This is a genomic window from Streptomyces sp. NPDC012827 (assembly GCF_042900905.1).
Classification (GTDB): domain Bacteria; phylum Actinomycetota; class Actinomycetes; order Streptomycetales; family Streptomycetaceae; genus Streptomyces; species Streptomyces gulbargensis.
Genome location: NZ_JBIBBY010000003.1, coordinates 456719 through 511614, shown reverse-complemented (window position 1 = coordinate 511614; position 54896 = coordinate 456719). Strand labels below are relative to the sequence as shown.

General features: G+C 73.3%; 55 protein-coding genes, 3 tRNA genes, 1 pseudogene and 1 riboswitch (1 of these 60 cut by a window edge). Of the genes and pseudogenes, 40 read left to right on the top strand and 19 right to left on the bottom strand.

Annotation, left to right across the window (positions count from 1 at the left end):
* Window positions 1-5: 5 nt before the first annotated feature.
* Window positions 6-950, bottom strand: coding sequence for a GlxA family transcriptional regulator (locus tag ACFY60_RS08890; RefSeq protein ID WP_388609056.1), 945 nt, complete (start codon window positions 948-950; stop codon window positions 6-8).
* A gap of 71 nt (window positions 951-1021) precedes the next feature.
* Here ACFY60_RS08890 and ACFY60_RS08885 point away from each other — a divergent pair, with 71 nt between their 5' ends.
* The 4 genes from ACFY60_RS08885 to ACFY60_RS08870 all read left to right on the top strand — a co-directional run bounded on the left by ACFY60_RS08885 (window position 1022) and on the right by ACFY60_RS08870 (window position 3218).
* Window positions 1022-1660 carry an HD domain-containing protein gene (locus ACFY60_RS08885; RefSeq protein WP_388609054.1) on the top strand — a complete coding sequence of 213 codons (639 nt, stop codon included), beginning with the start codon at window positions 1022-1024 and terminating at the stop codon, window positions 1658-1660.
* Between the two features lie 105 nt (window positions 1661-1765).
* Window positions 1766-1885, top strand: a complete 120-nt coding sequence (locus tag ACFY60_RS08880; protein WP_388609053.1) for a putative leader peptide — start codon at window positions 1766-1768, stop codon at window positions 1883-1885.
* A 98-nt stretch (window positions 1886-1983) separates the two neighbouring features.
* A complete protein-coding gene (locus ACFY60_RS08875; RefSeq protein WP_309052547.1) occupies window positions 1984-2262 on the top strand; it encodes a MoaD/ThiS family protein in 279 nt (92 codons plus the stop codon).
* A 5-nt stretch (window positions 2263-2267) separates the two neighbouring features.
* Window positions 2268-3218 carry a PLP-dependent cysteine synthase family protein gene (locus tag ACFY60_RS08870; protein WP_388609051.1) on the top strand — a complete coding sequence of 317 codons (951 nt, stop codon included), beginning with the start codon at window positions 2268-2270 and terminating at the stop codon, window positions 3216-3218.
* A 112-nt stretch (window positions 3219-3330) separates the two neighbouring features.
* Here ACFY60_RS08870 and ACFY60_RS08865 read toward each other — a convergent pair whose 3' ends face one another.
* Window positions 3331-3819, bottom strand: coding sequence for a type II toxin-antitoxin system PemK/MazF family toxin (locus tag ACFY60_RS08865; RefSeq protein WP_388609049.1), 489 nt, complete (start codon window positions 3817-3819; stop codon window positions 3331-3333).
* 205 nt (window positions 3820-4024) lie between these two features.
* On the opposite strand from ACFY60_RS08865, the gene ACFY60_RS08860 reads away from it, so the two are divergent.
* Window positions 4025-4780, top strand: a complete 756-nt coding sequence (locus ACFY60_RS08860) for an MBL fold metallo-hydrolase (RefSeq protein ID WP_388609048.1) — start codon at window positions 4025-4027, stop codon at window positions 4778-4780.
* Between the two features lie 77 nt (window positions 4781-4857).
* Here the strand turns inward: ACFY60_RS08860 and ACFY60_RS08855 are convergent, their stop codons facing one another.
* Together ACFY60_RS08855 and ACFY60_RS08850 are read right to left on the bottom strand one after the other, a co-directional pair.
* Window positions 4858-6111, bottom strand: coding sequence for a PTS transporter subunit EIIC (locus tag ACFY60_RS08855; protein WP_386335513.1), 1254 nt, complete (start codon window positions 6109-6111; stop codon window positions 4858-4860).
* A gap of 244 nt (window positions 6112-6355) precedes the next feature.
* A complete protein-coding gene (locus ACFY60_RS08850) occupies window positions 6356-7624 on the bottom strand; it encodes a PTS transporter subunit EIIC (RefSeq protein ID WP_388609046.1) in 1269 nt (422 codons plus the stop codon).
* Between the two features lie 186 nt (window positions 7625-7810).
* Between ACFY60_RS08850 and ACFY60_RS08845 the strand changes: the two genes are divergently transcribed.
* The 4 genes from ACFY60_RS08845 (at window position 7811) to rdgB (ending at window position 10010) form a co-directional block, all read left to right on the top strand.
* Window positions 7811-8092, top strand: a complete 282-nt coding sequence (locus ACFY60_RS08845) for a glucose PTS transporter subunit EIIB (RefSeq protein ID WP_388609044.1) — start codon at window positions 7811-7813, stop codon at window positions 8090-8092.
* 75 nt (window positions 8093-8167) lie between these two features.
* Window positions 8168-8899, top strand: coding sequence for a ribonuclease PH (gene rph / locus ACFY60_RS08840; protein ID WP_309052873.1), 732 nt, complete (start codon window positions 8168-8170; stop codon window positions 8897-8899).
* A 104-nt stretch (window positions 8900-9003) separates the two neighbouring features.
* A complete protein-coding gene (locus ACFY60_RS08835) occupies window positions 9004-9396 on the top strand; it encodes a hypothetical protein (RefSeq protein WP_388609042.1) in 393 nt (130 codons plus the stop codon).
* Between the two features lie 11 nt (window positions 9397-9407).
* Window positions 9408-10010 (top strand): RdgB/HAM1 family non-canonical purine NTP pyrophosphatase, encoded by a 603-nt coding sequence (gene rdgB, locus ACFY60_RS08830; RefSeq protein WP_388609040.1) that lies wholly within the window; start codon window positions 9408-9410, stop codon window positions 10008-10010.
* A 54-nt stretch (window positions 10011-10064) separates the two neighbouring features.
* On the opposite strand, the gene ACFY60_RS08825 is transcribed toward rdgB, so the two are convergent.
* The 4 genes from ACFY60_RS08825 to bcp all read right to left on the bottom strand — a co-directional run bounded on the left by ACFY60_RS08825 (window position 10065) and on the right by bcp (window position 12059).
* Window positions 10065-10142: transfer RNA gene (locus tag ACFY60_RS08825), tRNA-Leu, on the bottom strand.
* A gap of 11 nt (window positions 10143-10153) precedes the next feature.
* Window positions 10154-10813, bottom strand: coding sequence for an HNH endonuclease (locus tag ACFY60_RS08820; protein ID WP_388609037.1), 660 nt, complete (start codon window positions 10811-10813; stop codon window positions 10154-10156).
* Complete coding sequence (locus ACFY60_RS08815) at window positions 10810-11451, bottom strand: HNH endonuclease signature motif containing protein (RefSeq protein ID WP_388609035.1); 642 nt, start codon at window positions 11449-11451, stop codon at window positions 10810-10812. Before ACFY60_RS08815 ends, ACFY60_RS08820 begins: the two co-directional genes overlap by 4 nt.
* Window positions 11452-11591: 140 nt before the next feature.
* Window positions 11592-12059, bottom strand: coding sequence for a thioredoxin-dependent thiol peroxidase (gene bcp, locus ACFY60_RS08810; protein ID WP_388609033.1), 468 nt, complete (start codon window positions 12057-12059; stop codon window positions 11592-11594).
* A 120-nt stretch (window positions 12060-12179) separates the two neighbouring features.
* Between bcp and ACFY60_RS08805 the strand changes: the two genes are divergently transcribed.
* The 3 genes from ACFY60_RS08805 to ACFY60_RS08795 all read left to right on the top strand — a co-directional run bounded on the left by ACFY60_RS08805 (window position 12180) and on the right by ACFY60_RS08795 (window position 13390).
* The gene (locus ACFY60_RS08805; RefSeq protein WP_388609031.1) at window positions 12180-12500 is read left to right on the top strand and encodes a DUF3618 domain-containing protein; all 321 of its coding nucleotides are present in this window, start codon (window positions 12180-12182) and stop codon (window positions 12498-12500) included.
* A gap of 57 nt (window positions 12501-12557) precedes the next feature.
* A complete protein-coding gene (locus ACFY60_RS08800; protein WP_345281773.1) occupies window positions 12558-12896 on the top strand; it encodes a co-chaperone GroES in 339 nt (112 codons plus the stop codon).
* Window positions 12897-12974: 78 nt separating this feature from the next.
* A riboswitch (guanidine-III (ykkC-III) riboswitch) is annotated at window positions 12975-13035 on the top strand.
* Between the two features lie 34 nt (window positions 13036-13069).
* Complete coding sequence (locus tag ACFY60_RS08795; RefSeq protein ID WP_388609030.1) at window positions 13070-13390, top strand: DMT family transporter; 321 nt, start codon at window positions 13070-13072, stop codon at window positions 13388-13390.
* Here the strand turns inward: ACFY60_RS08795 and ACFY60_RS08790 are convergent.
* Complete coding sequence (locus ACFY60_RS08790; protein WP_388609028.1) at window positions 13384-15705, bottom strand: transglycosylase domain-containing protein; 2322 nt, start codon at window positions 15703-15705, stop codon at window positions 13384-13386. The genes ACFY60_RS08795 and ACFY60_RS08790 overlap by 7 nt on opposite strands.
* A 151-nt stretch (window positions 15706-15856) precedes the next feature.
* On the opposite strand from ACFY60_RS08790, the gene ACFY60_RS08785 reads away from it, so the two are divergent.
* Genes ACFY60_RS08785 through ACFY60_RS08770 form a run of 4 tightly spaced genes read left to right on the top strand, consistent with a single transcriptional unit; the run spans window position 15857 to window position 19823 of the window.
* Complete coding sequence (locus tag ACFY60_RS08785; protein ID WP_388609236.1) at window positions 15857-16660, top strand: ABC transporter permease; 804 nt, start codon at window positions 15857-15859, stop codon at window positions 16658-16660.
* Window positions 16653-17549, top strand: a complete 897-nt coding sequence (locus ACFY60_RS08780; protein WP_388609027.1) for an ABC transporter permease — start codon at window positions 16653-16655, stop codon at window positions 17547-17549. Before ACFY60_RS08785 ends, ACFY60_RS08780 begins: the two co-directional genes overlap by 8 nt.
* Window positions 17550-17560: 11 nt before the next feature.
* The gene (locus ACFY60_RS08775; protein ID WP_388609025.1) at window positions 17561-18541 is read left to right on the top strand and encodes an ATP-binding cassette domain-containing protein; all 981 of its coding nucleotides are present in this window, start codon (window positions 17561-17563) and stop codon (window positions 18539-18541) included.
* 13 nt (window positions 18542-18554) lie between these two features.
* Window positions 18555-19823 carry a DUF445 domain-containing protein gene (locus tag ACFY60_RS08770; protein ID WP_388609024.1) on the top strand — a complete coding sequence of 423 codons (1269 nt, stop codon included), beginning with the start codon at window positions 18555-18557 and terminating at the stop codon, window positions 19821-19823.
* 119 nt (window positions 19824-19942) lie between these two features.
* Here ACFY60_RS08770 and ACFY60_RS08765 read toward each other — a convergent pair whose 3' ends face one another.
* From ACFY60_RS08765 to ACFY60_RS08750, 4 genes and pseudogenes are all read right to left on the bottom strand, one after another.
* Complete coding sequence (locus ACFY60_RS08765; protein ID WP_388609022.1) at window positions 19943-20245, bottom strand: hypothetical protein; 303 nt, start codon at window positions 20243-20245, stop codon at window positions 19943-19945.
* Window positions 20246-20413: 168 nt separating this feature from the next.
* Window positions 20414-20755: pseudogene (locus tag ACFY60_RS08760) on the bottom strand (DNA cytosine methyltransferase); the annotation flags it as partial.
* Window positions 20748-21194 carry a very short patch repair endonuclease gene (locus ACFY60_RS08755; RefSeq protein WP_388609234.1) on the bottom strand — a complete coding sequence of 149 codons (447 nt, stop codon included), beginning with the start codon at window positions 21192-21194 and terminating at the stop codon, window positions 20748-20750. The gene ACFY60_RS08755 and the pseudogene ACFY60_RS08760, both read right to left, overlap by 8 nt.
* 71 nt (window positions 21195-21265) lie before the next feature.
* On the bottom strand, window positions 21266-22270 hold the full coding sequence (locus ACFY60_RS08750) for an SEC-C metal-binding domain-containing protein (RefSeq protein ID WP_388609021.1): 1005 nt from the start codon (window positions 22268-22270) through the stop codon (window positions 21266-21268).
* A gap of 178 nt (window positions 22271-22448) precedes the next feature.
* Here ACFY60_RS08750 and ACFY60_RS08745 point away from each other — a divergent pair, with 178 nt between their 5' ends.
* The 4 genes from ACFY60_RS08745 to ACFY60_RS08730 all read left to right on the top strand — a co-directional run bounded on the left by ACFY60_RS08745 (window position 22449) and on the right by ACFY60_RS08730 (window position 26388).
* The gene (locus ACFY60_RS08745) at window positions 22449-22742 is read left to right on the top strand and encodes a DUF6412 domain-containing protein (protein WP_388609020.1); all 294 of its coding nucleotides are present in this window, start codon (window positions 22449-22451) and stop codon (window positions 22740-22742) included.
* Window positions 22743-22919: 177 nt separating this feature from the next.
* On the top strand, window positions 22920-23675 hold the full coding sequence (locus ACFY60_RS08740; RefSeq protein ID WP_388609019.1) for a YidC/Oxa1 family membrane protein insertase: 756 nt from the start codon (window positions 22920-22922) through the stop codon (window positions 23673-23675).
* Window positions 23676-23814: 139 nt separating this feature from the next.
* Window positions 23815-24672 carry a fumarylacetoacetate hydrolase family protein gene (locus ACFY60_RS08735; protein ID WP_388609018.1) on the top strand — a complete coding sequence of 286 codons (858 nt, stop codon included), beginning with the start codon at window positions 23815-23817 and terminating at the stop codon, window positions 24670-24672.
* A gap of 156 nt (window positions 24673-24828) precedes the next feature.
* Complete coding sequence (locus tag ACFY60_RS08730; protein WP_388609017.1) at window positions 24829-26388, top strand: choice-of-anchor A family protein; 1560 nt, start codon at window positions 24829-24831, stop codon at window positions 26386-26388.
* On the opposite strand, the gene ACFY60_RS08725 is transcribed toward ACFY60_RS08730, so the two are convergent.
* Both ACFY60_RS08725 and ACFY60_RS08720 read right to left on the bottom strand, forming a co-directional pair.
* Window positions 26354-26851 carry a heme-degrading domain-containing protein gene (locus tag ACFY60_RS08725; RefSeq protein ID WP_388609015.1) on the bottom strand — a complete coding sequence of 166 codons (498 nt, stop codon included), beginning with the start codon at window positions 26849-26851 and terminating at the stop codon, window positions 26354-26356. The genes ACFY60_RS08730 and ACFY60_RS08725 overlap by 35 nt on opposite strands.
* On the bottom strand, window positions 26848-27975 hold the full coding sequence (locus ACFY60_RS08720; RefSeq protein ID WP_388609014.1) for a Gfo/Idh/MocA family oxidoreductase: 1128 nt from the start codon (window positions 27973-27975) through the stop codon (window positions 26848-26850). The genes ACFY60_RS08725 and ACFY60_RS08720 overlap by 4 nt, the downstream gene beginning before the upstream one ends.
* Before the next feature lie 56 nt (window positions 27976-28031).
* Here ACFY60_RS08720 and ACFY60_RS08715 point away from each other — a divergent pair, with 56 nt between their 5' ends.
* From ACFY60_RS08715 to ACFY60_RS08655, 13 genes are all read left to right on the top strand, one after another.
* On the top strand, window positions 28032-29147 hold the full coding sequence (locus ACFY60_RS08715) for an ROK family protein (protein WP_388609013.1): 1116 nt from the start codon (window positions 28032-28034) through the stop codon (window positions 29145-29147).
* Between the two features lie 124 nt (window positions 29148-29271).
* Window positions 29272-30309 carry a hypothetical protein gene (locus tag ACFY60_RS08710; protein ID WP_388609012.1) on the top strand — a complete coding sequence of 346 codons (1038 nt, stop codon included), beginning with the start codon at window positions 29272-29274 and terminating at the stop codon, window positions 30307-30309.
* Between the two features lie 115 nt (window positions 30310-30424).
* Window positions 30425-31192 (top strand): GntR family transcriptional regulator, encoded by a 768-nt coding sequence (locus tag ACFY60_RS08705; RefSeq protein ID WP_388609011.1) that lies wholly within the window; start codon window positions 30425-30427, stop codon window positions 31190-31192.
* Window positions 31193-31327: 135 nt separating this feature from the next.
* Window positions 31328-32449: a TIGR03364 family FAD-dependent oxidoreductase gene (locus ACFY60_RS08700; RefSeq protein ID WP_388609009.1), complete on the top strand. Its 1122-nt coding sequence runs from the start codon at window positions 31328-31330 to the stop codon at window positions 32447-32449.
* A 5-nt stretch (window positions 32450-32454) separates the two neighbouring features.
* Complete coding sequence (locus ACFY60_RS08695) at window positions 32455-33141, top strand: phosphonatase-like hydrolase (protein WP_388609007.1); 687 nt, start codon at window positions 32455-32457, stop codon at window positions 33139-33141.
* Entirely contained in the window at window positions 33138-34193 is a 1056-nt protein-coding gene (locus tag ACFY60_RS08690; protein WP_388609005.1) for an ABC transporter ATP-binding protein, read from the top strand. The genes ACFY60_RS08695 and ACFY60_RS08690 overlap by 4 nt, the downstream gene beginning before the upstream one ends.
* Window positions 34186-35148, top strand: a complete 963-nt coding sequence (locus tag ACFY60_RS08685; protein WP_388609003.1) for a 2-aminoethylphosphonate ABC transporter permease subunit — start codon at window positions 34186-34188, stop codon at window positions 35146-35148. The genes ACFY60_RS08690 and ACFY60_RS08685 overlap by 8 nt, the downstream gene beginning before the upstream one ends.
* The gene (locus ACFY60_RS08680) at window positions 35135-35932 is read left to right on the top strand and encodes an ABC transporter permease (RefSeq protein ID WP_388609001.1); all 798 of its coding nucleotides are present in this window, start codon (window positions 35135-35137) and stop codon (window positions 35930-35932) included. The genes ACFY60_RS08685 and ACFY60_RS08680 overlap by 14 nt, the downstream gene beginning before the upstream one ends.
* A 38-nt stretch (window positions 35933-35970) precedes the next feature.
* The gene (locus ACFY60_RS08675; protein ID WP_388608999.1) at window positions 35971-37044 is read left to right on the top strand and encodes a 2-aminoethylphosphonate ABC transporter substrate-binding protein; all 1074 of its coding nucleotides are present in this window, start codon (window positions 35971-35973) and stop codon (window positions 37042-37044) included.
* A 153-nt stretch (window positions 37045-37197) separates the two neighbouring features.
* Window positions 37198-38817 (top strand): alkaline phosphatase family protein, encoded by a 1620-nt coding sequence (locus tag ACFY60_RS08670; RefSeq protein ID WP_388609232.1) that lies wholly within the window; start codon window positions 37198-37200, stop codon window positions 38815-38817.
* Between the two features lie 148 nt (window positions 38818-38965).
* Window positions 38966-39745, top strand: coding sequence for an HAD-IIA family hydrolase (locus ACFY60_RS08665; protein WP_388608998.1), 780 nt, complete (start codon window positions 38966-38968; stop codon window positions 39743-39745).
* A gap of 139 nt (window positions 39746-39884) precedes the next feature.
* Window positions 39885-40553: a hypothetical protein gene (locus ACFY60_RS08660; protein WP_388608996.1), complete on the top strand. Its 669-nt coding sequence runs from the start codon at window positions 39885-39887 to the stop codon at window positions 40551-40553.
* Window positions 40554-40555: 2 nt separating this feature from the next.
* The gene (locus ACFY60_RS08655) at window positions 40556-41212 is read left to right on the top strand and encodes a class F sortase (RefSeq protein ID WP_388608994.1); all 657 of its coding nucleotides are present in this window, start codon (window positions 40556-40558) and stop codon (window positions 41210-41212) included.
* A 122-nt stretch (window positions 41213-41334) separates the two neighbouring features.
* Here the strand turns inward: ACFY60_RS08655 and ACFY60_RS08650 are convergent.
* Window positions 41335-41408: transfer RNA gene (locus ACFY60_RS08650), tRNA-Lys, on the bottom strand.
* Window positions 41409-41590: 182 nt separating this feature from the next.
* Here ACFY60_RS08650 and ACFY60_RS08645 point away from each other — a divergent pair.
* From ACFY60_RS08645 to ACFY60_RS08625, 5 genes are all read left to right on the top strand, one after another.
* A complete protein-coding gene (locus tag ACFY60_RS08645) occupies window positions 41591-43120 on the top strand; it encodes a peptidoglycan-binding protein (RefSeq protein ID WP_388608992.1) in 1530 nt (509 codons plus the stop codon).
* Between the two features lie 439 nt (window positions 43121-43559).
* Window positions 43560-45464, top strand: coding sequence for an SPFH domain-containing protein (locus tag ACFY60_RS08640; RefSeq protein ID WP_388608990.1), 1905 nt, complete (start codon window positions 43560-43562; stop codon window positions 45462-45464).
* A 143-nt stretch (window positions 45465-45607) separates the two neighbouring features.
* A complete protein-coding gene (locus ACFY60_RS08635; protein WP_388608988.1) occupies window positions 45608-46198 on the top strand; it encodes a lytic polysaccharide monooxygenase in 591 nt (196 codons plus the stop codon).
* Between the two features lie 216 nt (window positions 46199-46414).
* Entirely contained in the window at window positions 46415-47716 is a 1302-nt protein-coding gene (locus tag ACFY60_RS08630; protein ID WP_388608985.1) for a sensor domain-containing protein, read from the top strand.
* Entirely contained in the window at window positions 47647-48309 is a 663-nt protein-coding gene (locus tag ACFY60_RS08625; RefSeq protein WP_388608983.1) for a LuxR C-terminal-related transcriptional regulator, read from the top strand. The genes ACFY60_RS08630 and ACFY60_RS08625 overlap by 70 nt, the downstream gene beginning before the upstream one ends.
* A gap of 80 nt (window positions 48310-48389) precedes the next feature.
* Here the strand turns inward: ACFY60_RS08625 and ACFY60_RS08620 are convergent.
* A tRNA-Lys gene (locus ACFY60_RS08620) sits at window positions 48390-48463 on the bottom strand.
* 103 nt (window positions 48464-48566) lie between these two features.
* Complete coding sequence (locus tag ACFY60_RS08615) at window positions 48567-49325, bottom strand: IclR family transcriptional regulator C-terminal domain-containing protein (protein WP_352057779.1); 759 nt, start codon at window positions 49323-49325, stop codon at window positions 48567-48569.
* Between the two features lie 383 nt (window positions 49326-49708).
* Here ACFY60_RS08615 and ACFY60_RS08610 point away from each other — a divergent pair, with 383 nt between their 5' ends.
* Both ACFY60_RS08610 and ACFY60_RS08605 read left to right on the top strand, forming a co-directional pair.
* Complete coding sequence (locus ACFY60_RS08610) at window positions 49709-50794, top strand: LLM class flavin-dependent oxidoreductase (RefSeq protein ID WP_388608981.1); 1086 nt, start codon at window positions 49709-49711, stop codon at window positions 50792-50794.
* A gap of 274 nt (window positions 50795-51068) precedes the next feature.
* Complete coding sequence (locus tag ACFY60_RS08605) at window positions 51069-52769, top strand: glycosyl hydrolase family 18 protein (protein ID WP_388608979.1); 1701 nt, start codon at window positions 51069-51071, stop codon at window positions 52767-52769.
* 215 nt (window positions 52770-52984) lie between these two features.
* On the opposite strand, the gene ACFY60_RS08600 is transcribed toward ACFY60_RS08605, so the two are convergent.
* Window positions 52985-54896, bottom strand: the 3' portion of a protein-coding gene (locus ACFY60_RS08600; RefSeq protein ID WP_388608977.1) for a putative bifunctional diguanylate cyclase/phosphodiesterase. It continues 128 nt past the right edge of the window; 1912 of the gene's 2040 nt are visible here — the last part of the coding sequence; its start codon lies beyond the right edge, outside the window; its stop codon occupies window positions 52985-52987.

Genomic DNA, 54896 nt, shown 5'->3' with positions numbered 1-54896 from the left:
CCGGATCAGCCCGCCGTCGTCCGGAAACGCGCCGCGTACGCGGAGGGCGTCACCCCGACGTGCCGGGCGAACGCCCTCCGCAGGCTCTCGTCGCTCCCGAGCCCGCTGCGCGCCGCCGCCCCCGTCACGCTCGCCCCGCCCTCCAGGAGCAGCCGGGCCGCCTCCACCCGCACCCGCTCCACGTACGCCGCCGGCGTCACCCCCGTCTGCTCGCGGAACAGCCGGGCGAGATGCCGTACCGACACCCCCGCCCGCCGGGCCAGGGCAGGCGCGCCGTGGTCCGCCGCCGGATCGGCCACCACCGCGTCGAGCAGCGGCCGCACCACCGGATGCCGGGTCGGGGGCGTCCGCGAGGCCGCCGAGAACTGCGACTGCCCGCCCGGCCGCTGGAGGAAGACCACGAGGTCCCGGGCGACCGCCCGCGCCGCCTCCGGCCCCCGGTCCTCCTCCACCAGGGCCAGACAGAGATCGATCCCGGCCGTCACCCCGGCCGAGGTCCACACCTCCCCGTCCCGTACGTGGATGGCGTCCGGCGTCACCTCCGCGCCCGGGAACCGCCGGGCCAGCTCCGCCGCGTGCTCCCAGTGCGTCGTCGCCCGCCGCCCGTCGAGCAGCCCCGCCGCCGCCAGCGCGAACGCCCCCGTGCACACCGAGGCCACCCGTCCCGCCCGGCCCGCCAGCTCCGCCACCCCCGGCGCCGCCGCCACGCACCGCTCCACGTCCACGGCGCCCGGCACCACCAGCGTGTCCACCGCCCGTACCTCCGCGGCGGCCAGGTCCGCGCCGATCCGCAGCCCGCAGGAGGTCACGACGTCCCGGCCGTGCGGGGTGCAGACCCGCACCCCGTAGCCGGACCCCGCCGTCGCGAACACCTCCAGCGGCGCGGAGACGTCGAGCAGCCGCACCCCGTCGAACGCCGTCACCACCACTACGTGCCCCGTCACCGTCATGGTCCGATTCTGTGGGAAGCCCGTCCGTGAGGACATGGCGGGGGCCCGGCCCCGGACGCGAACCTTGAGCCATGAACCCGCTCTCGCTGATTCCCGACACCGCCCTCGCCGCCGACGCCACCGCCCTCGTCCGGGACACGGCCGGCGAGCTCGTCTACCACCACTCCCGCCGCGTCTACCTTTTCGGCGCCCTCCAGGGCCGCGCCCGCGGCCTCGCCCACGACCCCGAACTCCTCTACGTGGGCGCCCTCTTCCACGACCTCGGCCTCGGCGGGAAGCACCGCGACAGCGGCCGCCGCTTCGAGGTCGACGGCGCCGACGAGGCCGCCGCCTTCCTCCGCGCCCGCGGCCTGGACGAGGACGCCGTCCGCCGCGTCTGGACCGCCATCGCCCTGCACACCACCCCCGGGATCCCGGAGTTCATGGAGCCCGAGGTCGCCCTCGTCACCGCGGGCGTCGAGTACGACGTCCTCGGCATCGGGTACGACGAACCCGGCCTGGTCACCCCAGAGGAGCGGGCCGCGATCGTCGCCGCCCACCCCCGCCCCGACTTCAAGAACCGCATCCTGGCGGCCTTCGCCGAAGGCATCGCGCCCAAGCCCGGCACCACCTTCGGCAACGTGAAGGCCGACGTCCTGCGCCACTTCGTCCCGGGCTTCGTCCCCGGCGATTTCGTCACCACGATCCGCGAGTCGTCCTGGCCCGAGTGAGAAAGGGGGCAGGTGGAGCGGGCACCGTCCGCTAGCCGAACGCGATCTGTCCGCCAGGTGAGATCACATTCCGGAACCCGGACCGGGAATCGATACGATGACCCCATGGTTTCCCACGACGTGAGCGAAGAGAACCCGGGCACACCCCTGCTCGTGGCACGCCTGCACGTCGACCTGTGCCGCCTCGCCAGCGCGATGTGTACGACCCGCGCTGCGCTCCAGTAGACCGGCCGAGCGCACCTCACCCCGTACGACCCCGCACGCGCGGGGCCCCACCCGCGCGCCACCACGCCACCACGCCCCTTCCGACAGGAGCCCACGCCATGGCCATCGAGGTCCGCATCCCGACCATCCTCCGCACCTACACCGACGGCGCCAAGGCCGTCGAGGGCAGCGGCGGCACCCTCGCCGAGCTCTTCGCCGACCTGGAGTCCCGCCACGCCGGGATCGAGGCCCGCATCGTCGACGGCGACAAGCTCCGCCGCTTCGTCAACGTCTACCTGAACGACGAGGACGTCCGCTTCCTCGACGGCATCGACACCAAGCTCACCGACGGCGACAACGTCACGATCCTGCCGGCCGTCGCCGGCGGCATGGTCTGATCCACATGCGCTACGACTCCCCGCTGGCGGCGGTCGGCAACACCCCGCTGGTCCGCCTCCCCCGGCTCTCGCCCTCGGACGACGTCCGCATCTGGGCGAAGCTGGAGGACCGCAACCCCACCGGCTCCATCAAGGACCGCCCCGCGCTCCACATGATCGAGCAGGCGGAGAAGGACGGCCGGCTCACCCCCGGCTGCACCATCCTGGAGCCGACCAGCGGCAACACCGGCATCTCGCTGGCCATGGCCGCCCGGCTCAAGGGCTACCGCATCGTCTGCGTCATGCCCGAGAACACCAGCGAGGAGCGGCGCCAGCTGCTCGCCATGTGGGGAGCCGAGATCATCTCCTCCCCGGCGGCGGGCGGATCGAACACGGCCGTACGGGTCGCCAAGGAGATCGCCGAGAAGAACCCCGACTGGGTGATGCTCTACCAGTACGGAAACTCCGGCAACGCGGGCGCCCACTACGCCACCACGGGCCCCGAGATCCTCGCCGACCTGCCGTCCATCACGCACTTCGTGGCCGGCCTCGGCACCACGGGCACGCTCATGGGCGTCGGCCGCTACCTGCGGGAGCACAAGCCGGACGTCAGGATCGTCGCCGCCGAGCCGCGCTACGACGACCTCGTGTACGGCCTGCGCAACCTGGACGAGGGCTTCGTCCCGGAGCTGTACGACGCCTCGGTCCTGACCACCCGGTTCTCCGTGGGCTCCGCCGACGCGGTCACCCGCACCCGCGAACTCCTCCAGCTGGAGGGCATCTTCGCGGGCGTCTCCACCGGGGCGGCGCTCCACGCGGCGATCGGCATGGGCCGCAAGGCGGTCAAGGCGGGCGAGCGCGCGGACATCGTCTTCGTCGTCGCCGACGGCGGCTGGAAGTACCTCTCGACCGGCGTCTACACGGCCGCCACCACCGAAGAGGCCATCGAGACCCTGCAGGGCCAGCTCTGGGCCTGACGGTGACGAGGGGCCCGGCTCCCCGGAGGACCGGCGACCCCCAGGGGCCCGGGGCGCCCGACGCGCCCCGGGCCCCTGCCGTACCGCCTGCCGCCGTCCCGCCCCCCCCGGGTCACCGTGCCAGGTGACGCACCTGGTCCCAGACCACCGGGTCCGCCGTTCCCGCTCGCCGGCGGAAGTCCGCGACCGGCACGTCCCGCAGCTCGTCCGTCTCCAGGAAGCTCGGCCGCCCCCGCGCGTCCCCCACGGCCCCCGGCGGCAGCGCGATCACTCCCGGCCGCTCGTCGTGGTACCTGCTGGTGATCTTGGCGACGAGCGCGCTGTCGCCCCGTACCGCGAGCACCAGGCAGGGCCGGTCCTTCGAACCGGGACCGTCCTCGAAGGGCACGTCCGCCCACCAGATCTCCCCGGCCCGCGGCAACCGCGCCGGCCGGTCCGCCGGGCGGGGCCCGGTCCCCGGCGCCGTACGGCCCGGCGCGCGGCCGGAGGGGCGGGTGCGCCCCGGCGGGCGGCGCGAGGACCGCTTCCATCCGTCCGCGACCGCGACCACCAGCGCGAGCACGACGACCGCGAGCAGCGCGGGCCACCATGACGTGTCCATACCCCATGACGTTACCGGCGCGCGGCCCGCACCGCCGGACCGGTCCGCCATCCATCCGAACCGGTGACAGAGCCCGTGAGTTCGCCCACAACGGGCCGTCACGGAGGAGCTACAGGCCCGGGTGAGCCTTACGCTCGACAGACCGCACGACCTCCCCCTCCCTCAGCGCGCTATTTCCGCACCCGTCCACGGAGGTTCACGCTCCATGAAGCTCACCGTCGTCGGCTGCTCCGGGTCGTTCCCGTCCGCGGACTCGGCCTGTTCGAGCTACCTCGTCGAGGCCGACGGCTTCCGGCTGCTTCTCGACATGGGCAACGGCGCCCTGGGCGAGCTGCAGCGCCACATCGGTCTGTACGACCTCGACGCGATCTTCCTCAGCCATCTGCACGCGGACCACTGCATCGACATGTGCGCGTACTTCGTGGCCCGCTACTACCGGCACGAGGGCGGACGCTGCGACGCGCTCCCCGTCTTCGCCCCGGAGGGCGCGGAACAGCGGCTGACCACGGCGTACGCGGACACGCCGTCCCCGACCTCGATGAGCGAGGTCTTCGACTTCCACACGCTGAAGTCGGGGAGCAGCTTCGAGGTGGGCCCGTTCTCCGTCCGTACGGAGAAGGTCTGCCACCCCGTCGAGGCGTACGGCATCCGGATCGAGCACGGCGGCCGTTCGCTCACGTACTCCGGTGACACCGGGGTCTGCGACGCGCTGCACGACCTCGCGGACGGCACCGACCTCTTCCTGTGCGAGGCCTCCTTCACCCACGGCAAGGAGGACGTCCCCGACCTCCACCTCAACGGCCGCGAGGCCGGCGCCCACGCCGCCCGCGCCGGTGTGGGCCGCCTCGTCCTCACCCACATCCCCCCGTGGACGGACGCCGCCCGGAACCTGGCGGACGCGCGCGAGGTGTACGACGGCCCGTCGGAACTGGCCCGCCCGGGCGCGGTCTACGAGGTCTGACGCGCGGCCCCCGGCACACGGGGAAGGCCCCGGAACCTGGAACGGTTCCGGGGCCTTGTGCCGTACGGGGGAGGGACTCACGCCTTGGTGAGGTCCTCGACCTCCTCCTCGGGCTCGCGGCCCGGGGTGGGGAGGTTGAACTTGGTGATCGCGAAGCGGAAGACCACGTAGTAGACCGCCGCGAAGACGAGACCGATGGGGATGATCAGCCACGGCTTGGTCGCGAGGTTCCAGTTCAGCAGGTAGTCGATGCCGCCCGCGGAGAAGGTGAACCCGGCGTGGACGCCCAGGGCCCAGGTGACGGCCATCGACACGGCGGTCAGGACCGCGTGGACCACGTACAGGACCGGCGCGATGAACATGAAGGTGAACTCGATCGGCTCGGTGATACCGGTGACGAACGAGGTCAGGGCCAGGGAGACCATCATGCCCATGACGGCCTTGCGGCGCTCGGGGCGGGCGGCGTGGGCGATGGCGATCGCGGCGGCCGGCAGACCGAACATCATGATCGGGAAGAAGCCCGACATGAAGATTCCGGCGCTCGGGTCACCGGCGAAGAAGCGGTTCAGGTCACCGTGGACCACCTTGCCGGCGGCGTCGGTGAAGTCACCGATCTGGAACCAGGAGACGGTGTTCACGAACTGGTGCATGCCGACGGGGATCAGACCGCGGTTGATGAGGCCGAAGAGACCGGCGCCGACGGCGCCCAGGCCCGTCATCCACTCGCCGAAACTGGAGATGGCGTTGCCGATCGGCTCCCAGACCAGGCCGAACACGACACCGACGAGGGTGCCGACGAAGGCCATGATGATCGGGACGAGGCGGCGGCCGTTGAAGAAGCCGAGCCAGTCCACGAGCTTGGTGCGGTGGAACCGCTGCCAGATGACGGCGGAGATGAGACCCATGAGGATGCCGCCGAGGACACCCGGGTTGTTGTACTTCGCGGCGATGTCCTCGCCCGGCTGGATGACGGCCTCGGCGACGGGGAAGGCCTTCAGCACATTGCTGTAGACCAGGAAGCCGACGAGCGCGGCGAGGGCGGTCGAGCCGTCCGCCTTCTTCGCGAAGCCGATGGCCACGCCGATGCAGAACAGCAGCGGCAGGTTGTCGAAGACGGCGCCGCCCGCGGTGGCGAAGACGGAGGCGACCTTGTCCCATCCCAGGCCGTCCTTGCCGAAGACGTCGGGCTGGCCGAGACGGAGCAAGATACCCGCGGCCGGCAGCACGGCGATCGGCAGCTGCAGGCTGCGACCGACCTTCTGCAGGCCCTGGAACAGGCCGGATCCGCGCTTCTTCGCGGGAGCGGCGGCCTGGGCGGTGGCCGTACTCATCAACTTCCTCCAGTTGGGCAAGGCGCCGCCAGAGGACAGGGGAAAGGGGGTGACGGCGGCGTCTCGGGGGAACGCGGTGGACTACCGCGTGGTCTACACCAATGAGTGGTGTAGACCAGTTTTAGCACGTGGGACTTAGATAAGGAACCTGTGAATTCTGTGGGCTCGGCCATAGCCGGAACAGCATGACAAAAGCCCCCGGAACCAACGGCTCCGAGGGCTTCGGAAAGGTGTGCGGCGCCCGCTACGGCTTCGTGGCGTCCCTCTCCGCCTCCCGCTCCACCTCCTCGGGCTCACGGCCCGGCGTCGGGACGTCGAACTTCGTGATGATCAGCCGGAACAGCACGTAGTACACGACCGCGAAGCCCAGGCCGATCGGGATGATCAACCACGGCTTGGTGTCCAGATGCCAGTTCACGACGTAGTCGATCAGGCCCGCCGAGAAGCTGAAGCCCGCGTGCACCCCGAGCGCCCAGGTGATCGCCATCGAAGCGCCCGTGAGCACCGCGTGCAGGCCGTACAGCAGCGGCGCCGCGAACATGAAGGAGAACTCCAGCGGCTCCGTCACGCCCGTCACGAAGGAGGTCAGGCCCACCGAGATCATCAGGCCCGTCACCTCCTTGCGCCGCTCCGGCCGGGCGCAGTGCGCGATCGCCAGGGCCGCCGCGGGCAGACCGAACATCATGATCGGGAAGAAGCCCGACATGAACTGCCCCGCCGACGGGTCCTCCGCGAAGAAACGGGTCAGATCGCCCTGCACCACCGTGCCGTCCGGCTTCGTGTACTCACCGGCCTGGAACCAGAAGAAGGTGTTGAGGAACTGGTGCATGCCGATCGGGATGAGCAGCCGGTTCGCCAGCCCGAAGATGGCGGCTCCCCACGCCCCGAGATCGATCAGCTGCTTGGCGAACCACGTCAGCGCGTCACCCACCGGCTCCCACAGCAGCCCGAACAGCACGCCGAGCACCACGCACAGGAACGCCATCATGATCGGCACCAGCCGGCGGCCGTTGAAGAAGCCCAGCCAGTCCACCAGCTTGGTGCGGTGGAACCGCTGCCAGATCACGGCCGTGAGCAGGCCGATGAGGATGCCGCCCAGCACGCCCGGATTCTGCGCGACCCCCTCCGGGACCTCCTCCGTCACCGTCCCCTCGCGCGGGAAGGCCTTCAGGACGTTGAAGTAGACGAGGAACCCGACCACGGCGGCCAGCGCCGTCGAACCGTCCGCCTTCTTCGCGAAACCGATCGCCACCCCGATGCAGAAGAGGAGCGGCAGACCGAAGGCCCCGTCCAGGATCGCGGTACCGCCCTGCATCAGGACCTTCGACGTCTTGTCCCAGAAAGCGCCGTGCAGATAGGCGGAGAAGAGGTTGCCGAGACTCACCAGCAGACCGGCCGCCGGCAGCACCGCCACCGGCAGCTGCAGGCTGCGGCCCACCTTCTGCAGACCCTGGAAGAGGCCGCCGCGCCAGTTCTTCCCGCGCGCCGGGGCGGCGGCACTGTCGGTGCTCATCGGCGTCCTCCCATTCCCGGAACAAGCCGGGTCCGCATCTCGTTGCACACTGGTGTAGACCAGTTGCGATAGGCTCCGGAAGCCCGCAGGGGCAGGCCGCCGATGATCGTCATCCTTCGGCAGAACGGCGGCATGCGCTCGCGAAGTTGGGCCAACCGTGGGTTACCGTGACGAAGCGGACCACCGGTGCGCCGAGACGCGCGTTCTGCGAACGGAACGGACAGGGAGAAACACATGGCCAGCAAGGCTGAGAAGATCGTCGCCGGGCTCGGCGGCATCGACAACATCGAAGAGGTCGAGGGCTGCATCACCCGCCTCCGCACCGAGGTCAACGACGCCGGCCTCGTCGACGAGGCCGCCCTCAAGGCCGCCGGCGCCCACGGCGTCGTCAAGATGGGCACCGCCATCCAGGTCGTCATCGGCACCGACGCCGACCCCATCGCCGCCGAGATCGAAGACATGATGTGAGCGCCTGACGCGCACCGGCAGGGCCCGTTCCGGCAGGGGAACGGGCCCTTCCTCGCGTACGGCTACGCTCGTCCCATGTCTCGTATCGACGGCCGTACCCCCGAACAGCTCCGCCCCGTCACCATCGAACGCGGATGGAGCAAGCACGCAGAGGGCTCCGTCCTCATCTCCTTCGGCGACACCAAGGTCTTCTGCACCGCCTCCGTCACCGAGGGCGTCCCCCGCTGGCGCAAGGGCAGCGGCGAAGGCTGGGTCACCGGCGAGTACTCCATGCTCCCGCGCTCCACCAACACCCGCGGCGACCGCGAGTCCGTCCGCGGCAAGATCGGCGGCCGCACCCACGAGATCTCCCGCCTCATCGGCCGCTCCCTGCGCGCCGTCATCGACTACAAGGCCCTCGGCGAGAACACCATCGTCCTCGACTGCGACGTCCTCCAGGCCGACGGCGGCACCCGCACCGCCGCCATCACCGGCGCCTACGTCGCCCTCGCCGACGCCATCTCCTGGGCCCAGGGCAAGAAGCTCGTCAAGCCCGGCCGCAAGCCGCTCACCGGCACCGTCTCCGCCGTCTCCGTCGGCATCGTCGGCGGCGTCCCCCTCCTCGACCTCTGCTACGAGGAGGACGTCCGCGCCGACACCGACATGAACGTCGTCTGCACCGGCGACGGCCGCTTCGTCGAGGTCCAGGGCACCGCCGAGGCCGAGCCCTTCGACCGCGCCGAACTCAACGCCCTGCTCGACCTCGCCGCCGCCGGCTGCGCCGAGCTCACCGACCTCCAGCGCAAGGCCCTCGACGCAACCCTCTGAGGGCCCCACGGCGTCCTCACCGACAACGGACAGCGGGCGCACGGTCACCACCCGATACGATCCGTGCGCCCGATGCCATGTCATGTACAGGGGAGGACCCACACGTGAAGCCTCGACCGACGAAGCGACGCCTCGCACTCGCCGTGGCCACGGCCGCCGCGCTCACCACCGTCCTGAGCGGCTGCGGAGCCCTCGACAAGGCCATGGACTGCGTCAAGACCGCCGAGGCCATAGCCACCTCCGTCAACAAGCTCGAGCAGGCCGTCTCCAGCGCCTCCAACGACCCCGCCCAGATCGAGGAAGCCCTCAACTCCATCTCCACGGAGCTCGGCAACCTCAAGGACACCACCGACAACGCCGACCTCTCCAAGGCCGTCGACGACCTCGGCAAGGGCGTGGACACCGTCCGTACCGCCGTCAAGAACGGCGACACCACCCCCGACATCAAGCCCGTCACCGACGCCGCCACCGAGATCGGCAAGGTCTGCACCCCGTAGATACTGGGGACATGACCCGTCTGATCCTCGCCACCCGCAACGCGGGCAAGGTCACCGAACTCCGCGCGATCCTCGCCGACGCAGGCCTCGGCCACGAACTCGTCGGCGCGGACGCGTACCCCGAGATCCCCGACGTCAAGGAAACCGGCGTCACCTTCGCCGAGAACGCCCTGCTCAAGGCCCACGCGCTCGCCCGCGCCACCGGCCTCCCCGCCGTCGCCGACGACTCCGGCCTCTGCGTCGACGTCCTCAACGGCGCCCCCGGCATCTTCTCCGCCCGCTGGTCCGGCACCCACGGCGACGACCGCGCCAACCTGGACCTGCTGCTCGCCCAGCTCTCGGACATCGCCGACGAGCACCGCGGCGCCCACTTCGCCTGCGCCGCCGCCCTCGCCCTCCCCGACGGCACCGAACGCGTCGTCGAGGGCCGCATGGAGGGCACCCTCCGCCACCGTCCGGCCGGCACGAACGGCTTCGGCTACGACCCGATCCTCCAGCCGGAGGGCTACGACGTGACCTGCGCCGAACTCACCCCCGAGGAGAAGAACGCGATCAGCCACCGCGGCAAGGCGTTCCGGGCGCTGGTGCCGGTGGTACGGGAGCTGGTGGGCTGAGCGGTTCAGCAAGAGCCCGCCACCTTTGATCCGAAGGTGAGCGGGCTCCTCGACTGGTGCGCCCGGTCGGATTTGAACCGACAACACGTGGCTTCTAAGGCCACTCTCTCTGCCGTGTTGGAGTACGGGCGCGAGGGACGTCCTCACTTTACCCGTTGCCCTCCGCGACACCAGGTCGTGGTGACCGCATGGCAGTTGGGGCACAGCAGCCGCAGATTCTCGCGCCGGTCGTCCTGCCAGTCGCCGTTGATGTGGTCGACCTCCAGCGTCATCGGGTCGCCGAGCCATTTGGTGCCAACGCCGCACTCGGCACACTCCTCCGGTACGCCCACCTCGCGCAGTGCGCGGCGCAGAAGACGGGCCTTCGTCCGCTGCTTGCCGTGATGCCGGACGAGAATCTCCTCAGAACGTCTGACCGGAGTCGGTCCCGGCTTACCCCGCTGGTGTGCCTGGCCCAGGAAATGAGCGGTGCTGAGGCCGTCTTCCGCCGTCCATTGCCGGAAGAGCGCGCGCATCTGGCCGCTGGGCGGCTTGCCCAGGGCGCGGAGGGCCCCGGCCGCGGAGGTCGCGCCTTCGACCGCACGCCGGAGTTCTTCCGCCGCTGGACGAGAGGGGCGCCTCCCTCGCCGTCGGCGGGGTGGAAAGTGTGAGATGTCGATGCCGTACTCGGTGAAGCGCCGCAGCAGATGGCGCTCCAGGTTGCCGTAGGGGCGGGTGCCCAGGAACGCGATGACCTCGTGCATGCCGGAGCACTCTGCCGCCGCCTCGGTCAGCAGCTCGCGTGTGTACCGCACTGCGGTCATCGGGCCCGCCCCTTCCCGCGCCCCCGGTAGTTGTCCGTCGCCGAGTGGCAGTTGGGGCAGAGGAATCGCAGGTTCTCGATGCGGTTGTCGCGCCAGTCGCCGTTGATGTGATCGATCTCCAGCCGCAGGGGACGGCTACGCCAGACGCCTTCGTTGCCGCACCTCGCGCACCGCTTCCGTACCCCGGCCTGCGTCATCGCCCAGGAGAGACGATCGCTCGGGATCCGTCGGGCGTCCGGGCCGGTCTGCCGCACGAGGAGGCCCTCAGGCGAGCGCGGACGCCATGGCTTGCCCTGCTGGGACGGGGGCCGGAAGTGCGAGACGTCGATCCCGTACGCCTTGACGCGCCGGCTGATGTGCGTGTGCTGCCCGCCCACGACCTCCACACCCAGTCGCCGCAGCACGTCGCACATGTTCGTGGAGGACGCGACCGCCTCCGCCAGCACCTCCCTCGTCCACCGCACCCCCTCCCGCTCGAAGTGCGACGTGTCGACCCCCAGCGCTCGCATCCGCCGGAGCACGTACGACCGTGTCCCGCTCCGCGGGTCCGCCCCCAGCCGCTCCAGTGCCTCCGTCGGCGTCCGCGCGCCCCGCGCCGCCGCCTCCAGTCGTTCCTTCGTGTACGCGCTCGTCCCCATGACACCAACCCCACCCCTTGTACGGATCTCGTACGGGCCAACGAGCCGAATATCGGACGGTCACGTCATATCGCGTACGAAAAGCGGAACGGCCCGCACCCCCTGGCGCGGGGGGCGGGCCGTTCCCGGGAAGGAGGGCGTCAGATGCCCAGGTCACGGATGATCTTCGCGACGTGGCCGGTGGCCTTGACGTTGTAGAGGGCGCGTTCGACCTTGCCCTCCTCGTCGACGATCACCGTGGAGCGGATCACGCCAGTCACCGTCTTGCCGTAGAGCTTCTTTTCGCCGAAGGCGCCGTACGCCTCCAGGACCTTCTTGTCGGGGTCGCCGACCAGCGTGACCTTGAGGTTCTCCTTCTCGCGGAACTTCGCCAGCTTCTCCGGCTTGTCCGGGGACACGCCGATCACGTCGTAGCCCGCGCCCGCCAGGACGTCGAGGTTGTCGGTGAAGTCGCAGGCCTGCTTGGTGCAGCCGGGGGTGAGGGCGGCCGGGTAGAAGTAGACGATGACCTTGCGGCCCTTGTGGTCCGCGAGGGAGACCTCGTTGCCGTCCGCGTCGGGCAGGGTGAAGGCGGGGGCGGTGTCGCCGGGCTGCAGTCGCTCGCTCATGGCTCTCCTCGGAAGTTCGCGTACGCGATCAGAGCCTAATGGGGGTCGGAGGCGGCCCCCGGCGGGTGGAGCTGACAGACTGTCCGTCAACGACCGGATCACGACCACGGAGGCAGCGCGGTGTCGGACGCCAGGACCCCTGCGCAGATCGAGGCGGACATCGTCCGCCGGCGCGAGCAGCTCGCCGTCACTCTCGACGAGATCGGCATGCGGATGCACCCCAGCACGATCGTCGGGGATGCCAAGGCCAAGGTCGCCTCGACCGTCGACGAGACCCTGGGGCGGGCCTACGTGTCCGTGAACCGGGTCGTCTCGGACGTGAAGGCACGTTTCATCGACGAGACCGGCGCTCCGCGTCCGGAGCGGGTCGTCCCGGTGGCCCTCGTCGCCGTCGCCGTGGTGGGGCTGCTCGTGGCCTCCTCCCGCAAGAGCAAGCGGTGACCCTTTGATGACCCCTCCCCGCGATGGGCGACACGCCCGGGCAGGTAGGTTCGGACCGTGAGCGAGAACACCCACGACAAGCTGCCCATCCGGATGCTTCATGACCGGGTCCTGGTCCGCACCGACACTCCCGAGGGGGAGCGGCGCTCCGGCGGCGGCATCCTGATTCCGGCGACGGCGGCGGTCGGCCGGCGACTGGCCTGGGCCGAGGTCGTCGCCGTCGGCCAGAACGTCCGTACGGTCGAGACCGGTGACCGGGTCCTGTTCGACCCCGAGGACCGTGCCGAGGTGGAGGTGCGCGGTGTCGCGTACGTCCTGATGCGGGAGCGCGATCTGCACGCGGTCGCCGCGGACCGTTTCCAGGGCACCTCCGACTCGACGGGTCTGTATCTGTAGCGGGTCCTTCCGGGCCGCGGGGGTCCGGACGGCCGAAGGCCCCGGTGACCACTGTCACCGGGGCCTTCGGTCGTACTTGTTAGCCTGGGGGGACCCCGACGAGACGCGCCGTACCGGGTTGACGCAAAGACGACGCACCCCTTGTTGATCCGTCTCGCGGAGGTGTTGTCGTCATGGCCTGGATCCTGCTGATCGTCGCCGGTCTGCTGGAGGTCGCCTGGTCGATCGGGATGAAGTACACGGAGGGTTTCACCCGGCTCTGGCCGAGTGTCCTCACCGGCGCGGGGATCGTCGCCTCCATGGTTCTGCTGTCGCAGGCGGCCAGGACGCTGCCGATCGGCACCGCGTACGGCGTGTGGGTCGGGATCGGTGCGGCCGGCGCGGCGGTGTTCGGCATGGTGGTGCTGGGGGAGCCGGCGACCGCCGCCCGGATCTTCTTCGTCTGTCTGCTGCTGGTCGCCGTGGTCGGTCTCAAGGCGACGTCGGGTCACTGACCGGGGTGGGCCGTCGGGGCGGGGGGCGGTCCGGCTGCCATGCCCGCTCCGGCTGCCATGTCTTCGCCGGGTGGTGTGCCGTCCGTGGGGGCCGTGGCGGGGTCGGCCGCCGTTCCGGGCGGCCCGGCGGCCGCCGCCGGGCCGGTTTCGGTTCCCGTTCCGGGTTCGGCCGCCGCGCCCGCCTCGATGGTTCGGCCTTCCCCGGGGGTCTCCCAGTCGTCCGGGGCCTCGTGCCCCGGCGGCACGTCGGGGAGCGGCTCCACTCCGGGCATGAGCCGCAGGTCGAACTCCTTCGGCGCCGTTCCGGCCAGGGCGTCGCGGGTGAAGCGGGCCCAGATCTCGGCGGGCGGCCCGCCGCCGTTGACCCGGGGCAGGCCCAGTGCTCCGTACAGGGGTTCCTGGCGGCCGGTGGCCGGGTCCTGTCCCATGAGGGCGACGACGGTGGCCAGCTCGGGGGTGTAGCCGGCGAACCAGGCGGCCTTGTCGTCCTCCGCGGTGCCGGTCTTGCCGGCCGCCGGCCGTCCCGCCGCCCGCGCCGCCGTGCCCGTACCGGATTCGACGACGCTGCGCAGGACGGCGGTGGTGGTGTCGGCGGCCTCCCGGCCGACGACCTGCTCGAGGTCTCCCCGGGGCAGGGCGACGGCGTCGCCGTCCTTGGTGACGGCGGCGACGAGGCGGTAGGGGCCGCGTCTGCCGTGGGCGGCGAGGGTCGCGTACGCCCGTGCCATGTCGAGCACGCTGGCGGTGGCCGGGCCGAGGGCGATGGACGGGGAGGCGGTGAGGTCGGGGGTGCTGCCGGGCAGGCCGAGGGCGACGGCGGTGTGCCGGACGCGGGCGGGGCCGACGTCGACGGCCATCTGGGCGTAGACGGCGTTGACGGACAGGTCGGTGGCGGTGCCGACGGGGATCTCGCCGTAGCTGGTGTCGTCCTCGTTGGCGGGGTCGTAGGGGCCGCCGTTCCAGCCCTGCACGGGTCGGCGGTTGGTGCCGTCGTAGAGCGTGTGCGGGGTGATCGGCTCGCCGTACTGGGTGCGGGCGCCGTGCTGCAGGGCCGCGGTGAGGACGAAGGGTTTGAAGGTGGAGCCGACCTGGTAGTCGCGGCGGGTGGCGTTGTTGACGTACTGCCGGGTGTAGTCGATGCCGCCGTAGAGGGCGAGGACGTGGCCGCTGGTGGGTTCGACGGCGGCGGCTCCGACCCGTACGTGCCGGTCGGCGGGGTTGTTCTCCGGGTCGAGGCGGTCGATGACGCGGTCCTCGACGGCGCGGACGAGGGCGTCCTGCTTGGCGCGGTCCAGGGTGGTGGTGATCCGGTAGCCGCCGAGGGCGAGTGCTTCCCGGTCGAGGACGCCCTGGCCGGTGAGGTACTGCTCTACGGCCTTGACGAGGTAGCCGCGCTGGCCGGACAGGCCGGAGAGGCCGCCGCCGGCGGCGGAGGCGGGGAGCGGATCGGGGAAGCGGGCGGTGGCGCGCTCGGCGCGGGTGAGCCAGCCCTCCTTGACCATGCCGTCGAGGACGTAGTGCCAGCGGGCGACGGCGGTGGCCCGGTTCTCGGGGCGGGTGGTGACGTCGTAGGCGCTGGGGGCCTTGAGGAGGGCGGCGAGGTAGGCGCCCTCGGCGGTGCCGAGCCGGTCCACGTCCTTGCCGTAGTAGGCGCGGGCGGCGGCCTGGAGGCCGTAGGCGTTGCGGCCGAAGTAGCTGGTGTTCAGGTAGCCCTGGAGGATCTCCTCCTTGCTGGCGGCGCGTTCGAGTTTGATCGCGATGAAGAATTCCCGGGCCTTGCGGGTGAGGGTCTGCTCCTGGCCCAGGTAGTAGTTCTTCACGTACTGCTGGGTGATGGTGGAGCCGGACTGGCGGCCTTTGCCGGTGAGGGTGTTCCAGGCGGCGCGGAGCATCGCCTTGGGGTCGACGGCGCGCGAGGTGTGGAAGTCGCGGTCCTCGGCGGCGAGGACCGCGTGGCGTACGGGCTGGGGGATCCGGTCGAGCCGGACGTTCTCGCGGTTGACCTGGCCGCCGCGGGCGAGGGGGGTGCCGTCCCGGTAGAGGTAGACGTTCGCCTGGGCGCGGGCGGCGGCGTTGGCGGGCGGGATGTCGATGAGGAGGTAGCCCGCGGTGAGGGCGCCGGCGAGGAGGAGGACGCCGAGCAGGGACAGTTTCAGGAGCAGGGTGAGCAGCCGCCGGACCGGGCCGCGCCGGGTGGGCGGGGCGGTCGGGGGCCGGTGGCCGGGTGCGGGGGGCGGGGGAAGGGTGGGGTCCCTGGGTTCCCAGCCCGCGGTGTCCGGCCGGGGGGATTCGCTCGTGTCGGAGGAAGGGGACATGGCATCACATACTGCCCGGAATGACGTAAAAGTCCTGAATGCCACCCGAAGGTGACGGGAAATCCGCTCGCGGGGCCCGCCCGGCCCCCACTAGGGTCGTGCGCTTCGCCGTCCTCCCCTCGCGGCGGAAAGGGGGTTCACCGTGCCGCGTCTGCGGCTGTACGCCACGGTCGCCGCGGGCGGCTTCCGGCGCCACGCCACCTACCGGGTCGCCACGGCGGCGGGCGTCTTCACCAACTCGGTCTTCGGTCTGGTCCTCTCGTACACCTACATCGCCCTGTGGGACGAACGCCCTCGGCTGGGCGGCTACTCGGTCGACGACGCCCTCGCCTACGTGTGGATCGGCCAGGCCCTGCTCACGGTCTGCGGCCTCATGGGCGGCGGCTTCGAGACCGAGCTCATGGAACGGGTCAGGACCGGTGACATCGCCGTCGACCTCCACCGTCCCGCCGACCTCCAGGCCTGGTGGCTCGCCGCCAACGCCGGCCGCTGCGCCTTCCAGCTGCTCGGACGGGGCGCCGCCCCCATGGTGATCGGCGTGCTCGTCTTCGACTTCACGCTCCCGGACGGGCCCGGCCGCTGGGCCGCCTTCCTGCTCTCCGTGGCGCTCGGCTCCCTCGTCGGCTTCGCGATCTGGTACCTGGTGGCGATGAGCGCCTTCTGGCTCCTCGACGGGCAGGGCGTCGCGCAGGCCGCCTGGCTCTGCGGGATGTTCTTCTCCGGGATGCTCCTTCCGCTCAACGTCTTCCCCGGCGCTCTCGGTGACCTGGCACGCGTCCTGCCCTGGGCCTCGCTCCTCCAGGTCCCGGCGGACGTCTACCTCGGCCGGTACGGGGACGGCGGCGGCCTGGTGGGGGCGTACGCCTTCCAGGGCTGCTGGGCCCTGGTCCTGCTGGCCGCCGGCCGGGCCGCGCAGGCCGCGGCGACGCGCAAGGTGGTGGTGCAGGGTGGCTGAGCGGACGGCGGCGGAGCCGGTGGGGAGGCGCGAGGGGGTGGCGGGGATGGCCGGTCCGGAGCGGGCGCGGTTCGTGCGCCGGGGCGGCGAGGCCTGGCGTACGTACCGGATGGTCGCCGGCATGTGGATCCGGTCGACGATGACGTACCGTTCCTCCTTCGCCCTGACCCTCTTCTCCTCCTTCTGCGTCACCTTCTTCGACTTCGTCGTCATCCTGCTGATGTTCGGTCACGTCGAGGGCCTCGGCGGCTTCGCCTTCGCCGAGGTCGCCTTCCTCTACGGCACGGCCGGCACGTCCTTCGGGCTCGCCGACCTCACGATGGGCTCCCTGCAGCGGATGGGGCGGCGGGTGCGGGACGGCTCGCTCGACACCTTCCTGCTCCGGCCGGCGCCGCTGCTCGCCCAGGTGGCCGCCGACGGGTTCGCGCTGCGGCGGCTCGGCCGGGTCACGCAGGGCCTGGTCGTGCTCGTCTGGGGCCTGCTGCTCCTGGACGGCGTCACCTGGACCCCGCTGAAGGTGCTGCTGGTGCCGGTGACGGTGGTGTGCGGGGCGGTGATCTTCATGGCGGTGATGGTGGTCGGGGCGTCCGCGCAGTTCTGGATCCAGGACGCCGCGGAGGTCACCAACTCCTTCACCTACGGCGGGAACACCCTGCTCCAGTACCCGCCGACGATCTTCGCGCAGGAGCTGGTGCGGGGGGTCGTGTACGTCGTCCCGCTGGCGTTCGTGAGCTGGCTGCCCGCCCTGTACGTGCTCGGGCGGCCGGCCCCGGCCGGGGTGCCGTCCTGGGCGGCCTTCGCCTCCCCGGCGGTCGCCCTGGTCTGCTGCGGGCTCGCCGGCCTCGCCTGGCGGGCCGGCGTCCGTTCGTACCGTTCGACAGGAAGCTGAGGAGACCGACCGTGCCCTTCATCGAACTCGACTCCCTGGAGAAGGTCTTCACGGTCCGCCGCCGGGCGGGCCTGCTGCGCCGCGAGAAGCGCGAGGTCCGCGCCGTCGACGGGATCACCTTCGGCGTCGAACGCGGCGAGATGGTCGGCTACATCGGCCCCAACGGCGCCGGGAAGTCCACCACCATCAAGATGCTGACCGGCATCCTCACCCCGAGCGGCGGCCGGCTGCGCGTCGCCGGCATCGACCCGGCGCGGGAGCGGACCCGGCTCGCGCGGCGGATCGGCGTCGTCTTCGGGCAGCGCACGACGCTCTGGTGGGACCTGCCGCTGCGCGACTCGTACCGGCTGGTGCACCGCATGTACCAGGTGCCCGACGCCCGCTTCCGCGAGAACCTCGACCGGTGCGTGGAGCTCCTGGAGCTCGGCGACCTCCTCGACGTGCCCGTACGGCAGCTCTCCCTCGGCCAGCGGATGCGCGGCGACATCGCCGCCGCCCTCCTCCACGACCCGGACGTGCTCTACCTCGACGAGCCGACGATCGGCCTCGACATCGTGTCCAAGACGCGGGTGCGGTCCTTCCTGCGCGAACTCAACGCCGGCCGCGGCACCACCGTCCTCCTCACCACACACGACCTCACCGACATCGAACAGCTCTGCTCCCGCGTCATGGTCATCGACCACGGGCGCCTGATGTACGACGGCGATCTGACCGGCCTGCACGAGTCCGGCGGCGGCGAACGGCTCCTGGTCGTCGACCTGGCCACCGCGATGCCGCCCATCGAGGACGTGCCGGGCGCCCGCTTCGTCCGCGCCGAGGGGCCGCGGCAGTGGCTCGCCTTCCCGGCCACCTGCTCGGCCGCGCCCCTGGTGGCCGCGGTCGCCGCCGCCTACCCGCTGGTGGACCTCTCGGTGCGGGAACCCGACATCGAGACGGTGATCGCGAAGATGTACGGGGGAACTCGGGAGGACCGCCGGGAGTCCCTCACGTAGGGAGGTCGAGTCCATGGTGAGTTTCTCGTACACGGCGGCGGACGCGGAGAAGAGCAGAGGGGTGCGGCGCATGAAGGCGCTGGCCACCTCGCTGCTCGGCGCGGTCGCCGTCATCTACGCCCTGGCGACCTGGGCCGAGCACTCCGGCGCGGGCGCCTGGGCGGGGTACGTCGCCGCGGCGGCCGAGGCCGGCATGGTCGGCGCGCTCGCGGACTGGTTCGCGGTGACCGCCCTCTTCCGGCACCCCCTGGGGCTGCCGATCCCGCACACGGCGATCATCCCGAAGAAGAAGGACCAGCTGGGCACCTCCCTCGGGGCGTTCGTCGGGGAGAACTTCCTGTCGGCCGACGTCGTACGCGGCAGGCTGCACGCCCTGGGCATCGGCCGCCGGCTCGGCGGGTGGCTCTCCGACCCGGCCCACGCCGACCGGGTCACCTCCGAACTCTCCACCGCGCTGCGCGGCGCGCTGACCGTGCTGCGGGACGCCGACGTCCAGGCCGTCGTCGGCGAGGCCATCACCCGCCGCGCCGAAGCGGCCGAGATCGCGCCCGGCCTCGGCAAGACCCTCGACCGGCTCGTCACCGACGGCGCCCACCGCCGGGCCGTCGACCTCGTCTGCACCCGCGCCCACGACTGGCTCGTCACCCACGGGGACTCGGTCATGGACGCGGTCCAGGGCGGCGCCCCCGGCTGGACCCCGCGCTTCGTCGACCGCAAGGTGGGGGAGCGCGTCTACCGCGAGCTCCTCCGGTTCGTCACGGAGATGCGGGACATGCCCGCGCACCCGGCGCGCGGCGCGATCGACCGCTTCCTCACCGACTTCGCCGCCGACCTCCAGGCCGACACGGACACCCGCGCCCGCGTGGAACGCCTCAAGGGCGACCTCCTCGCCCGCCCCGAGGTCCAGGACATCATCGCCTCCGCCTGGTCCTCCGTCCGCGCCCTCGTCCTCGCCGCGGCCGAGGACGACCACAGCCAGCTCCGCCTGCGCGCCCGCGCCTCGCTGATCTCCCTGGGCCGGCGCCTGTCGACGGACGCCCGCCTCCAGGGCAAGGTCGACACCTGGGTCGAGTCGGCGGCGACGTACCTGGTCACCACCTACCGCACCGAGATCACCTCGCTGATCACGGACACGGTGGCGGGCTGGGACGCCGCCCAGACCTCCCGGAAGATCGAGGCCAACATCGGCCGCGACCTCCAGTTCATCCGCATCAACGGCACGGTGGTCGGCGCCCTCGCCGGCCTCCTCATCCACACCTTGAGCAGGGCGGCGGGGGCGTAGGGCCCGGGGCGGGGGGGGCCTTCGTGGGGGCGGGGGCTGGGCGGGGTCCCAGTGGTGGCAGGGCCCCTGGCAGGGGCGGCCCGGGGGCTGCCCGTCTGGCGTCCGGCCCTCCGGGTGCCTCAGCCGCGGTCGCGGGTCGCGGCCCAGGAGGCCGCGGCGACGGCCCCGGCCACCGAGAACACCGCGGGCCAGGCCCCGATCTTCTTGGCGAGCGGGTGCGACCCGGCGAAGGCGGCGACATAGGCGGACGACAGCCCCACGGAGGCCTTCACCCCACCCACCCGCTGCCACTCCCGCGCGGCCACCCCACCGGCCACGGCCAGCACCACACCGCCGAGGGGCCGCTTCTTCGTCCACCGCGCGACGGCATAACCCCCGACGAGCCCGGCGGCGGCAACGGCGGAGGAGGGGATGCGGGACATGGGGTCACCTCGTGTTCGATCGGACGCTTCTCCGTCCGAGCCTAGCGAGGCCCCGTTGTCCCGGACGTGGCCGGTGAGTGAGGGGACAGGGGTGAGGGGCGACGCCCTCGCCGTCCATCAGGACAGCACGTCGGTGAAGGATCCCTTCCGCGGCGGCATTTGCTCCTATAGCAGGGCGCGCGGTCGGATCGAGTGGACCAGGTAGATCGTCGCGCGGAGAAGGCGTAGCTCCTCGTCGCTGTCGGCTCGTCGTACGGCGGCGGAGGCACGCACCCGAGGCAGTCCTGCCGACAGGAGGTCGACGTCCAGGCTCTCCGGATGCTCCTCCGGGAGGAAGTCGACGAGGTCCTCGCGGAGCACGTTCCAACGCGGTCGATTGGCCAGGAGTGTCTCGCACGCCTGGGGCTTGTTGTCGAGGAGGAGCGCCGGCGAGAAGCCCGCGCTCTCCAGGCCCGATGCCAGGCCGCCCGCGCCGGAGCAGACGTCCACGAATCTCAGGGGATCACTCATCCGACGGCCGTCCTGTTCTCCGGAGGTCCTGGTCGCGATCGGTCCGGCTCGACCGGGTGCGGTCGGCTCTCGCCCGGTCCACCGCCGCGCGCACGGTCGCCGCGACCTCCTCCGCCGGCTCGTGCTCCCAGAAGCGGAGCACCACCCAACCCTGAGCTATCAGGTGTTCGGTCGTCTCCCGGTCTCGCGCCATGTTCCTGTCCAGCTTCGCTCGCCACCACTCCGCGTTCGCCTTGGGGTGGGTGGCGTGCAGCGGGCAGCCGTGCCAGAAGCAACCGTCCAGGAAGACCGCGATCCTGGCGCCTCCCCAGGCGATGTCGATGGTGCGGCGTGGCAGGCCCGGGACGGGCACGTTGACGCGGTACCGCAGTCCCGCCGCGTGGAGCAGGCGGCGGACCATGACCTCGGCGGCGGTGTCTCGCCTGGCCTGGCGGCTCATGCGGGCCGAGACGGCGGGAGAGGAGGGGACGGCTGGGGACACGTGTGCATTGTGCCGGACGGGGCCTCCGGCTACTCCGCCCCGTGGCACTTCCCGTACGTCTCCGCCGAGCCGCACCAGCAGGACGCGCCGCGGGCCGGGGGCCAGGGGGTGGCGCGGCCGCGGGCGGCGAGGGTGGTGGCGTACTGGGGGAGGAGGTCGGCGTTGGCGGGGGAGGAGGCCTCGGAGGCGGCGAAGGCCTCGTAGGAGGGGACGGTCGCCGGGACGATGCCGAGGTTCGGGGTGCCGGCCTGGGCGAGTTCGCGGAGGGAGGCCTCGATGTCGGTGAGGTGCGCGCGGTACGTGGGGTACTCGGCCTCCAGCTCCGGGTAGGCCGCGAGGAGCTCGTCGAGTTCGGCCTCCGGCCAGTGGAGGACGGCGACCGGGAAGGGGCGGGAGAGGGCCGTGCGGTAGGTGCCCAGCTCCGAGCGGAGGCGGGTGATCTCGGCCCGCAGCTCGGCCGGGTCCGAGGAGCCGAGCGACCACAGGCGCTTCGGGTCGTGCAGCTCGTCCAGCGGGACCTCGGCCGTGTGGAGGCGGTCCGCCAGGTCGTCCCAGTCGTCGTGGGGGAGGGCCAGCATGCGGCGCACGCGGTGGCGGGTGGTGAGCAGAGACCGGGTGGCGTGCGGGAGGTCCTCCGCGACGGGGCCGGCCGCGAGGAGGCCGGCCGCCTCCGTGAGCGTGGCCTGCGCCGCCTCCAGCTCGTCGTGGGCCTCCAGCGTCTCCGCCGCGATCTCCCACGGCGCCGCGTCCGAGGGCTTCTCCCGGCGCAGGCCGTCGATGATCGCGCGGGCCTCCGCCTCGTGGCCGTACTCCCACAGGTTCGCCGCCTTCAGCGCCCTGATCAGGTGCGGCTGCGCGGGCGTGCCGGTGAGGAGGGAGTCGTAGAGCGTCGACGCGCGCGGGCGGTCGCCCGCCAGTTCCAGGTGGGCCGCGGCCTGGAGCAGCAGGGGCTCGCGGTCGCTGGGGTACTGCGTGGCGGTACGCAGCAGGCGCTCGGCTTCGGTGATGTGGGCTGCAGGCGTGTCGGGGCGCATGCTCTCACCGTACTGCTGTACGGGCCGCGAGAGTTGGCGCCCCCGCACTTGTGGCGCCCGGCGGACAGGGGCGGCGCACGGCGTGCGGGTGCGGTGGGAACTTCCGGCCGCCGTCGCGCGTCCACAGAGGCAGGGGGCCACGCGAGGGGGCCCGCGGGACGACCAGGGGGTGGGGGACATGGCGGGGAGTGCGCTCCTGCGCGTCGCCGCGCCGCTGTTCTGCCTGCTCGCCCTCGCCGAGCTGCTCCTCTCCGACGGGGCCGCGCTCTCCACCGCCGTCGCCCTCGCCGCGACCGCCGTCCTCTGCGCGCTCACCGGGGCCCGTACGGCTCCCGCCGTACCGCCGACCCGGATCCGTACCGTCCTGCGCGACCGCGAGCGCCGCACCGCCTTCCTGCCCCAGCGTGATCCCGACGCCGCGGGCCGGCGCAGACCTCGGGCTCCCGGCCGTCCCCTCCCGACGGCCGCGTAGGGAGCCCGCCGCAGGGGCGGTCCGGACACCGGAAAGCCCTGGTACATCCGGAAATTCCATGATCCGGTGATGTCACCGTCCCATGGTCCTCCCGGCCCCCGTAGGGGCTCACGCGGAACCGTCATGCCGAGAACCGCTCCTCGCCCGGCACGACGAGATCCCACGGAGGGCTTCTCCATGTCCGCGTTCCTCGATGTCTTCGCCACCCTCGTCCAGCGGCTCGCCGAGCTGCTCCAGCCCCTCTTCGCCTCCACCGCCACCGCCGCCGCGATCGTCCTCTTCACCGCGCTCGTGCGGCTCGCCGTCCACCCGCTCTCCCGCGCCGCCGCCCGCGGCCAGCAGGCCCGCACCCGGATCGCCCCGCAGCTCGCCGCCCTCCGCAAGCGGTACGCCAAGAACCCGGAGCGCCTCAAGAAGGCGGTCATGGAGCTGCACGCGAAGGAGAAGGTGTCGCCCTTCGCCGGCATCCTGCCGAGCCTGATCCAGGCGCCCGCGTTCCTCCTCATGTACCACCTGTTCGCCGGGGACCGGATGGCCGGGCACGCCCTCCTCGCCGCCCCGCTCGGCGACAGCTGGATCGACGCCCTCGCCCACGGCGGTCCCTTCGGCCCGGCCGGGCGGGTCCACCTCGCCGTCCTCGCGCTCACCGCCGTCGTCGCCGTCGTCAACTACCGCCGTACGAAGCGGCAGCTCGCCGAGCAGCCGCTCGACCTGGGGCAGCCCACGCCCGGCGCCGACACCATCGCCAAGGTGATGCCGCTGCTCTCCTTCGCCACGCTCGTCACGGTCGCCGTCGTCCCGCTCGCCGCCGCCCTCTACGTCCTCACCAGTACCGCCTGGACCGTCGCGGAACGGGCCTTCCTCTTCCGCGCGGAGGCCGGCTCCGGCTCCCGCCCCGCACCGGCCCAGGACGGCCCGGCTACTCGCGCGTAAGGGTCCAGGGTGTGAACGGGGTCTTGCCGAGTGACCCGTTCTCTTGGAGGATCGACCAATCCTCCGATGGCCGCACTCCATCGGCCGGGGCACCTCGGGGCCCACCTCCCGGGCCCACCTCGACCACAAGGAGAAGACCATGAAGCTGCTGCGTGTCGGCCCGGCGGGGGCCGAGCGTCCCGCCCTGCTCGACCAGGACGGAACCCTCCGCGACCTGTCCGCCCTCGTCGACGACATCGACGGCAGTCTGCTCGCCGACGCCTCCGCGCTCGACCGGATACGGGCCGCCGCCGGCGCCGGGGTGCTGCCCGCGCTCGACGCGACCGGCCTGCGGATCGGCCCGCCGGTCGGCCGGATCGGCAAGGTCGTGTGCATCGGGCTGAACTACCACGGCCACGCCGCCGAGACCGGCCAGGCCACCCCGGCCGAGCCGGTCGTCTTCCTCAAGGCCGCCGACACCGTCGTCGGCCCGGACGACACGGTTCTCGTCCCGCGCGGCTCCCTCAAGACCGACTGGGAGGTCGAGCTGGCGATCGTCATCGGCCGCACCGCCCGCTACCTGGAGACCGACGAGCAGGCCCTCGCGCACATCGCCGGATACGCGGTCGCCCACGACGTCTCCGAGCGCGAGTTCCAGATCGAGCGCGGCGGCACCTGGGACAAGGGCAAGAACTGCGAGACCTTCAACCCGCTCGGCCCCTGGCTCGTGACCGCCGACGAGGTGCCCGAGCCGCAGGCGCTCGGGCTGCGCCTGTGGGTCAACGGCGAGCTCAAGCAGGACGGCCACACCTCCGACCAGATCTTCCCGGTGGCGGAAGTGGTCCGGTACGTGAGCCGGTTCATGACCCTCCACCCCGGCGACATCATCAACACCGGTACGCCGGCGGGCGTCGCCATGGGGCAGCCGGAGCCCAAGCCGTACCTGCGGCCGGGCGACGTGGTGGAGCTGGAGGTCGACGGCCTCGGCCGCCAGCGCCAGGAGCTCAAGAGCGCCTGAGGGGCCCGGGCGCGGCGGCTGGACGCGACCGTGCGTCCTCCGCCGGCCGGGCGTTCGCCCGTACGGCCGGACGGCTCGCCGTCCGGCGCGCGGAATCGGTGCGCGCCGCGCGCGAGGCTCCGTTCATTTTGTCCGTTCTTCTGCATATTGCGATGTATGGATAGAACGAAGACCGCACGGGGAGGGCGGCGGGCTCTCCGCCGTACGACCGTCTCCGCCGCCCTCGCCGTGGCCGGCGCCGCCACCCTCGTCGGAACCCTCGCCGCCCCCGGGGCCGCCGATCCGCTGCCGGGCGGGCTCGGGCCGTGCAAGCCGGGCAACTGCCCGTCCGCGTACCCCGACGTCAACAACGGCCGGATCGACCACCGCGACAACAACATCAACGTCTTCGTCGGCGGCGACTTCCGCGTCCGCGAGGCCGCGGCGGAGGCCGAGGGGAAGGTCGTCGTCCTCGGCGACTTCGACCAGAGGAAGCGGGCCGGCGCGTCCGCCGTCTACAACGTCGGCGTCGCCGGCGTCGGCTCCCGCGTCCCGCCCGACGACGGCAGCGACTTCCTCACCGTCGGCGGGAACCTCGCGGTGGCCGGCGGGCAGCGGCTGCTCGCCGAGGAGGGCGCGGTCCACGGCGTCGTACGGTACGGGGGCACCCTCGCCGGCACCGTCGCGCCGGCCCCGGTCCAGGACGCGACCGCCGCCGGACCGTACACCGACCTGCGGGACCGGCTCACCGCGGCCAGCCGGTGCTACGCGTACGTCGACGGCCGCTCCCGCCCGGCCACCGGCACCGCCGTCAACAACGACTACGAGACCCTCTTCACCGGTGACGGCACTTCGGCGCTCCAGGTCTTCACCGTCGACTTCGACCTGGAGTCGGCGCGCGGCGGTCAGCAGGGCATCCGGTTCGACCGGATCCCGGCCGGGGCGACCGTGCTGGTCAACGTGCTCGGCGCGGACCGGACCGTCGACTCGTTCATCGGCGGGCTGCCGTACGGCCTGCGCGAGCGGGTGCTGTGGAACTTCCCGGACGCGACGAAGGTGACGTTCGAGGGCACGGCCCAGTTCGCGGGCAGCGTGCTGATCGGCAACCAGGCCAGTGCCACGACCGTGACCATGCCCGGCATGAACGGCCGCTTCTTCACCACCGGGGACCTCACGCACGCCTCGGAGCCCGGGCGCGGCGGCGGACAGGAGCTGCACGCCTATCCGTTCGACGGCGACCTGCCCTCGTGCGAGAAGCCGGTCCCGACCCCCACCCCGACGACCCCCACGCCGACGACCCCCACGCCGGACGTCCCCACGCCGACCGAGCCGACCCCGACGACTCCTACACCGGACGTCCCCACGCCGACCGAGCCGACCCCGACCACCCCCACGCCGGACGTCCCCACCCCGACCGAGCCGACCCCTACGGACCCCACACCGGACGTCCCGACCCCGACCGAGCCGACGCCGAGTCCGACACACCCGACCCCGAGTCCGACCGATCCGACCGGCGGTGGCACGACCGGCGGCGGCACGACCGGCGGCACCGGAGGTGACACCGGCGGCCACGGAGGTTCCACCGGGGGCGGGGGCCACCGACCGGACGGCGAACTGCCCGACACCGGTGCCGGAACGGGCGAGGTCGTCATGGGTGCCACCGCCCTGGGCCTGGCCCTCGCCGGTGGCGCGCTCGTCGCCGTCAGCCGTCGGCGCCGGCGTCTCCGGACGAGCTGAGGAAGCGTTCCAGCGCCTCGACGACCAGAGCGTGGTCCTCGGCCTGCGGCAGTCCCGAGACCGTGACCGAGCCGATCACGCCCACGCCCTCGACCGCGACCGGGAACGAACCGCCGTGCGCGGCGTACCGGTCGGGGTCGAGGCGCGAGGACTGCTCGAACGTCGTCCCCTTGGCGCGGAAGCGGGCACCGACCAGGAAGGAGCTGTGGCCGTACCGCTCGACCACCCGCCGCTTCCGGTCGATCCAGGCGTCGTTGTCGGCGCTCGACCCCGGCAGCGCGCAGTGGAACAGCTGCTGCGGTCCGCGCCGGATGTCGACGGCCACGGGTGCCCGCCGCTCCCGGGCCAGCCCGACGAGCAGGCTGCCGAGCACCCAGGCGTCCTCGTACGTGAACCGGGGGAGGACCAGGCGTGCCTCCTGGGCCTCCAGGGCCGCCACGTCCGGGAAGCCGGGGGCGCTCACAGGGTCACCGTCACGCGCTCGCGGGCGGAGCGCCGTGCCGCCTCCAGGACGTCGAGCGCGGCGGCGGCCTCGTGCGCGGTGACCGGGTTGGGGCCGGTGCCGCGCAGGGCGGCGGCGACGGCCGCGTAGTACGCCGGGTAGTCGCCGGGCAGTGACTCGACCGGGTCGCCGCCGCCGGTCAGCGGGGACTCGCCGGCGCCGAGCCGGCCCCACAGCTCCTCGGGCTCGGCCCCCCAGTCCGGCGCGTCGGGGCCGGGCCGCAGGCCCTCGCGCAGAGCGGCCTCCTGCGGGTCGAGCCCGTACTTCACGAAGCCCGCCGTGCGGCCGAGGACCCGGAAGCGGGGGCCGAGCTGGGCGGTGGTGGCGCTCACGTACAGGTGGGAGCGGACGCCGTTCGCGTGGGTGACGGCGATGAAGGTGTCGTCGTCGGCCTCGGCGCCCGGGCGGCGTACGTCCGACTCGGCGTAGACGGTGACGGCCGGGCCGAAGAGGGCGAGGGCCTGGTCCACGACGTGGCTGCCGAGGTCGTACAGGAGCCCGCCGATCTCCTCCGGGGCGCCGGACTCGCGCCAGCCGCCCTTGGGCTGCGGGCGCCAGCGCTCGAACCGGGACTCGAAGCGCTGGACCTCGCCGAGGAGGCCGGCGTCCAGGAGGCCGCGCAGGGTGCGGAAGTCGCTGTCCCAGCGGCGGTTCTGGAAGACGGAGAGGAGCAGGCCGCGCTCGTCGGCGAGGGCGGCGAGGCCGCGCGCCTCGGCGGCGGTGGCGGCGAGCGGCTTGTCCACGACGACGGGGAGCCCTGCCTTGAGGGCGGCCTCGGCGAGGGCGACGTGGGTCTTGTTGGGGGAGGCGACCACGATCAGGTCCAGCGGGTCGGCGCCCTCCTCCCACAGCTCCTCGGGGCGGGCCGCGACCCGGACGCCGGGGTGGGCGGCGCGGGCGGCGGCGGCGCGCTCCGGATTGCCGGTGGTGACGGCGACGAGATCGAGGTCCGCGGAGGCGGCGATCAGCGGCGCGTGGAAGACGGAGCCCGCGAGGCCGTAGCCGACGAGGCCGACGCGGAGAGGGCGGGGACCGTGGGGGGAGTGCTCGTGCCCCGGGCCCGTGCCAGTGCCTGTACCAGTCATGGCTCCCACTTAAGCAACGCTGTTGCCAAACCGCAAGCACAGGCGACAATGGGCGCGTGAAGAAGGATCTCGGCCCGGCCGGAGCCAACCTGCCCGCGCTGCGCAGCCACAACGCGGCGCTCGTCCTCGACCTGCTCCGAACGGCGGGCGAACCGGGCATCAGCCGCCTGGAACTGGCCGACCGGACCGGCCTCACCCCGCAGGCCGTCAGCAAGATCACCGCCCGGCTGAGGGCGGAGGGACTCGTCGCGGAGGCCGGCCGGCGCGCCTCGACCGGCGGCAAACCCCGGACCGTCCTGCGGCTCGTGCCCTCCGCCGGGTACGCCGTCGGCGTCCACCTCGACCGCGACGAGCTGACGGTCCTCCTGGCCGACCTCACCGGCGCCACCGTGGCCGAACGCCGCCGTCCCCTGGACCTCGGGGCGGGCGCCGGGCCGGTCCTCGGCGCCGTGGAGTCGGAGGTGCGCGCCCTGCTGAACCGGGGAGCGGACACGGACGGCGCCGATACCGCCGGCTCCGGGGCCGGCGGGACTGCGGGGGCCGTGGTCGGGGTCGGGGTCGCGATGCCCGGGCCGCTGGACCACCGGGCCGGGGTGCCGGGGCGCGTGACCGGGTTCCCGGCATGGGACGGGCATCCGGTACGGGACGAGCTGGCCCGGCGGCTCGGACTGCCCGTCGTCCTCGACAAGGACACCAACGCCGCCGCGCTCGGTCTCGCCCTGCGGCCCGCCGCCCCCGGTTCCTTCGCGTACGTGCACCTCGGTACGGGGCTCGGTGCCGGGCTCGTACTCGGCGGCGTCCCCCTGCGCGGGGACCGCACCGGGGCCGGTGAGCTGGGCCACCAGACCGTCCAGCTCGACGGGCCCCCGTGCGGCTGCGGGGGCCGGGGATGCCTGGAGGTCCTGTGTCTGGCGGCGGTGGCGCGCGGCGACCTGGGCGAGGCCGCCCGGATCCTGGGTACGGGCGCGGCCAACCTCGTACGGCTCCTGGACATCGACCAGGTGCTGCTGGGCGGGCGCGTGGTCCTCGCGGCGCCCGAGGTGTTCGCGGACGGGGTGCGGGCGGTGCTCGCCGGGCTGGGACTCCCGGCCCCGGTCGCGGTGGCGGCCGGCCCCCGGGCCGTGGCGGAGGGGGCGGCCTGGCTCATCCTCGGTCCGATCTTCGGACAATAGGCTGATCGGGCGGACTCGGCGGGCCGTCCGGGGTGCCGCACGGTGTCGCTCCCCGGACCGCCCCGGCGCGCCTGGCAGCGTCGCGGCCGACCCGTACGTCCGCCGAGCAGCAAAGGCGCCTCCCATGGCACCCGCACCCCCGCGACTGCGCAACGCCCGAGCCCTGCCGCGCCCCGGCCCCCGCCCCGGGACCCCCGCCCGGCCCCGTACCGCCTGGCTCAGGGCCCCGCTCGTCGCCCTGGCCCTGGCGCTGCCCCTGTCCCCCGGCCTCGCCGCCGCACGTCCTGACCAGGCTCCGGCCCCCGCGCCACCCGCCGCCCCCGCCCTCCCCGGCGGGCCCACCACCCCCGGTCTCGCTGAAGCCCCCGCCCTCCCCGGCGCGCCCGCCGTCCCGGCCCCGGCCGCTCCCGACTGCGGCGCGGTCGCGGGAGTCGGCTTCCCGCTCGTGTCACGGCTGCACGGCGGCCCCGCCGCCTACCCGGCCGGCGGCCCGCTCCAGGACTGGACACTCGACCTCACCAACACCACGGCCGCGCCCTGCACCGGCATCCACCCCGTCCTCGTCCTCACCGACCGCCGGCGGGCCCTGCGGCCGGAGCACATCCGGTTCGAGTTCCACGACGCCCGGGCCGACCGCTGGCATCCGGTCGCCTTCGAGGTGACCGAGGAGGCCGAGAACATCGGCGCGTTCAGCGGGTTCCCCGGTTTCCAGGGCTTCACGGTGCCGCCGGGCCGTACCCTCACCGTCCCCGTACGGCTGGCCTTCCGCGCGGACACGGCCCCCGACGAGGTCGTCGTGAACGCGGCCGTGGTCCAGCGGCGGGGCGCCGACGGGGACTGGGTCGGTCAGTCCGGCGACTACCGGCTCGCCATCGGCCCGGCGCGGTCCCCTTCCGCCCCGCCGGCGGACCCCGGGCGGACGCCCGCGCCACCCACCGGGACCGCCCCCGGCGAACCGGTCCCCAGCGTGTCTCCCGCCCCGTCCTCCACCGTCTCCCCGGTGCCCTCCGGCTCCCCGCCGCCCGGGGACGGCCACGACCCGAGCCGGGAACTCGCCCTGACAGGACGGGAGTACGGCCTCCTTCTCGCCCCGCTCGCCGGCGCCCTCGCCCTCACCGGCGCGTTCCTGGTCCGAGGGGCCCGCCGCCGTCGCCACCCCTGACCCCGCGCCGCGGGAGCCCGCCGCTCGGGCCCGGGGACCCCGTGGCCGACGTCGCGCCCCCGAGGGTCACGTTCCGTACACCCTCCCGTTCACCCCCGTCTGCGACCATCGGGCCGTGAATCCCGTGAACCACCAGACCACCCCCGGCGCCCCCGTCCGCTCCGGCGTCCCGGAACACGGACGGGTGCCCAAGTACTACGCCGTCAAGGCCCGGATCTCCGTCCTGATCGACGAGTTGGGCGACGGCGGTCCGCTGCCCACCGAGCGCGACCTCGCCGTCCGCTACGAGGTCTCCCGCGAGACCGTCCGGCAGGCGCTGCGCGAACTCCTCCTGGAGGGACGGCTCCGCCGCCGGGGCCGGAGCACGGTCGTCGCGGGGCCCAAGCTCGAACAGCCCCTGTCGCTGGCCAGTTACACCGAGGGGGTACGCCGCCAGGGCCGCCGCCCCGGCCGTACCCTCGTCTCGCTCGACCGCTTCCCCTGCACCGAGGCCCTGGCCGCCGAGGTCGGGGCCGCGCGCGGCGAGCCCGTCTGGCACATGGAGCGGGTGCTGCTCGCCGACGACGAGCGGGTCGGCCTGGAGAGCACGTACGTCTCCGTGGCCCGCGCGCCGCACTTGGACGCCGACTTCGACCCCGACTCGTCCTTCTACGCCTATCTGCACGACCGGCTCGGCATCGTCTTCGGCGACGCCGACGAGCGGATCGAGACCGTCCTCGCCACTCCCCGCGAGGCCCTGCTCATCGGCACCCCGCCCGCGCTGCCGATGCTGCTCCTGCACCGCCTCTCCCGGGACACCGACGGCCGGCCCCTGGAGCGGGTCCGCACCCTCTACCGCGGCGACCGCTTCAGCTTCACCACCCACCTCGGCCGCCAGGACTGAGCGGAAGGCCCCTTGCCCACCCCTGACGGCATATCACGGAAAGGTAACGGGTCTGGTCCAAGCTTGGCGGGTCGTTCACCGTCCCGTCGCCCGCCCGATCGGCCCAGGACACCGGCCCCCAGGACCGTTTCGGCCATGAAGGTGATCGTCGTAGGAGCCGGCGTGGTGGGAACCATGCACGCCTGGCACGCAGTGGAACGCGGCCACGAGGTCGTACACATCGAGCGCGAGGCGGAGGCGCGCGGCGCCTCCCTCCGCAACTTCGGCCAGATCTGGGTGAGCGGCCGCGCGGCGGGGGAGGAGCTGGAGACCGCCCTGCGGGCCCGCGAACTGTGGGAGGGCGTCGGCGCCCGCGTCCCCGGGCTCGGCTTCCGGGCGAACGGCTCCCTCACCCCCGTACGCAACGACCTCGAACGGGCCGTCGCCGAGGCCGCCGTGGCCCGCCCCGACGCCGCCGCCCGCGGCTACAAGCTGCTCACCCCGGCCGAGGCGCGCGCCCTCAACCCGGCCCTGCGCGGCACGTTCGAGGCCGCCCTGTGGTGCGAGCGCGACGCCGCCGTCGAGCCCCGCACCGCCCAGCTCGCCCTCCGCGAGGCCCTCCTCGCCACCGGCCGCTACACCTTCCTCCCGCACCGCGAGGTCCGGGACGTGGCCGGCGAGCACGCCGTCCGCGACGACCACGGCGAGGTGCACAGCGGCGACGCCGTCGTCCTGTGCACCGGCGCCTGGCTCTCCGGCCTCGTCCGCGAGGTCGCGGGACCCGTCCCCGTCCGGCGCGTCCGCCTCCAGATGATGCAGACCGAACCGCTCGGCGAACCGCTCACCACCTCCGTCGCCGACGCCGACTCCTTCCGCTACTACCCGGCCTACGCCTCCGCGGCGCTCGACGCCCTCAACGCCGGGCAGCCCCAGGACCCCACCGCCGCCGCCCACCGGATGCAGCTGCTCATGGTGCAGCGGCTCGACGGCGGACTGACCATCGGCGACACCCACGAGTACGAGCACCCCTTCGCCTTCGACACCTCCGAAGACCCCTACGAGCACCTCACCCGCGTCGTCGAGTCCTTCCTCGGCCGCCCGCTGCCGAGGATCAGGCGCCGCTGGGCCGGGGTGTACGCGCAGTGCGTCGACCCCGCCCGGGTCGTGCACCGCCAGCGGGTCCGCGACGGCGTGTGGCTGGTGACCGGACCCGGCGGCCGGGGCATGACCTGCGCACCCGCCGTCGCCGAGACGACCGCGAACGAACTGGGCTGGTGAACCCCATGAGCACGAAGAACACGTACGGCCTCGTCGTCCTCGACATGGCCGGCACCACCGTCGCCGACGACGGCCTCGTCGAGCAGGCCTTCACCGTCGCCGCCGAACGCCTCGGCGAGGACCCGGCCGCGATGATCGGCCACGTCCGGGCCACCATGGGCGAGTCGAAGATCTCCGTCTTCCGCCACCTCCTCGGCGGCGACGAACAGCGCGCCCGGCAGGCCAACCTCGCCTTCGAGGAGGCGTACGGAGAGCTCGTCGCCGGCGGCAGGATCGCCCCGGTCCCCGGCGCCGCCGAGGCCGTCGCCACTCTCCAGGAGCAGGGCAGGACCGTCGTCCTCACCACCGGCTTCGCCCGCGTCACCCAGGACGCCGTCCTCGACGCCCTCGGCTGGCGCGAGCTCGTCGGCCTCACCTTCTGCCCGGCCGACACCGGCGGCCGGGGCCGCCCGTACCCCGACATGGTCCTCGGCGCGTTCCTCCGCACCGGCGCCGTCGACGACGTGCGCCGGATCGCGGTCGCCGGCGACACCTCGTACGACATGCTCTCCGGCGTCCGCGCCGGCGCCGGGATCGTGGCGGGCGTCCTGACCGGCGCCCACGACCGGGCGGCGCTCACCGCCCACGGGGCCACCCACGTCCTGCCCTCCGTCGCCGCCCTCCCCGCCCTCCTCGCGGAGCACGACTCATGACCAGCGGCATCCGCTTCGCGGACGTCTCCGTCCGCTACGGCACCACCACCGTCCTCGACTCGTTCGACCTCACCGTCGAACCGGGCGAGGTCATGGCCCTCCTCGGCCCCTCCGGCTCCGGCAAGACCACCGCCCTGCGCACCGTCGCCGGGTTCGTCCGCCCCGCCTCCGGACGCGTCTTCATCGGCGACCGGGACGTCACCGACCTGCCCCCGTACGAACGGGGCATCGGCATGGTCGTCCAGAGCTACGCCCTCTTCCCGCACCTGCGGGTCGCGGACAACGTGGCCTTCGGGCTCAAGGCCCGCAAGGAGCCCAGGGCCGCGATCCCCGGACGGGTCGCCGAGGCCCTGGAGATGACCGGCATGGCCGCCTACGCCCGCCGCTACCCGCGCGAACTCTCCGGCGGGCAGCAGCAGCGCGTCGCGATCGCCCGCGCCCTCGCCGTCCGGCCGGACGTGCTCCTGCTCGACGAGCCGCTCTCCGCGCTCGACGCCCGGCTCCGCTCGGGAATGCTCGCCGAACTCGCCCGGCTGCACCGGGAACTTCCCGGCGTCTCCGTCCTGTACGTCACCCACGACCAGGTCGAGGCGCTGACGCTGGCTGACCGGATCGCCGTCATGGACCGGGCCCGCCTCCAGGACTGCGGCACCCCGCGGGAGCTGTACCGGCGGCCCCGCACCGAGTTCACCGCCTCCTTCGTCGGCGACGCCAACCTGCTGCCCGTGCGTGTCACCGCCGACGGGGTCACCCTCGCCGGCCGGCCGCTGGACGTCCCCGTTCCCGTCACCGGGGCCGCCTCCGCCGCCGCCACCCTCTGCGTCCGCCCGCATCTCGTCGGCCTCGGCGAGGGCCCCAACGCGCTCCGGGGCCGGATCACCGAGGTGCAGTGGCGCGGTGCCGCCCACCGGCTGTACGTCGACGTGGCCGGCCACCGGGTCAAGGCCGACGTACGGGAGCTGCGGGAGACCCCGGTCCTGGACTCCGAGGTCACCCTGCACTTCGCGCCCGAGGACGCCGTCCTGCTCGCCGCGGGGGTGAACGATGGCTAGCCGGGGCCCGGAGCTGGCGGCGTACGTTCCCGGACCGGACCCCGGCCCAGGCGGCGGCCCCGGTACGGGCCCGGTGAAGGGGGACGCGGCGGCGGAACCGGGGCGTCCCGCCCGCACCTCGCCCCGGGCCCCCGCCGCCCGCCCCCGTACGCCTCGGAGCGTGCCCGCCTGGGTGTGGGCGCTGCCGCCCGTCGCCGTCCTCGCCCTCGTCTTCCTCTACCCGCTGGCGCTCGTCGTCCAGGAGTCCCTGGTCCCCGGCGCGTACGCGCAGGTCTTCGCCTCCGCGGCCTTCCGCGACGCCCTCGTCACCACCGTCCTGCTGGCCCTGGGCGCCACCGCCGGCTGCCTGGTCCTCGGCTTCTTCCTGGCGCTGGTCATCGCCTTCGTACCGTTCCCCGGCGGCCGGGCCGTCGCCCGGTCCGTGGACGTCTTCCTCTCCTTCCCGTCCTTCCTGATCACGCTCGCGCTCCTCTTCGTGTACGGCACGGTCGGCATGGCCAACGGGGTGTGGACCGGCGTCACCGGCGCCGCCGAGGGGCCGTTCCGGTTCCTCACCACCCCCTGGGGTGTCCTCCTCGCCGAGATCACCTACTTCACGCCGTTCGTGATGCGCCCGCTGCTGGCCGCCTTCGCCCAGCTGGACGGCGCGCAGCTGGAGGTGGCGTCCTCACTCGGCGCCCGGCCGGCCCGGATCGTGCGGCGGGTGATCCTGCCCGAGGCCCTGCCCGCCCTCGCCGCCGGCGGCAGCCTCGTCTTGGTCATGTGCCTCAACGAGTTCGGAATCGTCCTCTTCACCGGTGCCAAGGGCGTCACGACCCTCCCGATGCTCGTCCACTCGAAGGCCGTCCTCGAATCCGACTACGCCGCCGCGTGCGTGGTCGCCGTCGTCAACGTCGCGGTCTCCGTGGGCCTCTACGGCCTCTACCGGGTGGTGAGCAAGCGTGCTGGTGCATAGCCGGACGGGCCGATGGGCACTGTGGGCCCTCTTCGCGGTCCTCTTCGTCCCCCTCTTCGCCCTGCCCCTCCTCGTCATCCTGGCCGCGTCCTTCTCCACCCAGTGGTCCGGCGCCTTCCCCTCCGGCCCGACCACCGGGCACTACACGGCCGCCGTGCGCGGCGCGTCGCTCCAGGCCCTCACGACCAGTCTGGTCACCGCCGTCGTCGCGAGCCTCCTCGCGCTCGCCCTCGGCACCTGGGCGGCGCTGGCGGCGGCGTCCCTGCGGGCCCGGGGCCGCCGGTTCCTCGACGCCCTGTTCGTCCTGCCGCTGGCGGTGCCGTCCGTGGTCGTCGGCCTCGCCGTCCTCGTCGCCTTCTCCCGGCCGCCCGTACTCCTCAACGGCACGCCGTGGATCGTGATCCTGGCGCACACCGTGCTCGTGACGGCCTTCGCCCACCAGTCGGTATCGGCCGCCCTGCGCCGCCTCGACCCCGCGTACGAGCAGGCGGCGGCCGGTCTCGGCGCCCGCCCGGCGTACGTCCTCCTCCGGGTGAAACTGCCGCTGCTGCTGCCCTCCCTGGGCGCGGCCGCCGGGCTCTGCTTCGCCCTGTCGATGGGCGAGCTGAGCGCCACGATGATGCTCTACCCGCCGGACTGGCTGCCGCTGCCGGTGCTCGTCTTCACCGCCACCGACCGGGGCTCCCTCTTCACCGGCTCCGCGCTCGCCGTGGTCCTCATGGCGACGACACTGCTGGTCCTGCTCGCCGTCTCCCGCGTCCGTACCCGAGCGACCCACCGCTGATGTGTCCCCCCGCCGACCTCCCAGGAGAGAACGACGTCATGCTGACGCCCGCCCCCCGGCAGACCACCCGACCGCTCGCCGCGCTCGCCGTCACCGCCCTCCTCGCCGCCGCCCTCACGGCCTGCGGCGGCCCGTCCTCCGCCTCCGACGAGAAGGTCGTCACCGTCTACAGCGCCGACGGCCTCAAGGGCGAGAAGGGCGACGGCTGGTACGACAGGGTCTTCGCCGACTTCGAGAAGGAGACCGGCATCGAGGTGAAGTACGTCGAGGGCGGCTCGGGAGAGATGGTGCAGCGCGCCCTGCGCGAGAGGTCCCACACGCAGGCCGACGTGCTGATCACCCTGCCGCCCTTCATCCAGCAGGCCGGCGCCAAGGGCCTGCTCCAGGCGTACGTCCCCCGGGGCGCCGAGCAGGTCGCCGGCGCCGACAAGGCCGACGACGGCACCTGGACCTCCGTCGTCAACAACTACTTCGGCTTCATCCACAACAGCAAGGAGCTGCCCCGGGCCCCCAGGACCTGGGAGGAACTGCTCGACCCGGCGTACAAGAACAAGATCCAGTACTCGACCCCCGGCGTCGCAGGCGACGGCACCGCCGTCCTCATCAAGGCCATGCACGACTTCGGCGGGCAGGAGCCGGCCATGGAGTATCTGAAGAAGCTCCAGGCCAACAACGTCGGCCCGTCCTCCTCCACCTCCAAGCTCGCCCCCAAGGTCGACAAGGGCGAACTGCTCGTGGCCAACGGCGACGTCCAGATGAACTTCGCCCAGGCCGCGTCCATGCCGAACCTCGCCATCTGGTTCCCGGCGAGGGCCGGCGAGAAGCCCACCACCTTCGCCCTGCCCTACGCGGCGGGCCTGGTCGCCGACGCCCCCCACACCGAGAACGGCAGGAAGCTCCTCGACTTCATGCTCGGCGAGAAGGCCCAGCGCCAGGTCAGCGCCGTCGGCGGCGGCTTCCCCGCCCGCAAGGACATCAGGCCGGCCGACGCCAACGCCGTCCGGCTCGCCCGGCTGATGGAAGGCGTGGAGGTCTTCGAACCGGACTGGGCCGACATCGGCGAGAACCTGACGGCGTACGTCGACGCGTGGAAGACGGCCACCGGCAGCTGACCCCGCCGGAACCAAGAGTTCACCGCACGACCCTGGAACCCCTCCGCGGATCGCGGAAGGATAACGGGTACGGACCAACGCCCCTGCTCAGTCAGGGGCGTTGGCGTGCGACCGCTCACCCGCCCGCTCGCCCCCTTCCCGGAGGACTCCGACATGCCGATCGACGGCACCCCCGCCGGAACCGCTTCCCCCACCCCCTGCCGTACGGCCCCGGCCGAAGCCCTTTCCCCCGCCGCCGGTGGCGGCACCGTCTCCCGGCGCACCGTGCTCGCCGCGGCCGGGGCCACCGCGGCCGTCGCCGCCACCTCCCTCGCCGCCGCCCCCGGGGCCCGCGCCGCCGCCGCGCCGGTCCTCCCCGACGGCACCAGCAAGGACAAGGTGCTGGTCGTCGGCATGGACGGCCTGCGGTACGACCGGATCGACGCCGCCCAGGCGCCCACCCTGAAGTCCCTCATGGCGAACGGCACGTTCGGCCGCTCCCTGCTCTACGCCCACCCGATGGCCGCGACCTCCTCGGGACCCGGCTGGTCCACGATCTCGACCGGCGTCTGGCCCGACAAGCACGGCGTGAAGGACAACACCTTCACCGGCAAGAACTACGCCCGCTACCCCGGCTTCCTCGCCCGCCTCCACCAGATCCGGCCCGGACTGTCCCTCTACGCCGCCGTCGACTGGCCCGAGCTCGACACCCACGGCACGGTCACCCCGGGCGCCGACGCCAAGCTGGTCTACGACAACGACTACGCCGTCAACGACAAGGTGATCACCGACATCACCGAGGACGTGCTGCGCCACCAGAACCCCGACGTCCTCTTCGTCTACTTCGGCGAGACCGACGCCGCGGGCCACTCCTACGGCGCCGCGAGTCAGAAGTACCTCGACGCCATCGCCGTCCAGGACGCCTACCTGGGCCGGCTCCTCGCCGCGATCAAGGCCCGGCCCGCGTACGCCACCGAGCGCTGGACCGTCATCGTCACCACCGACCACGGCCACGCCGACGCGGGCGGCCACGGCGGGTCCGCCGTCGAGGAGCGCCGCACCTTCGTCCTCGCCCAGGGCCCCGGCATCGCGGCCGGCGCCCGCCCCGTCGACACCCGGCTCGTGGACGTCGCCGCCACCGTCTTCCGCCAGCTCGGCATCGTCCCCGACCCGGCCTGGGGCCTGGACGGCAAGCCCCTTCAGGAACGCTCCACCGACCCCTTCGACAGCCTGTACGGATCGCTCACCGGCCGCGTGGACGAGACCGGCATCCCGAGCGGGGTCCTGGGCTTCACCCACACCCCGCCCAGCGGCTGGTCCGTCATCAACAACGCCATGGGCACCGGCGGGGTGACCGAGTGGCGCGGCTGGGCCTTCGCCACCGACGAGTTCTGGTCCCGCTCCCAGCGCGACCAGTCCCGCGAGCTCAACGTCCGCTCCCGGGGCGTCTTCGCCGTCGCCGACTCCGACGAATGGGCCGACAAGTCCTTCTCCGGTACGTACGACTCGACCCTCGTCACCCCGGCGTACGCGGTCTCCGGCGCCACCCGCGTCACCCTCGCCTTCACCACCCACTACCGGCAGGAGGGCGCCCAGACCGCCCAGGTCCTGGCCTCCTTCAACGGCGGCACGCCCTCCCTCGTCACGAGCTACACCACCGACGTCGTCTCCCAGCCCCAGTCCCTCACCGTCCCCGTCCCGGCCGGCGCCTCCAGCGTGAGCTTCCGCTTCCGCTACACCGGTGCCAACAACTGGTACTGGGTGGTCGACGGGGTCAAGATCAGCACTTCCTGATTACCCTGGGGGCGTCGCCACAGCGCAGTCGCGGCGCCCCCAGCACACCGCACGTCCCGGGCCCGCACCGGACGCGCCGATCGGACGACGGACCGATCGGACCGGACGGACGGCCCGGACGCACCCGTACGGCAGGAGTCCCGCACCCATGGCAGAACGCAAGCCGATCGAATCCTGGCTCACCGACATGGACGGCGTCCTCATCCACGAGGGCGTGCCGATCCCCGGCGCCGACGCGTTCATCAAGAAGCTGCGGGAGACGGGCAAGCCCTTCCTGGTCCTCACCAACAACTCGATCTACACCGCCCGTGACCTGCACGCCCGCCTCGCCCGCATGGGCCTGGAGGTGCCCGTCGAGAACATCTGGACCTCGGCCCTCGCCACCGCGAAGTTCCTCGACGACCAGCGGCCGGGCGGCACCGCGTACGTCATCGGCGAGGCGGGCCTCACCACCGCGCTGCACGACATCGGCTACGTCCTCACCGACCACGACCCCGACTACGTGGTCCTCGGCGAGACGCGCACCTACTCCTTCGAGGCCATGACGAAGGCCGTCCGCCTCATCAACGCGGGCGCCCGCTTCATCTGCACCAACCCCGACGAGACCGGTCCGTCCCTGGAGGGCCCGCTCCCCGCCACCGGCTCCGTCGCCGCGCTCATCACCAAGGCCACCGGCAAGGACCCGTACTTCGCGGGCAAGCCCAATCCGCTCATGATGCGCACCGGCCTCAACGCGATCGGCGCCCACTCCGAGACCAGCGCCATGATCGGTGACCGGATGGACACCGACATCCTCGCCGGTCTGGAGGCCGGCATGCAGACCTTCCTGGTGCTGACGGGCCTGACGACCCCGGCGGAGATCGACCGCTTCCCCTACCGGCCCTCCACGATCGTGGACTCGATCGCGGACATCGTCGACCGGGTGTGACGCGGGCGGAGCCCGCCCGCCGGGTCCGGCCCGCCGGGTCCGGGGCCGCCGGCCGGGGGGTCTCCCTCCGGCGTACCGGCCGCCTTCTGCGGATGCGAAACGCGCCGATCCGGGTGACCCTGCCAATCAGGAGGTCACGATGCGTTCTGGTCCCATTGCTCTCGGTGCCGCCGGAGCGGCCCTGGTGCTCACCCTCACCCCGATGGCAGGCGTCGCCCAGGCCCACGACGGGGTGAAGGTCACCGTCACCCCCGCCACCGCGGCCCCCGGCGCCGACGTCGACGTCCGCGTCGAGGGCTGCCGGGGCACCACCGGCGCCGCCCGGTCGAAGGCCTTCGTCGCCGACGTCGAGCTCACCGGCCGGGACCGCGGGAAGGTCCCGCTCGCCGGCGGTGCCACGGTGCGGTCCGGGCTGCGGGACGGCACGTACAAGGTCGATGTGACCTGCGACGGCCACGACCACCCCGACGCCGGCGTGCTCCGCGTCGGATCGGCGCGCCCCCCGCACGACCCCGCCCACCGGCCGCCCACCCACGTGCCGACGCACGAGGCGGCCCCGCGGCCCAGCCACCACGCGACGCCCGTCGCCCCGGTACGGGCCGGTGGCGGCGGCACGGCCGCCTTCGCCGCCCCGGCGGCCCCCGGCATGGCGCAGACCGCCGACGAGAGCGGCCTCGGCACCCCGTACAGCCTGCTCGGCCTCGGCATGGCCGCCGTCGCCGCCGTCGCCGTCGCGTTCCGCAGCGCCCGCCGGCACCGCACCGACGGCCGTACGGGCGGCCCGGGCGCCGGTCCGGGCGCCGACTGACCGTGGGCGCCGCGAGCCGGCCGGTCACGGGGGTCGCCTGGGCGGCCCTCGTCCTCGGCCTCTGGCTCTGGCACCGGGACGCCGGCGAGGGCCCCGGCCTCAGCTCCGGGCCGATCACCGGCGACATCGCCGCCGCGGGCCGCCCCTTCGGCGCGGAGCTGCCCCCGCCCCACGCGCCGATCACCCCCGCCGAGCCGCGCCGGGTGGAGATCCCCTCCCTCGGCATCGCGGCCCCGGTGGTGCCGCGCGGCCTCGACGCGGCGGGCGCGATCGACCCGCCGCCGTACGAGACCCCCGGCACGGTCGGCTGGTTCGCCCCCGGCACCCGGCCGGGCGCGGCGGGCGCCGCGCTGTTCGTCGGCCACGTCGACACCGAGACCCGCCCGGCCGTCTTCTACGGCCTGAGCGCGGTCCGCCCCGGAGCGAAGGTCCGCATCACCCGGACGGACGGCACGGTCGCGGAATTCACGGTCGACGACGTGCAGGTCTTCCCCCGCGACCGCTTCGACCCGGCCAAGGCCTACGGTCCCCGCGACCCCGACCGCCCCGAACTCCGCCTGATCACCTGCGGCGGCACCTTCGACCGGGCGACGGGCACGTACACGGCCAACGTGGTGGTCTCCGGCTACCTGACGGCGAAGGCGCCGGCCGGCGACTGACGACCGGCGACCGACGGCGGGCGAGCCGCCGGCGGGAACCATCCGGACGGGGACGGAAAGGGACGGAAAGGGACGGAAAGCCGAGAAAGCCCCTCGCTCTCGCGAGGGGCTTTCTCCGTCTGTGCGCCGCCAGGGACTCGAACCCCGGACCCGCTGATTAAGAGTCAGCTGCTCTAACCAACTGAGCTAGCGGCGCCTGCTGACAGGGATAACTCTACCTGACGCGAAGGTGTGCTCCTGACCAATACCGGCCACCTCCGGCCTGTCGGATGGTCGTATCAGGCCTTCAATCCGTCAAAATGCGATTTGTCCAGACAGTTGAGACACTGGCGCCCAACCGAGGCCCAAAAGATCTTGACGAGTGTGGAGGGGAATCGCATGAGCGTGCCGGTCTTCGAGGAAGTCGAACCCGCGGCCGACTGTGCCTGCCCGGGCTGCGTGCGGCAGCGGCGTGACCTCGCCCTGGGCCTGCCCGTCCGGCTGGGCGGCCACCCGGCGGCGCACGGCCCCCGCCGCGCACTGGTCCTGGTGACGGCGGCCGGTGTGGTCCTGGGCGGGGGAGGGGCCACGGCGGCGGGGGCCCTCTCCCCGTTGGCGGAACCGTTCACCCCGCCGGACGCCGCCCGTCCCGCCCACCCCGCCGGTTCCGGCCACCCCGGGGGCGCGCACGCCCCGGCCGCCCACGGCGCCGCGTCCTCCGTACACCGCGCGGCGGGCGCCGCCGGTGAGCCGGCCGTCCTCCGTGAGCACGCCGCCCGCGCCGCCCCGGCCGACGGGCCGGAGACCCCGCAGGGCGGACGTGAACCGCTCCACGGAGCGCCCGGCCCCGGCTCCCAGCCGTCCCCTGGTTCCCTCCCCTCCACCAGCCAGATCTCCACGGAGTCCCTGAACACGACGACCCGCGCGGAGATCATCAACCGGGCCAAGAAGTGGGTCGCGGCGAAGGTCCCGTACTCCATGGAGAAGTACTGGACGGACGGCTACCGCCAGGACTGCTCCGGCTACATCTCCATGGCCTGGAACCTGCGCAGCAACGAGTGGACCGGCAGCCTCGACCGCTTCGGCACCCGCATCGAACGCGCCGAGCTCCAGCCCGGCGACATCCTGCTGTTCCACAACCCGGCCAACCCGACGCGCGGCTCGCACGTCACGATCTTCGGCGGCTGGACCGACTACACCCACACCGCCTACGTCGCGTACGAGCAGACCAAGCCGCACACGCGGAAGCAGGCGACGCCGATGGCGTACTGGGAGAACTCCGACCGTTACGTCGCCTACCGCTACAAGGGCGTCGTCAGCGGCGGCACCGGCGGCGGGTCGACCCCCACCACCCCCACGCCGCCGCCCACCGACCCGGCCATCCCCACCCCGCCCGCGGCGTCGGCCTACCCCGGCACGGCGATGTTCGGGCCCGGCGCCCGCAACCCCCACGTCACGCGGCTCGGCAAGCTCCTCGCCGCCCGCGGCGGCAAGAAGTTCTACCGCGAGGGCCCCGGCCCGCGCTGGGGCGAGGCCGACCGCCGCGCGACCCAGGCCTTCCAGCGCGCCCAGGGGTGGAAGGGCAAGGAGGCCGACGGTCTGCCCGGTCCGCACACCTGGCGGCTCCTCGTGACCGGAAGCGGCCGGAGCATCGGCGGTTCGAGTGGTTCGGGCGGTCCGAGCGCACATGCGACGGCGTTTCCCGGGCGTGGCTACTTCCGTCCGGGCCAATCCAACGCATATGTGGAGAAGCTGGGCAAACAACTGGTGAAGCGGGGCTTCGGCAAGCACTACCTGTCGGGACCCGGTCCGCGCTGGACGGAGGCGGACCGCCGCAACGTCGAGGCGTTCCAGCGGGCTCAGGGCTGGCGCGGCGGAGCGGCCGACGGCTACCCGGGCCCGGAGACCTGGCGGCGTTTGTTCCGATGACCCCGAGAGCATGAGGTGGACCCGAATGACGGCATCGACCCCGAACCCGCCGGACTCCGGCGCGGCGGCCTCGCGTGACGCCGCGCGCACGGCCAGACGCCTGACGGACGGCACGCTTCCCCGTACGTCCCCGGCCCGCGCCACACCCCCGGCCGCGGCCCCGACCCCGCCCACGTCCGGCGACGGACCCGAGCCGTCCGCCGCGGTCCCGGCGCCCGCGGCCACCGCCGCGGTCGTCTCCGCACCGCCCGAGCCCCCGACCCACGTCCGTCTCCTCACCCCGGGGGCGGACCCCGTGGCCGGGCGGCCGGACGCCGCGCCTGCGGAAGCCGTACCGGTTCCGGGAGCCCCACCTTCGCCGTCGACGGCCCCCGCCGGGGGGGACGTCCCGGCCCGGCGGCCCGCGCACGCGCGGCCCGCCACGGCGGAAGCTCCGGCCGTGCCGCCGAAGACCGACGGCGCCGAGCCGTCCCCGTCCGCCGGAGCGGAACGGACGCCCCGGCCCACGGAGACCGACGAGGCGCGCACCCCTGCTCCCGCCGAAGGCGCCACCGCCGATCCCGCCCCGTCGAAAGCGTCCGGGTTCTCGGAGGACTCCGGGCGGTCCCGCGCCCACAGCGCCCCGGTCGCCACGTCGCCGGGCACGCCCACGGGCTCCCAGCCCCCCGGCCCCACCGCCTCCGCCACCCGGCCGGATCCGGCCGCCGTGAACGGGGCCCCCGGCCTCGCCACCTCCGACGCCCGCCCCACCGGCTCGGTTACGGCCCAGGACACCGGTCCTGCCCCTGCCGACCGGCCCGGTGCCGGCCCCCCCTCCTCCGCCACCCGGCCGGATCCGGCCGCCGTGAACGGGGCCCCCGGCCCCACCGCCTCCGACGCCCGCCCCACCGGCCCGGGTTCGGCCCAGGACACCGGCCCCGCCTCCGCCGGCCGGCCCGCCGGCTCCGCTCCGGCTTCCCGCCCCGGCGGGGTTCAGGGCGCCACCGCGTCGCGGGTCGCCGGGCGGGGGGTCGAGCGTGGGCCCGAGGCGAGGCCCGCCGAGGACAGGGCCACGGCGCCGGCCGCCGCCGAGGTGCCCGTGTTCAAGCCGGAGTACGAGCTGCCGGACCTCGGGCCGATCACCATCGCCGGCGTCGGCACCGCCACCCCGAGGCCGGTGCGGCGCAAGAACGTCATCGGGACGGAGACCACGGGCTCCATCCCCGTGCACCTCCTCTTCCGGGACGCGTCGGGCCCCGCCACCGCCTCCTCCGTCCCGGTGGACGACGACGGCGGGCCGGACACCGTCGCCATGGCACCGCCGACCGGCACCGCCGGTTTCCGGGTCCGCCGCCCCGACCCCGCGGCCCCGCCCGGGGACCGGAGGGGCAAGGGGGCCGAGGAGGAGCGGGTGAGGACGCCCGCCGCCCGGCCCGCCGCCCGCCCCGCGCCCACCGCCGACCCGGACCTCGTCGAACGCCCCGCGTCCGTCCTGCCCGGCTGGCTGGGGATCGCCGGCGGGGCCCTCGCGCTCGCCGCGTGCGCGGCCGTCGTGTGGTGGACCGGGGTCGTGCCCGGTGAGCTGGAGCGGATGCTGCGACTGCCGCACCGCCCGTACCACGGCATCCACCTCGGCCAGTGGGCGCTGCTCGCCCTCGGTGTGGTCCTCACCCTGTTCGCCTTCGGCGGGCTCGGCCGCGGCCGGGTCGGGTACGCGTGGGTGCTGACCCTGTTCGGGGACTACCGCGGCACCGTCCGCCGTACCGGACTCGTCTGGATCAGCCCGCTGCTGCTGCGCCGCCGGGTCGACGTACGGCTGCGGCACTGGCGCAGCGAGCCGCTGCCCGCCGTGGACGCGAAGGGGACCGCGCTCGACGTGGTGGTCCTGGTGGTCTGGCGGGTGCGGGACACCGTCCGGGCGGCGCTCGGGGTGGACGGCCACGAGGAGTACTTGAGGGAGCAGGTGGAGGCGGCGATGGCGCGGGTGCTCTCGCAGCTCCCGGCGGACGCCTTCCACGAGGACGCGCCGACGCTCCGGGACGCGGAGGCGGTCGGGGAGGCGCTGACGCGGATGCTGTCGGCGGAGTGCGCCCCGGTCGGCCTGGACGTGTTCTCGGCGCAGCCGACGCGGATCGAGTACGCCCCCGAGGTGGCGGCCGCGATGCGCCGGCGCCGGATCGCGGCGATCGACGCCAAGCACCGGGACAGCGTGCTGACCTCGGTCGTGGACGCCGTGGACGACGTGGTCCACCGGCTGACCAGTCGTGGTCTGGTCGAGCTGGACGACTACGAGCGCAAGGCGCTGGTGAAGGATCTGACGGTGGCGTTCTACACCGGTCGTACGGGGCCGGGAGAGGGCGCGTGAGCTGCCTTTCCCGGCCTCTCCGCCGGTATGGACATGTTCAACTTTCGTCTTTACCTTGATACTTGGTCTAGACCGGAATCAGTGTCACCGCACGCGTGCAGCACAGCCCACAGAACACCCCCACGTTCTCCTGGAGCGACAGCATGCGCAAAAAGACAGGGGTGGTGGCCGTGGCGCTCGGCGTCGCAGCCGCCTCCCTCCTCGCCACCAGCACCGCGAACAGCCACGGCTACACCGACTCGCCGATCAGCCGTCAGAAGCTGTGCGCCAACGGCACCGTGAGCAACTGCGGCTCCATCCAGTGGGAGCCGCAGTCGGTCGAGGGGCCGAAGGGCTTCCCCGCGGGCGGACCCGCCGACGGAAAGATCTGTTCCGCCGGGCTCACGCAGTTCGCCCAGCTCGACGACCCCCGGGGCGGCACCTGGCCCGCGACGCGGGTCACGGCGAGGCAGAGCCACACCTTCCGCTGGCAGTTCACGGCGCGCCACCGCACCACCGACTTCCGGTACTACATCACCAGGAACGGCTGGGACCCGAGTCAGAAGCTGACCCGGGCCGCGCTGGACCCCCAGCCGTTCCTGACCGTCCCCTACAACAGCCAGCAGCCGCCGTCGACGCTCTCGCACTCCGGGACGATCCCGGCGGGCAAGACGGGCCGGCACCTCATCCTGGCGGTGTGGACGGTCGCGGACACGTCGAACGCGTTCTACGCCTGCTCGGACGTGCAGTTCTGACGGTACGCCGGTCACCGGCCGGCCCCTGAGGGACCGGGGGCGGGTACGGAGCCGGGCGGGAGGCCGGGGCGCGAGCCGCACCCCGGCCTCCCGCACCCCGAGCCGCACCCGGCTCCGCCCATCCCGGGCCGCGCCCTTCGGTAGGGCCAGGCCCACCCCCTTCCACCCCCCAGGCCCATGGCCCCCGCCTCCCGCCGCCGCCTAGCGTGGGCGCCCATGGAGATCCGTACCCCCTGGCAGGCGATCACCCGCCCCCGCTACGTCCTCGGGCCGTGGCCCTGGCGGGCCGCCGCCTATCTGGGGAGCGGGGCGCTCGCCGGGGCCGCCGCCTGTCTGGTGCTCGCCGTGCTCGTCCTCGGCTCGCTGCTCCTGGTGGGGCTGCCCTTCCTGCTGCTCGCCGGTGTCGCCGTCGGTGCCCTGGAGCGCCGGCGTCTGCGGCTCGCCGAACTCGCCCCCGTCGGCGACCCGCACCGGCTGCCGGAAGCGCCCGGCCTCGCCGCCTGGCTGCGGCGGCGGGCGGGGGAGCGGGCCACCTGGCGGGAACTCGCGTACGCCCTGCTCCTCGCCACCGTCCTGTGGCCGCTGGACCTCCTCGCGCTCGCCGTCGGGCTCGGCCTGCCCGCCGTCCTCCTCACCACCCCGCTCCAGCTGGCCGCCGACGGCCACGAGACCAAGGTCGTCAAGGCCTACCTGGTCACCTCCTACCCGGAGGCCTTCGTGGCGGCCGCCCTCGGCGCCGTCCTCCTGGTGCTCCTGACCTACCTGCTCGGCGCGGTCGCCGGAGCCCGCGCCGCCCTCGCCCGCGCCCTGCTCGCCCCCCGCGCGTCCGCCCCGGAGGGTGCGATCGGGGAGGTCATCGCCTCCCGGGCCCGGCTCGTCGACGCCTTCGAGGCCGAGCGCCGCCGCATCGAGCGCGACCTCCACGACGGGGCCCAGCAGCGTCTCGTCGCCCTCACCATGACCCTCGGGCTCGCCCGGCTCGACGCCCCGCCCGGCCCGCTCGCCGACCAGCTCGCCCGCGCCCACGAGCAGGCCGGGCGGGTCCTGGCGGAGCTGCGGGAGCTGATCCACGGCATCCGGCCGCAGGTCCTCACCGACTACGGGCTCGACGCGGCCCTCGCCGACGCCGCCGACCGCTCCGCCGTCCCGGTCGACACCGACCTGGAACTGCCCCGGCTGCCGGAGGCCGTGGAGAGCGCCGGATACTTCGCCGGCTGCGAGGCCCTCGCCAACGTCGCCCGCCACAGCGGCGCCACCCGGGCCCGGCTCACCGCCCGGCTCACCGGCGGGACACTGCGCCTGGAGGTCGAGGACGACGGCCGCGGCGGCGCCGACCCGGCCCGCGGCTCCGGGCTCACCGGGCTCGCGGACCGGCTCGCCGTCCTCGATGGCACACTGACGATCACCAGCCCGCCCGGCGGGCCGACCCTGCTACGAGCGGAGATCCCGTGCCCGTCGCCGACCGCCCCCTGCGCGTCGTCCTCGCCGAGGACGGCGTCCTCCTCCGGGAGGGCCTGATCGGGCTCCTCGCCCGGTTCGGCCACGAGGTCGTCGCCGCGGTCGGGGACGCCGACGCCCTGCGCGAGGCCGTCGCCGCGCACGAACCGGACATCGTGGTGACCGACGTACGGATGCCGCCGGGCTTCCAGGACGAGGGGCTGCGCGCGGCGGTCGCCCTGCGCGCCGAGCGGCCCGCGCTGCCGGTCCTCGTCCTCAGCCAGTACGTGCAGCGCAGCTACGCCGCCGACCTCCTCGACACCGGTGAGGGCACCGGCGTCGGCTACCTCCTGAAGGACCGGGTGGGGCAGGTCGAGGAGTTCGTGGAGGCCCTCGCCCGGGTCGCCGCCGGGGGCACGGTCGTCGACCCGGAGGTCGTACGGCAGCTGCTGCGCCGGCACCGCGATCCGCTGGAGGCGCTGACCCCGCGCGAGCGCGAGGTCCTGGCGCTGGTCGCCGAGGGACACTCCAACGCGGAGATCGCCCGGCGCCTGGTGGTGACCGAGGCGGCCGTCGGCAAGCACATCGGCAACATCCTGGCCAAGCTGCACCTGCCCCCGGCCGAGGACACCCACCGCCGGGTCCTCGCCGTCCTCACCTACCTGCGGGCGTGAACCGGCCGGGAGCCGGGCCCCGGCACCGTACCCGCGACACGAAGAAGCCCCCCGCTTCCGCGAGGGGCTTCTTCCGTCGGTGCGCCGCCAGGGACTCGAACCCCGGACCCGCTGATTAAGAGTCAGCTGCTCTAACCAACTGAGCTAGCGGCGCCTGCTGACGAAGAAAATACTACCTGCTCCCGAGGGGTGCTTCCGACCACCCCGCGGGGCCCGTCCGGGGTGCGCCCCGGACGGGCCCCGCGGGCCGGATCGGGTCAGATCGCCAGTGACAGCACCACCGGCGCCGCCCTGCGGTTCAGGGTGTCCGCCGCCGAGCGCAGCCGGTGGGCGTGCTCGATCGGCAGCGACAGCGCGAGGCAGCCCACGGCGGAACCGGCCGTCAGCGGGACGGCGGCGCAGACCGTGCCCACCGCGTACTCCTGCAGGTCGAGCACGGGGACGGTCGGCGGCTGGCTGTCGAGCTTCGAGAAGAGGACCTTCTCGTTGGTGATCGTCCTGGACGTCAGCCGGGCGATCTTGTGCCGGGCGAGGTGGTCCCGACGGCCGTTCTGGTCGAGCTGGGTGAGCAGGCACTTGCCGACCGCGCTGGCGTGGGCGGCCGAGCGGAAGTCCACCCACTCGTTCACCTTCGGCGTGCGCGGGCCGTCGGCGAACTGGGTGATCTTCACCTCGCCGTCGATGTACCGGCTGATGTACACGGCCGCGCCGACGGAGTCGCGCAGCTCGGTCAGGGTCTCCTGGAGCTTGGCCTCCAGCGCTTCGCGGCGGGTCAGGCCGGAACCGAGGAGGACGAGGGAGTCCCCGATCACATAGGCGCCGTCGGCGACCTGCTCGACGTATCCCTCACGGCGGAGCATGAGCAGCAGGGAGGACAGGTGGGCGACGGGCAGACCGGTCTCGCGCGCGATCTGGACGTCCGTCACCCCGCCACCGTGCCGTGAGACCGTCTCGAGGACGCGCAGGGCGTATTGCACCGAGTGGAACGGTGCGGTGGGCTCGGGCTTCAGCGCCACGGTTTCCCCCTACCAGGTTGTGACCGCAAGCTTCCGTACCACGATAGCCGCCAAGGGCCGTTTACGGGGCGGCTGTTGGCGAGAATGCTGCGGAGGACCCGCGCCGTACGCTGGGGCGCTCCACTCTGGCATATGCCAGCGTCATGAGTGATCCCGAGACTGCGAGGTCAGCGCGGTGCGGACGGGTGTTCGGCTCCGTGTCGGGCGTGTGGAGGCGGGAAGATTTTTTGTGGAGGGACGGGCCGCCGAGCCCCCTCTCCGGTGGCCGGAAACCGCCCGCCGGGGGACGGCCGGAGCCGCAGCGGCCCCGGCGGGGAATAACCGGAGACGCCCTCCTGTTCTGGCCGGGGTACGACGCACAGGTGCCGAGGAGGGTCCAGACGGTGAGTGACAGCATTCGAGGAGAGGCGCGGGGGACCGCACCCGTACCCCTTTCCGTCCTGGACCTGGTGACCGTCGGCAGCGGGCGCACCGCGAGCCAGGCGCTCGCCACCAGCGTCGAGCTCAGCCGGCTGGCCGAGCGGCGCGGCTTCCACCGGCACTGGGTGGCCGAGCACCACTCCATGCCGGGCGTCGCCTCCTCCTCGCCGGCCGTGATCCTGGCCCATCTCGCCGCCCACACCCACCGCATCCGGCTCGGCTCCGGCGGCGTGATGCTGCCCAACCACGCCCCGCTCGTCGTCGCCGAACAGTTCGGCACCCTGGAGGCGCTCGCCCCGGGCCGTGTCGACCTCGGACTCGGCCGCGCGCCCGGCACCGACGGCGCCACCGCCGCCGCGCTGCGCCGCACCGACCGCCTCCAGGAGGGCGCCGACGACTTCCCCGAGCAGCTCTCGGAGCTGACCCGCTTCCTGGACGACGACTTCCCCGACGGCCACCCCTACGCCCGGATCCACGCGGTGCCGGGACCGGTGCAGGGCCCGAAGGGCCGGCCACCGGTCTGGCTGCTCGGCTCGTCCGGCTTCAGCGCCCGGCTCGCCGGGCTCCTCGGTCTGCCCTTCGCCTTCGCCCACCACTTCTCCGCCCGCAACACCATCCCGGCGCTCGACCTCTACCGCGAGTCCTTCCGCCCCTCGGCGGTGCTCGACGCGCCCTACGCCCTGATCGGCGTGGCCGCGCTCGCCGCCGACGAGGCGAAGGAGGCGCACCGGCAGGTGCTCACCGGCGCGCTGTCGATGCTCCGGCTGCGCACCGGCCGGCCCGGCCTCATCCCGACGCCGGAGGAGGCGGAGGGGTACGCGTTCGCCCCGGCCGAGCGCGAGTTCGTGAACGACTGGCTGGGGAACGTCGTGTACGGCACCCCGGACGAGGTGCGGACCGGCCTGGACGACCTGCGGAAGCGGACCGGCGCGGACGAGCTGATGCTGACGGCCAACGTGCACGGCGGCGAGGCCCGGCTGCGCAGCTACGAGCTGATCGCCGACGCGTACGGGCTGCCGCGACTGCCGGAGCGGCCCCCGCTGTCGTGAACTCCGCCGTCCGCCGGCCACTTTCTTCGGGGCGCTGGTTCCTTCCGGAGCTGCGGCGGGGCCGAACCTAAGTGAACCTTAAACCGCTCGTCACCGATGGTGGCGGGCGGTTCTTTTCTGTGCTGCGCGCCTCTGACAAGGGCTTTCCCCCGCCAATTGGTCTAGTCCTCAATCTGGTTCAGACCATTGACGTGCCGTTCACACGCCGGTTAACACTTCTCCCACTCCTGTACGGCACAGCCCAGTACCCCCAGTACCCCCCCGGAGGCCGCACGTGCACCCCCGCAAGCCCTTGATCGCCGCGCTGCTCAGCTCGGCCCTCGCCGCCGGCGCGCTCGCCGCCACCGCCGGCCTCGGCTCCGCCCAGGCGGCCGACACCACGACCGCCGCCTCCGCGGGGAACGTCCGCATCGCGTACTACGACCAGTGGAGCGTGTACGGCAACGCGTTCTACCCGAAGCACCTCGACACCCGGGGCATCGCGGGCAAGCTGGACGTCATCAACTACTCGTTCGGCAACATCCACCCCACCAACCTCACCTGTTTCATGGCCAACAAGGCCGCGGGTGACGACAACAACCCCAACGCGGGGGACGGCGCGGGCGACTCGTACGCGGACTACCAGAAGTCCTTCTCCGCGGCGGACAGCGTCGACGGCGTCGCCGACAAGTGGGACCAGCCGATCGTGGGCGTCTTCAACCAGTTCAAGGAGCTGAAGGCGAAGTACCCCCACCTGAAGATCAACATCTCGCTCGGCGGCTGGACCTACTCCAAGTACTTCCACGACGCGGCGAAGACCGACGCGAGCCGCAAGAAGCTCGTCTCCTCCTGCATCGACCAGTACATCAAGGGCGACCTGCCCGTCGAGGGCGGTTTCGGCGGCCCCGGCACCGCCGCCGGGATCTTCGACGGCATCGACATCGACTGGGAGTACCCCGGCTCCTCCGGCGGTCACCTCGGCAACCACTACGGCCCCGAGGACAAGCAGAACTTCACCCTCCTGCTCGCCGAGTTCCGCAAGCAGCTCGACGCGCACGGCGCGGCCAACGGCGGCAAGAAGTACCTGCTGACCGCCGCTCTCCCGGCCGGCCAGGACAAGATCAAGCACATCGAGACGGACAAGATCGGCGCGTACCTCGACTACGCGAACATCATGACGTACGACATGCACGGCGCCTGGGACGGCGACGGGCCGACGTACCACCAGTCCCCGCTGTTCGCCTCGCCGGACGACCCGACCGACGTCATCGCCCCCGGCACCGAGAAGTACGGCATCGACGCGGCCATCGACGCCTGGATCGACGGCAGCCCGGCCTACGGCATCACGGGCGGTTTCCCCGCGAACAAGCTGACCCTCGGCTACGAGTTCTACTACCGCGGCTGGAAGGGCGTCCCGGCCGGCACCACCAACGGCCTCGCCCAGCCCGCCACCGGCGGCTCGGCCGCCCGCCCGCTCAGCCAGCAGCCCGGCATCGCCCACTACAAGGAGCTCGGCGGCATCGTCGACAACCCGGCGACCACCTTCTGGGACGACCGCTCCAAGTCCTCCTACTTCTACAAGGACGGCGAGTTCTTCACCGGCCTGAACCAGAAGTCGGTCCAGGCCCGGGTCGAGTACGGCAAGCAGCGCGGCCTGGCCGGCGCGATGATGTACTCGCTGCTCGGCCTGGACGACAGGGCGACCCTGCTGACGCAGATCAACGACGCGCTGGGTGCCACCACCACGCCGCCCACCACCCCGCCGACGACGCCCCCGACCACCCCGCCCACCACGACCCCGCCGACGACGCCGCCCACCACCCCGCCGCCGTCCGGCAGCTGCGCCGCCCCGGCGTACAAGGCCGGCACCGTCTACACCGCGGGCAGCCTCGTCTCCCACAAGGGCCGCACCTGGAAGGCCCAGTGGTGGACCCAGAACGAGGAGCCGGGCACGACCGGTGAGTGGGGCGTCTGGAAGGACCAGGGCGCCTGCTGACCGACTGATCCCGCCTGATCGACGCGCCACACCCGGCCGGCCGCGGCGCCCCGCCCCGGCCGGCCCCCCGGGGCCCGAACGGCCCCGCCTGATCGCTGCCCCCGCCCGGAATGTCCCTCCGGCCGGGGGCAGTTCCATGCCCGGCGCCCGCACCGGCCCGTACGTGCCCGTGGTCCCGCCGGACCGTGAGCCGGCGCCGGCCTTCCCCCGCCGGGTCAGACCCGCAGGGGCTCGGTCCCGCCGATCAGCTCCGCGATCCGGTCGGGGGCCACCGCCCGCGAGTACAGCCAGCCCTGCCCCGTGTCGCAGCCGATGCGCCGCAGCCGGGTGGCCTGCCCCGAGGTCTCCACGCACTCGGCGGTGACGGTCAGCCCGAGCCGGTGCGCCAGCTGCACCAGGGCTTCCACGATCAGCTGGTCCGCCGGGTTCGCGTGCTCCTCGTCCTGGAAGCCGCGCACGAAGGAACCGTCCAGCTTGAGGACCGAGACGGGCAGACGGCTCAGATAGGCCAGGTTCGAGTAGCCGGTGCCGAAGTCGTCGATGGCGATCCGCACCCCCATGTCGCTCAGTGCCTGGAGCGCCTGGAGCGGCCGGCCCGCCGAGCCCATGACGGCCGACTCGGTCAGCTCCAGCTGGAGCAGGTGCGGGGCGAGCCCGGTGTCCGCGAGGATGCCGGCCACGTCCGCCACCAGGTCGGAGTCCCACACCTGACGGACCGCCACGTTCACGCTGACGAAGATCGGGCGCTCACGCGGATGGTCCTTCTGCCACTGACGGGCCTGCCGGCAGGCGGTGCGCAGCACCCACCGGCCCAGCTCCACGATCGAGCCGTCCTCCTCCGCGATCCCGATGAACCGATTCGGCGCGAGGACCCCGAACTGCGGGTGGTTCCAGCGCACCAGCGCCTCCACCCCGCGCACCGCGCCGTCGGTCAGCCCGACCAGCGGCTGGTACTCCAGCGTGAACTCCCCGCGCTCCACGGCGGGGCGCAGCGTGGAGGAGAGCGACTGCCGGGTCATGCGGTGGGCGTTGCGCTCCGGGTCGAAGAGGGTCCAGCGGGCCTTGCCGTCCGCCTTGGCCCAGTACAGCGTCGTGTCGGCGGCCTGCATGAGGCCGGTGGCCGTCGTGCCGTGGGCCAGGCGCTCGACCACGCCGATCGAGGCGGAGACCGAGAGCCGCTGGCCGCCCAGGTCGAAGGGCCGCTGGAGGGCGCGCAGCACCGACCGGGCCAGGTCGGCCAGTTGTTCCGTACCGGTGGAGTCCTCGACCAGGATCGCGAACTCGTCGCCGCCGAGCCGGGCCACGAGGTGGCCCCCGCTGCGGGTGTAGCCGTCACTGTCGGCGCATTCGGTCAGCCGGGCGGCGACGGCGGCGAGGAGCCGGTCCCCGACGCGGTGGCCCAGGGTGTCGTTGACCGCCTTGAAGCCGTCGAGGTCCAGGTAGCAGAGTCCGATCCGCCCTGTTCTGCCATACCCGTACGACCGGTACGACTCGTGCGACGACTCCCACGGGTCCGGGTCGTCGCCCCGGGCGTCCCCGTCGGCCCGGGTCTCCGGGAGGTCGTGGGGGTCCACGGCGTGCTCGGCGTCCTGGGCGGCGGCCTCCAGGGCGGCCGAGAGCCGCTCGAAGAAGAGGGTGCGGTTGGGCAGCCGGGTCACCGGGTCGTGCATCTGGAGGTGGCGCAGGCGCGCCTGGAGTTCCCGCCGGTCGCTGATGTCGGCGATGGAGAGCAGGACGCGGCGGCTGTCGGGGACCGGGGAGACGGTGACCTCGGCCCACAGGGACCGGCCGTCGGGATGCTTGAGGCGGCGCGTGCAGCGGAAGCGGTTGCGGTGGCCGCGCAGCACCTCGCGGTAGGCGTGCCAGGTGCGGCCGTCGGAGGCGAGGTCGACGAGGTCGGCGGCGGCCTGCTCGCGCAGGGAGGCCGCCTCGGTGCCGAGGAGGGTCCCGAAGGAGTCGTTGGCGTCGACCACGACGCCGTTCCGGTCGACGACGGCCATCGCGAGCTGGGCGGCGCGGAAGGCGGCGCTGTGGTCGCGGAGTTCGGCCTCGCGGCGGCGCGCGGCCCGGTCCTCCTGCCGGCACTCGGGAGGGTGCCCGGCGCGGTGCTCCGGCCGGCGCTCGGGA

Bases quoted from the DNA above. Each gene is read 5' to 3' on its own strand.
- ACFY60_RS08670 (WP_388609232.1), top strand. From the start codon at position 37,198: ATGCCGATCGACGGCACCCCCGCCGGAACCGCTTCCCCCACCCCCTGC.
- ACFY60_RS08815 (WP_388609035.1), bottom strand. From the start codon at position 11,451: ATGGGGACGAGCGCGTACACGAAGGAACGACTGGAGGCGGCGGCGCGG.
- ACFY60_RS08750 (WP_388609021.1), bottom strand. From the start codon at position 22,270: ATGCGCCCCGACACGCCTGCAGCCCACATCACCGAAGCCGAGCGCCTG.
- ACFY60_RS08795 (WP_388609030.1), top strand. From the start codon at position 13,070: ATGGCCTGGATCCTGCTGATCGTCGCCGGTCTGCTGGAGGTCGCCTGG.
- ACFY60_RS08700 (WP_388609009.1), top strand. From the start codon at position 31,328: ATGAAGGTGATCGTCGTAGGAGCCGGCGTGGTGGGAACCATGCACGCC.
- ACFY60_RS08865 (WP_388609049.1), bottom strand. From the start codon at position 3,819: ATGGACACGTCATGGTGGCCCGCGCTGCTCGCGGTCGTCGTGCTCGCG.
- ACFY60_RS08885 (WP_388609054.1), top strand. From the start codon at position 1,022: ATGAACCCGCTCTCGCTGATTCCCGACACCGCCCTCGCCGCCGACGCC.
- ACFY60_RS08690 (WP_388609005.1), top strand. From the start codon at position 33,138: ATGACCAGCGGCATCCGCTTCGCGGACGTCTCCGTCCGCTACGGCACC.
- bcp (WP_388609033.1), bottom strand. From the start codon at position 12,059: ATGAGCGAGCGACTGCAGCCCGGCGACACCGCCCCCGCCTTCACCCTG.
- ACFY60_RS08645 (WP_388608992.1), top strand. From the start codon at position 41,591: ATGAGCGTGCCGGTCTTCGAGGAAGTCGAACCCGCGGCCGACTGTGCC.
- ACFY60_RS08710 (WP_388609012.1), top strand. From the start codon at position 29,272: ATGGCACCCGCACCCCCGCGACTGCGCAACGCCCGAGCCCTGCCGCGC.
- ACFY60_RS08790 (WP_388609028.1), bottom strand. From the start codon at position 15,705: ATGTCCCCTTCCTCCGACACGAGCGAATCCCCCCGGCCGGACACCGCG.
- ACFY60_RS08770 (WP_388609024.1), top strand. From the start codon at position 18,555: ATGGTGAGTTTCTCGTACACGGCGGCGGACGCGGAGAAGAGCAGAGGG.
- ACFY60_RS08850 (WP_388609046.1), bottom strand. From the start codon at position 7,624: ATGAGCACCGACAGTGCCGCCGCCCCGGCGCGCGGGAAGAACTGGCGC.
- rph (WP_309052873.1), top strand. From the start codon at position 8,168: ATGTCTCGTATCGACGGCCGTACCCCCGAACAGCTCCGCCCCGTCACC.
- ACFY60_RS08695 (WP_388609007.1), top strand. From the start codon at position 32,455: ATGAGCACGAAGAACACGTACGGCCTCGTCGTCCTCGACATGGCCGGC.
- rdgB (WP_388609040.1), top strand. From the start codon at position 9,408: ATGACCCGTCTGATCCTCGCCACCCGCAACGCGGGCAAGGTCACCGAA.
- ACFY60_RS08720 (WP_388609014.1), bottom strand. From the start codon at position 27,975: ATGACTGGTACAGGCACTGGCACGGGCCCGGGGCACGAGCACTCCCCC.
- ACFY60_RS08860 (WP_388609048.1), top strand. From the start codon at position 4,025: ATGAAGCTCACCGTCGTCGGCTGCTCCGGGTCGTTCCCGTCCGCGGAC.
- ACFY60_RS08870 (WP_388609051.1), top strand. From the start codon at position 2,268: ATGCGCTACGACTCCCCGCTGGCGGCGGTCGGCAACACCCCGCTGGTC.
- ACFY60_RS08890 (WP_388609056.1), bottom strand. From the start codon at position 950: ATGACGGTGACGGGGCACGTAGTGGTGGTGACGGCGTTCGACGGGGTG.
- ACFY60_RS08675 (WP_388608999.1), top strand. From the start codon at position 35,971: ATGCTGACGCCCGCCCCCCGGCAGACCACCCGACCGCTCGCCGCGCTC.
- ACFY60_RS08880 (WP_388609053.1), top strand. From the start codon at position 1,766: ATGGTTTCCCACGACGTGAGCGAAGAGAACCCGGGCACACCCCTGCTC.
- ACFY60_RS08630 (WP_388608985.1), top strand. From the start codon at position 46,415: ATGGAGATCCGTACCCCCTGGCAGGCGATCACCCGCCCCCGCTACGTC.
- ACFY60_RS08755 (WP_388609234.1), bottom strand. From the start codon at position 21,194: ATGAGCCGCCAGGCCAGGCGAGACACCGCCGCCGAGGTCATGGTCCGC.
- ACFY60_RS08765 (WP_388609022.1), bottom strand. From the start codon at position 20,245: ATGTCCCGCATCCCCTCCTCCGCCGTTGCCGCCGCCGGGCTCGTCGGG.
- ACFY60_RS08660 (WP_388608996.1), top strand. From the start codon at position 39,885: ATGCGTTCTGGTCCCATTGCTCTCGGTGCCGCCGGAGCGGCCCTGGTG.
- ACFY60_RS08875 (WP_309052547.1), top strand. From the start codon at position 1,984: ATGGCCATCGAGGTCCGCATCCCGACCATCCTCCGCACCTACACCGAC.
- ACFY60_RS08685 (WP_388609003.1), top strand. From the start codon at position 34,186: ATGGCTAGCCGGGGCCCGGAGCTGGCGGCGTACGTTCCCGGACCGGAC.
- ACFY60_RS08730 (WP_388609017.1), top strand. From the start codon at position 24,829: ATGGATAGAACGAAGACCGCACGGGGAGGGCGGCGGGCTCTCCGCCGT.
- ACFY60_RS08740 (WP_388609019.1), top strand. From the start codon at position 22,920: ATGTCCGCGTTCCTCGATGTCTTCGCCACCCTCGTCCAGCGGCTCGCC.
- ACFY60_RS08855 (WP_386335513.1), bottom strand. From the start codon at position 6,111: ATGAGTACGGCCACCGCCCAGGCCGCCGCTCCCGCGAAGAAGCGCGGA.
- ACFY60_RS08665 (WP_388608998.1), top strand. From the start codon at position 38,966: ATGGCAGAACGCAAGCCGATCGAATCCTGGCTCACCGACATGGACGGC.
- ACFY60_RS08820 (WP_388609037.1), bottom strand. From the start codon at position 10,813: ATGACCGCAGTGCGGTACACACGCGAGCTGCTGACCGAGGCGGCGGCA.
- ACFY60_RS08635 (WP_388608988.1), top strand. From the start codon at position 45,608: ATGCGCAAAAAGACAGGGGTGGTGGCCGTGGCGCTCGGCGTCGCAGCC.
- ACFY60_RS08745 (WP_388609020.1), top strand. From the start codon at position 22,449: ATGGCGGGGAGTGCGCTCCTGCGCGTCGCCGCGCCGCTGTTCTGCCTG.
- ACFY60_RS08735 (WP_388609018.1), top strand. From the start codon at position 23,815: ATGAAGCTGCTGCGTGTCGGCCCGGCGGGGGCCGAGCGTCCCGCCCTG.